This is a genomic window from Streptomyces sp. NPDC046122, assembly GCF_056429965.1.
This window is the reverse complement of sequence record NZ_JBWKLQ010000001.1, coordinates 632027-688427: the sequence shown is the minus strand read 5'-3', so window position 1 is coordinate 688427 and position 56401 is coordinate 632027. Positions and strand designations below refer to the sequence as shown.

General features: G+C 71.4%; 54 protein-coding genes (1 of these 54 only partly in view). 35 read left to right on the top strand and 19 right to left on the bottom strand.

All coding sequences use genetic code 11. From position 1 onward, the window contains the following. The 4 genes in view from AC07FK_RS03045 to AC07FK_RS03030 are tightly spaced (at most 60 nt apart) and all read right to left on the bottom strand, a layout consistent with a single transcriptional unit that may run on beyond the window. Positions 1–610 carry the 5' portion of a succinate dehydrogenase/fumarate reductase iron-sulfur subunit gene (locus AC07FK_RS03045; RefSeq protein WP_479101971.1) on the bottom strand. 161 nt of this gene lie to the left of the window's left edge, so only the first 610 of its 771 coding nucleotides appear in the window; it begins with the start codon at positions 608–610; its stop codon lies off the left edge, out of view. Continuing rightward, positions 610–2562, bottom strand: a complete 1953-nt coding sequence (locus AC07FK_RS03040; RefSeq protein WP_479101969.1) for a fumarate reductase/succinate dehydrogenase flavoprotein subunit — start codon at positions 2560–2562, stop codon at positions 610–612. The genes AC07FK_RS03045 and AC07FK_RS03040 overlap by 1 nt, the downstream gene beginning before the upstream one ends. Before the next feature lie 21 nt (positions 2563–2583). Further along, entirely contained in the window at positions 2584–3402 is an 819-nt protein-coding gene (locus tag AC07FK_RS03035) for a hypothetical protein (protein WP_479101968.1), read from the bottom strand. A 60-nt stretch (positions 3403–3462) separates the two neighbouring features. Then, positions 3463–3756 (bottom strand): hypothetical protein, encoded by a 294-nt coding sequence (locus tag AC07FK_RS03030; protein ID WP_479101966.1) that lies wholly within the window; start codon positions 3754–3756, stop codon positions 3463–3465. Between the two features lie 304 nt (positions 3757–4060). Here AC07FK_RS03030 and AC07FK_RS03025 point away from each other — a divergent pair, with 304 nt between their 5' ends. The 12 genes from AC07FK_RS03025 to AC07FK_RS02970 all read left to right on the top strand — a co-directional run bounded on the left by AC07FK_RS03025 (position 4061) and on the right by AC07FK_RS02970 (position 20702). Further along, complete coding sequence (locus AC07FK_RS03025) at positions 4061–6370, top strand: ABC transporter family substrate-binding protein (RefSeq protein WP_479101964.1); 2310 nt, start codon at positions 4061–4063, stop codon at positions 6368–6370. 314 nt (positions 6371–6684) lie between these two features. Continuing rightward, positions 6685–8556, top strand: a complete 1872-nt coding sequence (typA, locus tag AC07FK_RS03020; protein WP_479101962.1) for a translational GTPase TypA — start codon at positions 6685–6687, stop codon at positions 8554–8556. Between the two features lie 477 nt (positions 8557–9033). Continuing rightward, positions 9034–10653 carry a peptide ABC transporter substrate-binding protein gene (locus AC07FK_RS03015; RefSeq protein ID WP_479101960.1) on the top strand — a complete coding sequence of 540 codons (1620 nt, stop codon included), beginning with the start codon at positions 9034–9036 and terminating at the stop codon, positions 10651–10653. A 122-nt stretch (positions 10654–10775) separates the two neighbouring features. Next, the gene (locus AC07FK_RS03010; RefSeq protein ID WP_479101958.1) at positions 10776–11705 is read left to right on the top strand and encodes an ABC transporter permease; all 930 of its coding nucleotides are present in this window, start codon (positions 10776–10778) and stop codon (positions 11703–11705) included. Further along, the gene (locus AC07FK_RS03005) at positions 11698–12651 is read left to right on the top strand and encodes an ABC transporter permease (protein ID WP_479101957.1); all 954 of its coding nucleotides are present in this window, start codon (positions 11698–11700) and stop codon (positions 12649–12651) included. Before AC07FK_RS03010 ends, AC07FK_RS03005 begins: the two co-directional genes overlap by 8 nt. Before the next feature lie 15 nt (positions 12652–12666). After that, positions 12667–13725 carry an ABC transporter ATP-binding protein gene (locus tag AC07FK_RS03000; protein WP_453406534.1) on the top strand — a complete coding sequence of 353 codons (1059 nt, stop codon included), beginning with the start codon at positions 12667–12669 and terminating at the stop codon, positions 13723–13725. Then, positions 13718–14869, top strand: a complete 1152-nt coding sequence (locus AC07FK_RS02995) for an ABC transporter ATP-binding protein (RefSeq protein WP_479101954.1) — start codon at positions 13718–13720, stop codon at positions 14867–14869. Before AC07FK_RS03000 ends, AC07FK_RS02995 begins: the two co-directional genes overlap by 8 nt. 186 nt (positions 14870–15055) lie before the next feature. Then, positions 15056–16684: a peptide ABC transporter substrate-binding protein gene (locus AC07FK_RS02990; protein WP_479101953.1), complete on the top strand. Its 1629-nt coding sequence runs from the start codon at positions 15056–15058 to the stop codon at positions 16682–16684. A gap of 41 nt (positions 16685–16725) precedes the next feature. Then, positions 16726–17649: an ABC transporter permease gene (locus tag AC07FK_RS02985; RefSeq protein ID WP_479101951.1), complete on the top strand. Its 924-nt coding sequence runs from the start codon at positions 16726–16728 to the stop codon at positions 17647–17649. After that, entirely contained in the window at positions 17642–18625 is a 984-nt protein-coding gene (locus tag AC07FK_RS02980; RefSeq protein WP_479101949.1) for an ABC transporter permease, read from the top strand. The genes AC07FK_RS02985 and AC07FK_RS02980 overlap by 8 nt, the downstream gene beginning before the upstream one ends. A 12-nt stretch (positions 18626–18637) precedes the next feature. Then, positions 18638–19666, top strand: coding sequence for an ABC transporter ATP-binding protein (locus AC07FK_RS02975; RefSeq protein WP_479101947.1), 1029 nt, complete (start codon positions 18638–18640; stop codon positions 19664–19666). Then, positions 19659–20702, top strand: coding sequence for an ABC transporter ATP-binding protein (locus tag AC07FK_RS02970; RefSeq protein WP_479101946.1), 1044 nt, complete (start codon positions 19659–19661; stop codon positions 20700–20702). Before AC07FK_RS02975 ends, AC07FK_RS02970 begins: the two co-directional genes overlap by 8 nt. A gap of 156 nt (positions 20703–20858) precedes the next feature. On the opposite strand, the gene AC07FK_RS02965 is transcribed toward AC07FK_RS02970, so the two are convergent. Next, positions 20859–22988, bottom strand: a complete 2130-nt coding sequence (locus tag AC07FK_RS02965; protein WP_479101944.1) for a S9 family peptidase — start codon at positions 22986–22988, stop codon at positions 20859–20861. A gap of 167 nt (positions 22989–23155) precedes the next feature. Between AC07FK_RS02965 and AC07FK_RS02960 the strand changes: the two genes are divergently transcribed. The 4 genes from AC07FK_RS02960 (at position 23156) to AC07FK_RS02945 (ending at position 26817) form a co-directional block, all read left to right on the top strand. Next, positions 23156–23350, top strand: a complete 195-nt coding sequence (locus tag AC07FK_RS02960) for a hypothetical protein (RefSeq protein WP_138896464.1) — start codon at positions 23156–23158, stop codon at positions 23348–23350. Positions 23351–23374: 24 nt separating this feature from the next. Continuing rightward, complete coding sequence (mshB, locus tag AC07FK_RS02955) at positions 23375–24256, top strand: N-acetyl-1-D-myo-inositol-2-amino-2-deoxy-alpha-D-glucopyranoside deacetylase (RefSeq protein WP_479101942.1); 882 nt, start codon at positions 23375–23377, stop codon at positions 24254–24256. After that, on the top strand, positions 24253–24621 hold the full coding sequence (locus AC07FK_RS02950; protein ID WP_479101940.1) for a DUF6113 family protein: 369 nt from the start codon (positions 24253–24255) through the stop codon (positions 24619–24621). The genes mshB and AC07FK_RS02950 overlap by 4 nt, the downstream gene beginning before the upstream one ends. A gap of 168 nt (positions 24622–24789) precedes the next feature. After that, positions 24790–26817 (top strand): peptidoglycan binding domain-containing protein, encoded by a 2028-nt coding sequence (locus AC07FK_RS02945; RefSeq protein WP_479101938.1) that lies wholly within the window; start codon positions 24790–24792, stop codon positions 26815–26817. A 162-nt stretch (positions 26818–26979) separates the two neighbouring features. Here AC07FK_RS02945 and AC07FK_RS02940 read toward each other — a convergent pair whose 3' ends face one another. Next, positions 26980–27813, bottom strand: coding sequence for a transglutaminase family protein (locus AC07FK_RS02940; protein WP_479101936.1), 834 nt, complete (start codon positions 27811–27813; stop codon positions 26980–26982). A 17-nt stretch (positions 27814–27830) separates the two neighbouring features. Next, complete coding sequence (locus AC07FK_RS02935) at positions 27831–28826, bottom strand: GNAT family N-acetyltransferase (RefSeq protein WP_479101934.1); 996 nt, start codon at positions 28824–28826, stop codon at positions 27831–27833. A 141-nt stretch (positions 28827–28967) separates the two neighbouring features. Here AC07FK_RS02935 and fdxA point away from each other — a divergent pair, with 141 nt between their 5' ends. Together fdxA and dapC are read left to right on the top strand one after the other, a co-directional pair. Continuing rightward, positions 28968–29288, top strand: coding sequence for a ferredoxin (fdxA, locus tag AC07FK_RS02930; RefSeq protein ID WP_018089397.1), 321 nt, complete (start codon positions 28968–28970; stop codon positions 29286–29288). A 122-nt stretch (positions 29289–29410) separates the two neighbouring features. Continuing rightward, on the top strand, positions 29411–30511 hold the full coding sequence (gene dapC, locus AC07FK_RS02925; protein WP_479101932.1) for a succinyldiaminopimelate transaminase: 1101 nt from the start codon (positions 29411–29413) through the stop codon (positions 30509–30511). 68 nt (positions 30512–30579) lie between these two features. On the opposite strand, the gene AC07FK_RS02920 is transcribed toward dapC, so the two are convergent. Further along, positions 30580–31026, bottom strand: a complete 447-nt coding sequence (locus AC07FK_RS02920) for an ATP-binding protein (protein WP_479101930.1) — start codon at positions 31024–31026, stop codon at positions 30580–30582. Between the two features lie 291 nt (positions 31027–31317). Beyond that, on the bottom strand, positions 31318–32304 hold the full coding sequence (locus AC07FK_RS02915) for a VldE C-terminal domain-containing protein (protein ID WP_479101928.1): 987 nt from the start codon (positions 32302–32304) through the stop codon (positions 31318–31320). A gap of 85 nt (positions 32305–32389) precedes the next feature. Between AC07FK_RS02915 and dapE the strand changes: the two genes are divergently transcribed. Both dapE and AC07FK_RS02905 read left to right on the top strand, forming a co-directional pair. Then, a complete protein-coding gene (gene dapE, locus AC07FK_RS02910) occupies positions 32390–33469 on the top strand; it encodes a succinyl-diaminopimelate desuccinylase (RefSeq protein ID WP_479101926.1) in 1080 nt (359 codons plus the stop codon). Positions 33470–33538: 69 nt separating this feature from the next. Continuing rightward, a complete protein-coding gene (locus AC07FK_RS02905; RefSeq protein ID WP_479101924.1) occupies positions 33539–34288 on the top strand; it encodes an LOG family protein in 750 nt (249 codons plus the stop codon). Positions 34289–34361: 73 nt separating this feature from the next. On the opposite strand, the gene folP is transcribed toward AC07FK_RS02905, so the two are convergent. Continuing rightward, a complete protein-coding gene (gene folP, locus AC07FK_RS02900; protein WP_479101922.1) occupies positions 34362–35222 on the bottom strand; it encodes a dihydropteroate synthase in 861 nt (286 codons plus the stop codon). Positions 35223–35328: 106 nt separating this feature from the next. Between folP and AC07FK_RS02895 the strand changes: the two genes are divergently transcribed. Both AC07FK_RS02895 and AC07FK_RS02890 read left to right on the top strand, forming a co-directional pair. Beyond that, complete coding sequence (locus AC07FK_RS02895) at positions 35329–35706, top strand: hypothetical protein (RefSeq protein WP_479101920.1); 378 nt, start codon at positions 35329–35331, stop codon at positions 35704–35706. Then, complete coding sequence (locus AC07FK_RS02890) at positions 35703–36290, top strand: DNA-3-methyladenine glycosylase I (protein ID WP_479101918.1); 588 nt, start codon at positions 35703–35705, stop codon at positions 36288–36290. Before AC07FK_RS02895 ends, AC07FK_RS02890 begins: the two co-directional genes overlap by 4 nt. A 6-nt stretch (positions 36291–36296) precedes the next feature. Here AC07FK_RS02890 and chcB read toward each other — a convergent pair whose 3' ends face one another. After that, positions 36297–37097, bottom strand: coding sequence for a 2-cyclohexenylcarbonyl CoA isomerase (gene chcB / locus AC07FK_RS02885; protein ID WP_479101916.1), 801 nt, complete (start codon positions 37095–37097; stop codon positions 36297–36299). Positions 37098–37411: 314 nt separating this feature from the next. Here chcB and AC07FK_RS02880 point away from each other — a divergent pair, with 314 nt between their 5' ends. Further along, a complete protein-coding gene (locus AC07FK_RS02880; RefSeq protein WP_003966491.1) occupies positions 37412–37579 on the top strand; it encodes a DUF3117 domain-containing protein in 168 nt (55 codons plus the stop codon). Between the two features lie 103 nt (positions 37580–37682). Here AC07FK_RS02880 and AC07FK_RS02875 read toward each other — a convergent pair whose 3' ends face one another. Next, positions 37683–38348, bottom strand: coding sequence for an O-methyltransferase (locus tag AC07FK_RS02875; RefSeq protein WP_479101914.1), 666 nt, complete (start codon positions 38346–38348; stop codon positions 37683–37685). A gap of 140 nt (positions 38349–38488) precedes the next feature. Between AC07FK_RS02875 and sigE the strand changes: the two genes are divergently transcribed. The 5 genes from sigE to AC07FK_RS02850 all read left to right on the top strand — a co-directional run bounded on the left by sigE (position 38489) and on the right by AC07FK_RS02850 (position 43733). Continuing rightward, complete coding sequence (sigE, locus tag AC07FK_RS02870; RefSeq protein WP_479101912.1) at positions 38489–39268, top strand: RNA polymerase sigma factor SigE; 780 nt, start codon at positions 38489–38491, stop codon at positions 39266–39268. Then, a complete protein-coding gene (locus tag AC07FK_RS02865; RefSeq protein WP_479101910.1) occupies positions 39265–40215 on the top strand; it encodes an anti-sigma factor family protein in 951 nt (316 codons plus the stop codon). Before sigE ends, AC07FK_RS02865 begins: the two co-directional genes overlap by 4 nt. Before the next feature lie 93 nt (positions 40216–40308). Then, positions 40309–42228 carry a S1C family serine protease gene (locus AC07FK_RS02860; RefSeq protein ID WP_479101908.1) on the top strand — a complete coding sequence of 640 codons (1920 nt, stop codon included), beginning with the start codon at positions 40309–40311 and terminating at the stop codon, positions 42226–42228. Positions 42229–42453: 225 nt separating this feature from the next. Beyond that, positions 42454–42933 (top strand): sec-independent translocase, encoded by a 480-nt coding sequence (locus tag AC07FK_RS02855; protein WP_479101906.1) that lies wholly within the window; start codon positions 42454–42456, stop codon positions 42931–42933. 119 nt (positions 42934–43052) lie between these two features. Further along, positions 43053–43733 (top strand): hypothetical protein, encoded by a 681-nt coding sequence (locus AC07FK_RS02850; RefSeq protein ID WP_479101904.1) that lies wholly within the window; start codon positions 43053–43055, stop codon positions 43731–43733. Positions 43734–43817: 84 nt separating this feature from the next. On the opposite strand, the gene AC07FK_RS02845 is transcribed toward AC07FK_RS02850, so the two are convergent. Genes AC07FK_RS02845 through AC07FK_RS02835 form a run of 3 tightly spaced genes read right to left on the bottom strand, consistent with a single transcriptional unit; the run spans position 43818 to position 46876 of the window. Next, complete coding sequence (locus tag AC07FK_RS02845; RefSeq protein ID WP_069930473.1) at positions 43818–44951, bottom strand: Mrp/NBP35 family ATP-binding protein; 1134 nt, start codon at positions 44949–44951, stop codon at positions 43818–43820. 43 nt (positions 44952–44994) lie between these two features. Continuing rightward, entirely contained in the window at positions 44995–45582 is a 588-nt protein-coding gene (locus AC07FK_RS02840) for a DUF1003 domain-containing protein (protein WP_479101902.1), read from the bottom strand. Further along, entirely contained in the window at positions 45572–46876 is a 1305-nt protein-coding gene (locus AC07FK_RS02835) for a magnesium transporter MgtE N-terminal domain-containing protein (protein ID WP_479101900.1), read from the bottom strand. The genes AC07FK_RS02840 and AC07FK_RS02835 overlap by 11 nt, the downstream gene beginning before the upstream one ends. Positions 46877–47051: 175 nt before the next feature. On the opposite strand from AC07FK_RS02835, the gene AC07FK_RS02830 reads away from it, so the two are divergent. Beyond that, complete coding sequence (locus AC07FK_RS02830; RefSeq protein WP_479101898.1) at positions 47052–47825, top strand: hypothetical protein; 774 nt, start codon at positions 47052–47054, stop codon at positions 47823–47825. Here AC07FK_RS02830 and AC07FK_RS02825 read toward each other — a convergent pair. Then, positions 47822–48331 (bottom strand): hypothetical protein, encoded by a 510-nt coding sequence (locus tag AC07FK_RS02825; protein ID WP_479101896.1) that lies wholly within the window; start codon positions 48329–48331, stop codon positions 47822–47824. The genes AC07FK_RS02830 and AC07FK_RS02825 overlap by 4 nt on opposite strands. A 131-nt stretch (positions 48332–48462) precedes the next feature. Between AC07FK_RS02825 and AC07FK_RS02820 the strand changes: the two genes are divergently transcribed. Continuing rightward, entirely contained in the window at positions 48463–49398 is a 936-nt protein-coding gene (locus AC07FK_RS02820) for a DMT family transporter (protein ID WP_479101895.1), read from the top strand. Here AC07FK_RS02820 and AC07FK_RS02815 read toward each other — a convergent pair. Beyond that, positions 49376–50491 (bottom strand): magnesium and cobalt transport protein CorA, encoded by a 1116-nt coding sequence (locus tag AC07FK_RS02815; RefSeq protein ID WP_479101893.1) that lies wholly within the window; start codon positions 50489–50491, stop codon positions 49376–49378. The genes AC07FK_RS02820 and AC07FK_RS02815 overlap by 23 nt on opposite strands. A gap of 461 nt (positions 50492–50952) precedes the next feature. Here AC07FK_RS02815 and AC07FK_RS02810 point away from each other — a divergent pair, with 461 nt between their 5' ends. The 4 genes from AC07FK_RS02810 to AC07FK_RS02795 all read left to right on the top strand — a co-directional run bounded on the left by AC07FK_RS02810 (position 50953) and on the right by AC07FK_RS02795 (position 53937). Beyond that, positions 50953–51537, top strand: a complete 585-nt coding sequence (locus tag AC07FK_RS02810) for a suppressor of fused domain protein (RefSeq protein WP_479101891.1) — start codon at positions 50953–50955, stop codon at positions 51535–51537. Between the two features lie 130 nt (positions 51538–51667). Further along, positions 51668–52306: a DUF6758 family protein gene (locus tag AC07FK_RS02805; protein WP_479101889.1), complete on the top strand. Its 639-nt coding sequence runs from the start codon at positions 51668–51670 to the stop codon at positions 52304–52306. A gap of 96 nt (positions 52307–52402) precedes the next feature. Beyond that, positions 52403–53269 carry a PHP domain-containing protein gene (locus tag AC07FK_RS02800; protein ID WP_479101887.1) on the top strand — a complete coding sequence of 289 codons (867 nt, stop codon included), beginning with the start codon at positions 52403–52405 and terminating at the stop codon, positions 53267–53269. Between the two features lie 62 nt (positions 53270–53331). Then, positions 53332–53937 carry a MarC family protein gene (locus AC07FK_RS02795; protein WP_479101885.1) on the top strand — a complete coding sequence of 202 codons (606 nt, stop codon included), beginning with the start codon at positions 53332–53334 and terminating at the stop codon, positions 53935–53937. A 76-nt stretch (positions 53938–54013) separates the two neighbouring features. On the opposite strand, the gene AC07FK_RS02790 is transcribed toward AC07FK_RS02795, so the two are convergent. Then, a complete protein-coding gene (locus tag AC07FK_RS02790; protein WP_479101883.1) occupies positions 54014–54166 on the bottom strand; it encodes a hypothetical protein in 153 nt (50 codons plus the stop codon). A 202-nt stretch (positions 54167–54368) separates the two neighbouring features. Between AC07FK_RS02790 and AC07FK_RS02785 the strand changes: the two genes are divergently transcribed. After that, complete coding sequence (locus AC07FK_RS02785) at positions 54369–55286, top strand: NYN domain-containing protein (RefSeq protein ID WP_453407861.1); 918 nt, start codon at positions 54369–54371, stop codon at positions 55284–55286. Between the two features lie 71 nt (positions 55287–55357). Here AC07FK_RS02785 and AC07FK_RS02780 read toward each other — a convergent pair whose 3' ends face one another. Next, positions 55358–56197 carry an alpha/beta fold hydrolase gene (locus tag AC07FK_RS02780; RefSeq protein WP_479101881.1) on the bottom strand — a complete coding sequence of 280 codons (840 nt, stop codon included), beginning with the start codon at positions 56195–56197 and terminating at the stop codon, positions 55358–55360. Between the last annotated feature and the right edge of the window lie 204 nt (positions 56198–56401).

The window sequence follows — 56401 nt, the reverse complement described above, 5'->3', positions numbered from 1 at the left end:
CGTGCTCGTCCTGCGCGGTCCTCTTGCGGTCGACGCCGGCCCCGGCGGCCGCGTCGAGCGGATGCATGTCCAGCTCCGCGATCCGCATCAGGAACCTCGGCCCGGCGAACGACGCCTTGTTCTCCTCGTGGTCGCGCACCACATGGCAGGTGTCCTGGCACAGGAAGCACTCGATGCACTTGCGGAACTCCTGCGGACGCTCCACGTCGATCTGCTGCATCCGGTAGTCACCCGCCGCGACCCCCGGCGGCGGTACGAACGCGGGCACCTCCCGCGCCTTGGCGTAGTTGAAGGAAACATCCGTCACCAGGTCGCGTACGACGGGGAACGCCCGCAGCGGCGTCACCGTGATCGTCTCCTCGCGCGAGAAGACGGACATCCGCGTCATGCACAGCAGCCGCGGCCGCCCGTTGATCTCCGCACTGCACGAACCGCACTTGCCCGCCTTGCAGTTCCAGCGCACCGCGAGGTCCGACGCCTGGGTCGCCTGGAGCCGGTGGATGATGTCGAGGACGACTTCGCCCTCGTTCACCTCGACCTCGAAGTCCTCCAGCCCCCCGCCGTCCGCGTCGCCGCGCCAGACCCTGAAGGCCGCCGTGTAGCTGCTCATCAGTGGAGCTCCTCTTCGGCGAGGTACTTGACCAGCTCTTCCTTCTCGAACAGGCCGAGCAGGTCGGGGCGGATGGGTTCGGTGGTCTCCCGTACGAGCGTGATCTGGCCCGGCGCCCGCGCACCGGCCGGCGCCGGGGCGCCCGACGCGTCCGTCAGCCGGCACAGCAGGTTGACCCGGCGCCACGCCCGCTCCATGCCCGGGCAGTCCTCGCGGGTGTGCCCGCCGCGGCTCTCCGTGCGCTCCAGGGCCGCCCGTGCGACGCACTCGCTGACCAGCAGCATGTTCCGCAGGTCCAGGGCGAGGTGCCAGCCCGGGTTGAACTGCCGGTGGCCCTCGACCCCGGCCCGCTGCGCCCGCAGGCGCAGGGCGGCCAGCTTCTCCAGGGCCTGCTTCATCTCCGGCTCGCGCCGGATGATGCCGACCAGGTCGTTCATCGTCTGCTGGAGCTCCTGATGGAGGGTGTACGGGTTCTCCGGCGGGTTCCCGTCCGGCTCCCCCGGCCCGGGCCCCTCGGCGCTGAAGGGGCGCAGCGCCTCGGCGGCCGCCGCGTCCACCTGGGCGCCAACCGGCCGGGGACGCGCGGTGCCCTCGCCGAACCCGATGGCGTACTGCGCGGCGTGCAGCCCCGCCCTGCGGCCGAAGACCAGCAGGTCCGAGAGCGAGTTGCCGCCGAGCCGGTTGGAGCCGTGCATGCCGCCGGCCACCTCGCCCGCCGCGTACAGGCCGGGGACGCCGCGGGTGGCGGCGGTGTCGGAGTCGACGGCGATCCCGCCCATCACGTAGTGGCAGGTCGGGCCGACCTCCATCGCCTCGGCGGTGATGTCGACGTCCGCCAGCTCCTTGAACTGGTGGTACATCGACGGCAGCCGACGCCGGATCGTGTCGGCCGGCATGCGCGTCGACACGTCGAGGAAGACCCCGCCGTGCGGGGAGCCGCGCCCCGCCTTCACCTCGGAGTTGATGGCGCGCGCGACCTCGTCGCGGGGGAGCAGCTCGGGGGGACGCCGGTTGTTGTCGGGGTCCTCGTACCAGCGGTCGCCCTCCTCCTCGGACTGCGCGTACTTCTCCTTGAAGACGTCCGGGATGTAGTCGAACATGAACCGCTTGCCGTCGGAGTTGCGCAGCACGCCGCCGTCGCCGCGCACCGACTCGGTGACGAGGATGCCCTTCACCGACGGCGGCCAGACCATGCCGGTCGGGTGGAACTGCACGAACTCCATGTTGAGCAGCGGCGCGCCGGCGAGCAGCGCCAGCGCGTGGCCGTCGCCTGTGTACTCCCACGAGTTGGAGGTCACCTTGAAGGACTTGCCGATGCCGCCGGTGGCCAGGACCACGGCCGGCGCCTCCAGGACGAAGAACCGGCCCGACTCGCGCTCGTAGCAGAAGGTCCCCGCGACCCGCTCCTCCTCGTCCTTCAGGACCCTGGTGACCGTGCACTCCTGGAAGACCTTCAGCCGGGCCTCGTAGTCGCCGAACTCGCGGAAGTCCTCCTGCTGGAGCGCGACGATCTTCTGCTGGAGCGTACGGATCAGCTCCAGGCCGGTCCGGTCGCCGACGTGCGCGAGACGCGGGTACTCGTGCCCGCCGAAGTTGCGCTGCGAGATCCTGCCGTCCGGGGTGCGGTCGAACAGCGCGCCCCAGGTCTCCAGCTCCCACACCCGGTCGGGCGCCTCGCGCGCGTGCAGCTCCGCCATCCGCCACTGGTTGAGGAACTTGCCGCCGCGCATGGTGTCGCGGAAGTGGACCTGCCAGTTGTCGCCGGAGTTCACGTTGCCCATGGACGCGGCGATGCCGCCCTCGGCCATTACCGTGTGCGCCTTGCCGAAGAGCGACTTGCAGATGACCGCCGTACGGGCCCCCTGCTCCCGCGCCTCGATGGCGGCGCGCAGTCCGGCGCCGCCCGCGCCGACCACGACGACGTCCCACCCCTGCCGTTCGAGCTGCGTCATCGAACACCCTTCATCAGTCGTCTAGAACAGCCGCGGGTCGTCGAAGGCGCCGGACGCCAGCAGGTACACGTAGAAGTCGGCGAGGGCGACGCTGATCAGCGAGGCCCAGGCGAGCTGCATGTGGCGGGCGTTGAGCCTGCCGACCCAGCCCCAGAGCCGGTAGCGCACCGGGTGCTTGGAGAAGTGCTTGAGCCGCCCGCCGACGATGTGCCGGCAGGAGTGGCAGGAGAGGGTGTAGGCCCAGATCAGCACGATGTTGACCAGGAAGACCAGGGTGCCGAGTCCCATGTGCCCCCACGCGTACTGCTCGTCGCGGAAGGCGAGCACGGTGTCGTACGTGAGGATCCCGGCGACGGGGACGGCGGCGTAGAAGAAGTACCGGTGGATGTTCTGGAGGATCAGCGGGAAGCGGGTCTCGCCCGTGTACGTCCGGTGCGGCTCGGCGACCGCGCAGGCCGGCGGCGAGGCCCAGAAGCCCCGGTAGTACGCCTTGCGGTAGTAGTAGCAGGTCAGCCGGAAGCCGAGCGGGAAGATCAGGATCAGCAGGGCGGGGGACAGGCCCCACCAACTGCCGAAGATCTCCCAGTTGGGGCCGCCCTTCATCGGTACGCAGTTCTCCGCCAGGCAGGGCGAGTAGAACGGCGAGACGTAGGGCGCCGCGTAGTAGTCGGCGTTCGCGAAGGCCCGCCACGTCGAGTAGACGATGAAGGCGAGCAGCCCGGCGGCGGTCGCCGCGGGCGCCAGCCACCAGCGGTCCGTACGCAGATGGCGGGCCGCGATCGCGGCGCGTGAGGCGTGGTGGACGCCCGCGCGGGGCTGGGGTTCTGTGCCAGTGGCCAACGATGACTCCGTATGGAGCGGGCTGTCGGGACAGGACGGGGCCGGGGCGGTGCGTACGGGCTAGGGCGCGTGCCGGTCGCGAGCGCCGAGGCCCTCGTCGTCCGAGTCCGTCCACAGCGCGCTGTTGTACGGGTCGTCCGAGATGGACACCAGATCGGGACGCGCGTCGGGACGGCGCAGGGTGGGAGCCGCGGCGCTCAGCAGCACCAGGCTCTCGCGGAGGTGGCCGGCGTCCGTGCGTACCCGCCTGATCTCCAGGCTGCCGCCGCCGACCTGCTGCTCCAGCCGTTCGACCGACTGGACCAGGTTGTCGAGGCAGCGCTGCACCGCTGCCAGGTCGTCTTGCAGGGACATGTGGTGCCCTCATTTCCACGGTGGCGCGTGGTGACGCTCATGCGCCTGCGAGTGTCGCGCGTCACATCCCCATTTGTGAAGGGATGTGCAGCGATTCTCGGCGCGCGGCCCGGCGTGCGCCCCCTTCTGTTGGGCCGCACGGGTGGGGTTCGAGCGGTTCGCCGCCGTGTCGCCGACGGCTCACGCGCGGGGTCCTTTTCAGTGGAGCGGTAGTTGATGTGATCACCATCATATGCCGCCAAAAGTGAAAAACCGGGCTCATTCCGACAGGGGATGGGCCGGGCCGGCCCTGGAGGTACCAGCCATGTCCCACGTCGGCGTCCCACGCGGGAGGGCATCCCGCCGCAGGCCCCAGCGGGCGCGAGCGGCCCGCTGTCTCGCGCTCGTCACCGCGGGTGTGCTCGGGCTGCCCGCTCTGGCGGGCTGCTCCTCGGGCGACGACGAGGCGCAGGGGGTGACCGTCCCCCAGGACATCGCCCCGGCCGGACGCGACCAGGTCGCCGACGGGGGCACGGTGCGCTGGGCCGTCGACACGACGCCCGCCACGCTCAACGCCTTCCAGGCCGACGCCGACGCCTCCACCGCGCGCGTCGCAGGCGCCGTGCTGCCCTCGCTGTTCACCCTCGACACGCGCGGCCGCCCCCAGCGCAACCCCGACTACCTGGAATCCGCCGAGATCGTCGAGCGCGAACCCAAGCAGGTCGTCCTCTACAAGATGAACCAGCAGGCGGTCTGGAGCGACGGCCGGGAGATCGGGGCCCCGGACTTCGTGGCGCAGTGGCGCGCGCTCAACGGCCGGGACACGGCGTACTGGACCGCCCGCAACGCCGGGTACGAGCGCATCGAGAAGATCGAGCGCGGCGCCAGCGACCTGGAGGTCCGGGTCACCTTCGCCAAGCCCTACGCCGACTGGCGCTCCCTCTTCACCCCGCTCTACCCGAAGGACGTGATGGGCAGCCCCGGCTCCTTCAACGACGGGGCCCGGGCCAAGCTCAAGGCGACGGCGGGCCCCTTCACCCTCAAGGAGCTGGACCGCGCGGCGGGGAAGACCACACTCGAACGCAATCCCCGCTGGTGGGGGCAGCCCTCGAAGCTCGACACCCTCGTCTTCCGCACGGTGACGCGCGACAGGCGCACCGCCGCGCTCGCCGCCGGCGAGCTCGACATCGCCGACATCGGCCGCGGCACCGCCGACCGCCTCGCCCTGGCGGCCCGGGACGCGGGAGCCAAGGGCCAGCCGCTGAACCACGGCCCCGGCGCCGCCGTCACCCCCGCCTCCGCGCTCAGATCCTGGGCGGTGGCGCACGGCTCGTCCGGGGAACTGGCCGAGGCCGAGGGAGAGGCCCGCCGGAAGTCGCGCGAGGCCGTCCGGAAGTACGCCGACGAGCAGCGGGCGCTGCGCGGCTTCGTCGTCCGCAAGTCCCTCGAACCGGCCTACACGCAGCTCGCGCTGAACGGCACCTCCGGCCCGCTCACCGACGACCGGGTGCGCCGCGCCGTGGCCCGCGCGATCGACCGCCGCGCGCTCGCCGAGTCCGTACTGAAGCCGCTGGGCCTGCCCGCGCACCCGCTCGGCAGCCACCTCGCGCTGGCCGGCCAGGAGGCGTACGCCGACAGCAGCGGCGCGCTGGGCGACCAGGACACCCAGGCCGCCCAGGCGCTCCTCGCGGACGCCGGCTGGAAGCCGGGCGGGGCGGCGACGGCGCGTAAGTCCGAGGGCGCGAAGGCGGGCAGCGCCGCGGAAAAGAAGGAGAAGAACAAGGAAAGCGGAGCCGACGAGGGCATGTACATCGTCGGAGACGGCGACGGCGACTCCAAGCCCGGCCGCCGCCCTCGCGGCAGGGAAGCCGGCGCGTACATCCTGGCCCCGGCTCCCGACGCGGCGCTCCAGGGCCGGGCGCTTCGCATGCAGGCACGTTTCATCAGCGACGGGGACAAGGCGGCGTCCGTCCGCGCCGAGGACAGCGCGGACGGAAAGAAGACGGGCGGCGTCGCCGGCGCCTACGCCCCGCAGGGCACCGCCGCCCCCCGGCCCGGCGACGCCGCACGCGGACCGCTCGGCAAGGACGGCAAGGCGCTGACCTTGCGTTTCGTGCTCCCGTCCGGCCCCGGATCGGAGTCGCTGCGCACCGTCGGTGAGAAGATCTCGGGGATGCTGGAGAAGGTCGGCGTACGCACGGAGATGGTCAAGGTCTCCGACGACAGCTACTTCAAGGACCACATCGCCTCGGGCGACTACGACCTAGCCCTCTACTCCTGGCCCGCCACCGCCTACCCGGCGACCGACGCCCGCCCCATCTTCGCGAAGCCGGAGCCGGCCGCCGACGGGTCGCTCGTGGTGGAGCAGAACTACACGCGCGTCGGCACGGACCACATCGACCAGCTTTTCGACCAGGCCATGACGGAACTGGACGAGAAGGCGGCCCGCGACCTGGTGAAGCGGGCCGACGCCCGGATCTGGGCGGCGGCCGGGTCGATCCCGCTCTTCCAGCGGCCGGAGCTGGTGGCGGTCAAGCCCGGCCTCGTCAACGCCGGCGCGTTCGGTTTCGCGGCGCCCCGGTATCAGGACATCGGCTTCAAGAAGGCCGAAACCGCCGGGCGGGAGAAGAACTAGCAGGTCGGAACCCTCAGGATTGGCTCAAGTCCCTTGCCCGCCGGTGCCCCGGCGGGCAAGGTGCTGTGTGCCCCTTGACCCGGGAAAGCTCCGCACCCCCACCCCGCACGCACGGCCCGAACTCCCCGCCCCGCCACGGCTCCGCCGGACCCCCGGAGCCCTGCCGCGGGCCCGGTACCGATCGCCCGGGAAGCCCGCGCGGCTCACTCCCCGTACCATGGGGGGTAGCCGTGGCGCGACCGCCCGGCGGGCGTATGAGGAAACGAACCGAATACGACGCCCGATCCCACGATCGAGAGAAGCGCAACTCACCCATGCCCACGCGCCACGACATCCGTAACGTAGCCATCGTCGCCCACGTCGACCACGGCAAGACCACCCTGGTCGACGCCATGCTCAAGCAGGCGGGCGCCTTCGCCGCGCACGCCGCCGAGAGCCTCGACGACCGCATGATGGACTCGAACGACCTGGAGCGTGAGAAGGGCATCACGATCCTGGCCAAGAACACGGCCGTCAAGTACCACCCCAAGGATGGCGGCGACGTCATCACCATCAACATCATCGACACCCCCGGCCACGCCGACTTCGGTGGCGAGGTCGAGCGCGGCCTGTCGATGGTCGACGCGGTCGTCCTGCTCGTCGACGCCTCCGAGGGCCCGCTGCCGCAGACGCGCTTCGTGCTCCGCAAGGCGCTCCAGGCCCGGATGCCCGTCATCCTCTGCATCAACAAGACGGACCGTCCCGACTCCCGGATCGACGAGGTCGTCAACGAGACCTACGACCTGTTCCTGGACCTGGACGCGGACGAGGACCAGATCGAGTTCCCGATCGTCTACGCCTGCGCCCGTGACGGCGTCGCCTCGCTGACCAAGCCGGAGGACGGCACCGTCCCGGCCGACAGCGAGAACCTCCAGCCGTTCTTCGACACGATCCTGTCGCACGTGCCGGCCCCCGAGTACGACGACGCCGCCCCGCTGCAGGCCCACGTCACCAACCTCGACGCCGACAACTTCCTCGGCCGTATCGCGCTCTGCCGCGTCGAGCAGGGCGAGCTGCGCAAGGGCCAGACCGTCACCTGGATCAAGCGTGACGGCACGATGTCGAACGTCCGCATCACCGAGCTCCTGATGACCGAGGCGCTCACCCGCAAGCCGGCCGAGAAGGCCGGCCCGGGCGACATCTGCGCCATCGCCGGCATCCCGGACATCATGATCGGTGAGACCCTCGCCGACCCCGAGAACCCGATCGCGCTGCCGCTCATCACGGTCGACGAGCCGGCGATCTCCATGACCATCGGCACGAACACCTCGCCGCTGGTCGGCAAGGGCGGCAAGGGCCACAAGGTCACCGCCCGCCAGGTGAAGGACCGCCTGGACAAGGAGCTCATCGGCAACGTCTCGCTCCGCGTCCTGGACACCGAGCGCCCCGACGCCTGGGAGGTCCAGGGCCGCGGTGAGCTCGCGCTGGCCATCCTGGTCGAGCAGATGCGCCGCGAGGGCTTCGAGCTGACCGTCGGCAAGCCCGAGGTCGTCGTGAAGATGGTCGACGGCAAGAAGTACGAGCCGATCGAGCGCATGACGATCGACTCCCCCGAGGAGCACCTCGGCGCCATCACGCAGCTGATGGCGACCCGCAAGGGCCGCATGGAGACCATGACGAACCACGGTTCGGGCTGGATCCGCATGGAGTGGATCGTCCCGTCCCGCGGCCTCATCGGCTTCCGTACGGAGTTCCTGACGCAGACCCGCGGCACGGGCATCGCGCACTCCATCTTCGAGGGCCACGAGCCGTGGTTCGGCGAGCTGCGCACCCGTAACAACGGCTCGCTGGTCGCGGACCGTTCGGGTTCCGTGACGCCGTTCGCGATGATCAACCTCCAGGAGCGGGGCGTCATCTTCGTCGAGGCCGGCACCGAGGTCTACGAGGGCATGATCATCGGTGAGAACTCGCGTTCCGACGACATGGACGTGAACATCACCAAGGAGAAGAAGCTCACCAACATGCGTGCGGCTTCCGCGGACAACACGGAGAACGTCGTGCCGCCGCGCAGGCTCTCGCTGGAGCAGTCGCTGGAGTTCTGCCGCGACGATGAGTGCATCGAGGTCACCCCGGAGACCGTGCGCATCCGCAAGGTCGTCCTGGACCAGAAGGAGCGCGGCCGTACGGCTTCGCGCGCCAAGCGCTGACCCGGGCCCGACCCGGAGGCCCCAGCGGCCGATCAAGCGCGTCCGAAGGCCGGTTCCCGCCCCCTGTGGGGTCGTGGGAGCCGGCCTTCCGGCGTATGAGGATCACGGCCCGGCGTGACACCCTGAGCGTCGGCCGTCAACCGCATTTTGTGAGACAGGCGTCCGGATACCGGTCATCGCACTCCGGAAGCTGCGCCAACCGTCCGTTTCGCGGGTGTCTGTCTGTGATCACTTTGTCCGGATTTCGATCTGGTATGCCCGGTCGATGTTGTCAAACCGAGACCCTTTAAGTGTGGTTTACGGCTCGGTGTTACTTAATAGTTGGCTCCATTGAGCTCGGGTCAATGGGTCACGCACTGTGGGGAGTGCCGACTCACGAGCACACTCGGGGTACATGCGACTCATCGCCGTCAGGGGTGTCGGCGACTGTCTGCGTACCCCTCTTGTAGTGATCAGTGGACTCATGAGGAGGAACCCATGCGCGGTGCCAAGAGCGCCAAGTGGGTCGCAGGTGCGATAGTCGTGGCTCTGTCGGCAACGGCGTGCGGTGGCTCGGACAGCGGCGACACCGAGGCCAAGGAAAAGGGCAAGCCGGCCGGCTACGTCTCGATCGACGTCGGTGAGCCGCAGAAGCCGCTGATTCCGGCCGACACGAACGAGTCGCTCGGCAGCTACGTCATCCAGTCGCTGTTCACGCAGCTGCTCGACTTCGACGCCAACGGCGAGATCGTCTACACGAACGCCGAGTCGGTCGAGACCAAGGACTCGAAGACGTGGACCGTCAAGCTCAAGAAGGGCTGGAAGTTCCACAACGGCGAGGCCGTGACGTCCGAGTCCTACATCAACGCGTGGAACTGGTACGCGAACACCAAGAACAAGCAGCAGAACGCGTTCTGGTTCGAGGACATCAAGGGCTACGCGGACGTCCACCCGGCCAAGGGTGAGCCCAAGGCCGACAAGATGTCCGGCCTGAAGGCCGTGGACGACACCACGTTCACGATCGAGCTGACGAAGCCGGTTCCGTACTTCAACTACAAGCTCGGCTACACGACCTGGGCCCCGCTGCCCAAGTCGTTCTACGCCGACCCGAAGGCGTTCGGCCAGAAGCCCATCGGCAACGGCCCGTACATCTTCGAGAAGTGGAACCACAAGAAGCTCATCCAGGTCAAGGCCAACCCGGAGTACCAGGGCCCGAACAAGGCCCAGAACAAGGGTGTCCTGTTCAAGAACTACGCGACCGTCGAGGCCGCGTACCAGGACCTCATCTCCGGCAACCTGGACATGATCCGCCAGGTCGGCCCGAAGGACCTGCCGAAGTACAAGCAGGACCTCGGCGACCGCGCGATCGACCAGGAGTACGCGGCGATCCAGTCGCTGGTCCCGGCCTTCTACAGCAAGACCTTCAAGGACATCGACCCGAAGGTCCTGCAGGGTCTGTCGATGGCGATCGACCGCGAGACGATCACCAAGACGGTGCTCAACGGCACGCGTACGCCGGCCACGAGCTTCACGCCCAAGGGCGTCGAGGGCAACCAGGTCCTCGACACGGACGTGTTCAAGTTCGACCCTGCCAAGGCGAAGAAGCTCGTCACCGAGGGCGGCGGCGTCCCCGGCAACAAGATGACGATCCAGTACAACGCCGACGGTGGCCACAAGGAGTGGATCACGGCCGTCTGCGAGTCCATCCGTAACGCCACGGGTGTCGACTGCGTGCCGGACGCCAAGCCCGACTTCCAGACCGACCTGGAAGCCCGTGACAACGACCAGGTCAAGGGCTTCTACCGCGGTGGCTGGGTGGCGGACTACCCGGTGAACGTCAACTTCATGCGCGAGCTGTACGGCACCACCGCCGAGGCCAACAACGGCCGCTTCTCGGACAAGGCGATCGACGCCGCGTTCAAGAAGGGCGACAACGCCAAGTCCCTGGAAGAGTCGGTGAAGCTCTACCAGGAGGCCGAGAAGATGCTGCTGGAGAAGATGCCGGCCATCCCGCTGTGGCAGTACCGCATCAACGGTGGCCACTCGAAGGCGGTCGACAACGTGAAGGTCGACTTCCACGGTGACTTCGAGATCACCGGCGTGACCGTCAACAAGTAACCAGCCTGCGGGCCAACCCCACTCGGCCATTACCCGCCACCGCATTGGCGGTAGGCCCGGGGGCCGCTCCCTGACCAAAAGGGGGCGGCCCCCGTGCCGCAGTTATCCACACGGAGGCAAACATGGGGCGTTATGTCGCGCGGCGACTGCTCCAGATGATCCCGGTCTTCATCGGGTCAACCTTGCTCGTCTTCGCCATGATGTACGCGCTGCCCGGCGATCCCGTGCGCGCGCTCGCCGGCGAACAGACCGTTGACCCGGCGCAGATCGCACAGATGAAGAAAGACCTCGGGCTCGATCTCCCCCTCTGGCACCAGTACCTGAACTACCTGGGCAATTTGTTCCAGGGCGACTTCGGTACCCAGATCGCCAGCGGCCGTCCCGTGGCCGACATCATCTCGGACGCATTCCCGATCACGATCCGACTGGCCCTGTTCGCCTTCACGTTCACCGTGCTCGTCGGCATCTCCATCGGCATCTTCGCCGGTCTGAAGGCTGACACGTTCCGGGACCGCGGGCTGCTCGTGCTGACGCTGCTCCTGATCTCGATCCCCTCGTTCGTACTGGGCTACCTGCTCCAGTACCTCTTCGCCTTCGAGCTGGGCTGGGTCCAGCCGAACGTCAGCGAAGAGGCGCCCGTCGACGAACTGCTGCTGCCCGCAGTGGTACTCGGCTCGCTCTCCCTCGCGTACGTCGCACGCCTGACGCGTACGTCGGTCGCGGAGAACCTCCGCGCCGACTACATGCGCACCGCGGTGGCCAAGGGCCTGCCGAAGCGCCGCATCATCGGCGTGCACCTGATGCGCAACTCCCTGATCCCCGTGGTCACCTTCCTCGGCACCGACCTCGGCGCCCTGCTCGGCGGCGCGGTCGTCACCGAGGGCATCTTCAACGTCAAGGGCGTCGGCAACGCCGTCTTCGACGCGCTGAGGCACCGCGAGGGCTCGACGGTCGTGGGCATCGTCACCCTGATCGTGGTCGTGTATCTCGTCGCCAGCCTCATCGTCGACCTGCTCTACGCGGTCCTGGACCCGAGGATCCGTTATGCCTGACGCACTTGAAGCCACCGTCAAGGACGAGGCGCTGGACGCCGTCGACGCCCAGGCCAAGGCCGCCAACGTGTCCAAGGCCGAGAAGCCCCGCAGCCTGTGGTCCGACGCCTGGCACGACCTGCGGCGCAACCCGCTCTTCGTGGTCTCCGCGGTTCTCATCGTGCTGCTGCTCGCCATGGCTGTCGCGCCGGGCATGTTCACCAGCGCCGACCCGCGCTACGCGGACCTCGCCAAGCACTACCTCCAGAAGCCCAACTGGGGCAACGTCTTCGCCGAGGACTGGCTCGGCTACGACGGCCAGGGCCGCTCCATCTACGCCCGCGTGATCTACGGCGCCCGCGCCTCGATCTCGGTCGGCGTGGTCGTCACAGTCCTCGTGACCGTCCTGGGCGGCGTCGTCGGCATGCTCGCCGGCTACTTCGGCGGCTGGATCGACACGCTCCTGTCGCGCGTGACCGACATCTTCTTCGGTGTCCCGTTCATCCTCGGCGCGATGGTGGTGCTGACCTCGTTCGAGGACCGCGCCCTGTACGTCGTGATCCTGGCCCTCGCCTTCCTCGGCTGGACCCAGATCGCCCGAGTCGCCCGCGGCTCGGTCATCACCATCAAGCAGGCGGATTACGTGATGGCGGCGAAGGCGCTCGGCGCCTCCACCTCCCGCATCCTGCTGCGGCACATCCTCCCCAACGCGGTGGCCCCGGTGATCGTGGTCGCCACCATCGCGCTCGGCGGTTACATCTCGGCCGAGGCCACGCTGTCCTTCCTGGGCATCGGTCTCGCCGAGCCGACGGTCTCGTGGGGTGTCGACATCTCGTCGGGCGCCGAGCAGCTGCGCAACGCGCCGTTCGTTCTGATCCTGCCGTCGGTCATGGTGTCGATCACTGTCCTGGCCTTCATCATGCTCGGCGATGCGGTACGCAACGCCCTCGACCCCAAGCTGCGCTGAGGGAGGCGTACGTACATGACCATCATCGACAAGACGGCGGATGTTCCCGCCCCCCGAGGTTCGACGGAGAACGGCGCACCGCTGCTCGACGTCCGTGACCTGCACGTGGAGTTCAAGACCCGCGACGGCGTCGTCAAGGCCGTCAACGGCGTCAACTACAGCGTCAGCGCCGGTGAGACGCTCGCCGTCCTCGGCGAGTCCGGTTCCGGCAAGTCCGTGACGGCGCAGGCCATCATGGGCATCCTCGACATGCCGCCCGGCCGCATCCCGCAGGGAGAGATCCTCTTCCGCGGCGAGGACATGCTGACCATGGGGTACGAGGAGCGGCGCAAGATCCGCGGCCAGAAGATCGCCATGATCTTCCAGGACGCGCTGTCGTCGCTGAACCCCGTGCTCACCGTGGGCTACCAGCTCGCGGAGATGTTCCGCGTCCACCAGGGCCTGTCCAAGAAGGACGCCAAGGCCAAGGCCATCGAGCTGATGGACCGGGTGCGCATCCCGGCGGCGAAGGAGCGGGTCAACGACTACCCGCACCAGTTCTCCGGCGGTATGCGCCAGCGCATCATGATCGCCATGGCGCTGGCCCTCGAGCCTGACCTGATCATCGCGGACGAGCCCACCACAGCCCTCGACGTGACCGTCCAGGCCCAGGTCATGGACCTGCTCGCGGAGCTCCAGCGCGAGTACAACATGGGCCTGATCCTGATCACCCACGACCTCGGCGTCGTCGCCGACGTCGCGGACAAGATCGCGGTCATGTACGCCGGCCGGATCGTCGAGACCGCGCCCGTCCACGAGCTGTACAAGCGCCCCGCGCACCCGTACACCCGTGGTCTGCTGGACTCGATCCCGCGCCTGGACCAGAAGGGCCAGGAGCTCTACGCGATCAAGGGTCTGCCGCCCAACCTGCTGAAGATCCCGTCCGGATGCGCGTTCAACCCGCGCTGCCCCAAGGCGCAGGACATCTGCCGCACGGACGTCCCGGCCCTGCTGTCGGTGACCGAGCGGGACGGCGGCGAGCTGCCGGGCCGCCACAGTGCGTGCCACTTCTGGAAGGAGCAGATCCATGGCTGAGCTGAAGAAGAACGACGAGGCTGCCGTGGACGCGACCCCCAACGTCACCGCGGTCGAGACCGTCGACGCCTCCACCACCCAGGAAGCGGTGGCGGCGATCGAGGCCCCGGTCGAGCGGGGGGAGCCGATCCTCCAGGTGCGCAACCTGGTCAAGCACTTCCCGCTGACCCAGGGCATCCTGTTCAAGAAGCAGGTCGGCGCGGTCAAGGCCGTCGACGGGATCTCCTTCGACCTCTACCAGGGCGAGACGCTCGGCATCGTGGGCGAGTCCGGCTGTGGCAAGTCCACGGTCGCCAAGCTCCTGATGACGCTGGAGACGGCCACGGCCGGCGAGGTCTTCTACAAGGGCCAGGACATCACCAAGCTGTCCGGGCGCGCGCTGAAGGCCGTCCGCCGCAACATCCAGATGGTGTTCCAGGACCCGTACACGTCGCTCAACCCCCGTATGACCGTGGGCGACATCATCGGTGAGCCGTACGACATCCACCCGGAGGTCGCGCCCAAGGGCGACCGGCGCCGCAAGGTCCAGGAGCTCCTGGACGTCGTGGGCCTGAACCCCGAGTACATCAACCGGTACCCGCACCAGTTCTCCGGCGGTCAGCGCCAGCGCATCGGCATCGCCCGCGGCCTCGCGCTCCAGCCGGAGATCATCATCTGCGACGAGCCGGTGTCGGCGCTGGACGTGTCCGTCCAGGCGCAGGTCATCAACCTGATGGAGAAGCTCCAGGACGAGTTCAACCTGTCCTACCTCTTCATCGCGCACGACCTGTCGATCGTCCGGCACATCTCGGACCGCGTGGGCGTCATGTACCTCGGCAAGATGGCCGAGATCGGCACGGACACGCAGATCTACGACCACCCGACGCACCCCTACACCCAGGCGCTGCTGTCGGCGGTCCCGGTGCCCGACCCGGAGGCCCGCGAGGGCCGCGAGCGGATCATCCTGACCGGTGACGTCCCGTCGCCGGCGAACCCGCCGTCCGGCTGCCGTTTCCGTACGCGCTGCTGGAAGGCGCAGGACAAGTGCGCGCAGGAGGTGCCGCTGCTGGCGGTCCCCGAGCGCTTCAAGTCCTCGGACACCCCGGCCGCGCACGAGTCGGCGTGCCACTTCGCCGAGGAGAAGGACGTCGTGCACGCGGCGTAGCACTCCAGGCCGTACGTCCACGAGGGCGCCCCGGACCGTTTCGGTCCGGGGCGCCTTCGTCTGTCCGGGTGTGTGCGGACACCTGGTCGGACCCAGCGCGCGAACGGGTCCCGTGGAAGTGCGGTATGCGGGGCTCTGGGGTGGTATGGGTGCTACGTGAGACCTGTAGACCCGAGGAGGGACTCCATGCGCGGAGCCGCGCTCGCCAAGTGGACGGCCTGTGCCGTCGCCGTCGCCCTCGCGGCGACGGCCTGCGGCGGTGGTGACAACGGCGGCGGTGGCGGCGCTTCGGGGGTGGTGCGTTCGTCCTGGGGTGATCCGCAGAACCCGCTGGAGCCGGCGAACACCAACGAGGTGCAGGGCGGCAAGGTCCTGGCCATGCTCTTCCGCGGTCTCAAGCAGTACGACCCGAAGACCGGCGAGGCCAAGGACTGGCTGGCCGAGAAGATCGAGACCACGGACTCGCAGAACTTCACCGTCACCGTCAAGGACGGCTGGACGTTCAGCAACGGCGAGAAGGTCACCGCCAAGTCCTTCGTCGACGCCTGGAACTACGGCGCGCACCTGAAGAACAACCAGCGCAACGCCTACTTCTTCGGCTACATCGAGGGCTACGACAAGGTCCACCCGGAAAAGGGGGAAGCCACCGCCGACACTCTCTCCGGCCTGCGGGTGAAGGACGACAGGACCTTCACCGTCAAGCTCACCCAGAAGTTCTCCACCTGGCCGGAGACCCTCGGTTACGCCGCCTTCGCCCCGCTCCCCAGGGCCTTCTTCGACGACCACGACGCCTGGGTCGCCAAGCCCGTCGGCAACGGCCCGTACACCGTCGAGTCGTACGCCAAGGGCTCGCAGATGACCATGCGCAAGTGGGAGGAGTACCCCGGCCCCGACAAGGCGCGGAACGGCGGGGTGGACCTCCAGGTCTTCACCGACAACAACACCGCCTACACCGCCCTCACCGCCGGCAACCTCGACCTCGTGGACGACGTGCCGGCCTCCCAGCTGAAGAACGTCCAGGCCGACCTCGGCGACCGGTACATCAACACCCCGGCCGGCATCATCCAGACCCTCGCCTTCCCCTACTACGACGACCGGTGGAACGCCGACGGCATGGAGAAGGTCCGCAAGGGCCTGTCCATGGCCATCAACCGGCAGCAGATCACCGACACGATCTTCCAGAAGACCCGCACCCCCGCCAAGGACTGGACGTCCCCGGTCCTCATGGCGGAGGGCGGCTTCGACGACACGCTGTGCGGCGAGGCGTGCGAGTACAAGCCGGCCGAGGCGAAGAAGCTGGTCGCCGAGGGCGGCGGCATCCCCGGCGGCACGTTCAGGATCACCTTCAACGCGGACACCGGCTCCCACCGCGAATGGGTCGACGCCGTCTGCAACAGCATCAACAACGCCCTGGGCAACGACAGGGCGTGCACGGGCAACCCGGTCGGCACCTTCGCAGACTTCCGCAGCCAGATCACCGACCGCAAGATGACGGGCCCCTTCCGGGCCGGCTGGCAGATGGACTACCCGCTGGTCCAGAACTTCCTCCAGCCGCTGTACTACACCAACGCCTCGTCCAACGACGGCAAGTGGTCCAACGAGGAGTTCGACGGGCTCGTCGACGAGGCCAACGCCGAGTCGGACCCGGCGAAGGCCGTCGAGAAGTTCAAGGAGGCCGAGAAGGTCGTCCGGGACCAGATGGCCGCCATCCCGCTCTGGTACCAGAACGGCAGCGCCGGCTACTCCGACCGGATCTCCAACGTGGCCCTCAACCCCTTCAGCGTCCCCGTCTACAACGAGATCACGGTCAACTGACACCGGGCCGGGAGTAGGCGCCCCCTTCTGAGGAGCCCACCATGGGACGTTATGTGATCCGGCGTCTGCTGCAGATGATCCCGGTCTTCTTCGGCGCGACCCTGCTCATCTTCCTGATGGTCAACGTCATGGGCGACCCCGTCGCGGGCCTCTGCGGCGACCGCGAGTGCGACCCCGCGACGGCCGCCCGGTTGCGCGCGGAGTTCGGCCTCGACAAGCCCGTGTGGCAGCAGTACGCGACGTACATGGGCAACGTCTTCAGCGGCGACTTCGGGACCGCCTTCAACGGGCAGGAGGTCACCGAGCTGATGGGCAGCGCGTTCCCCGTCACCATCCGCCTGACCCTCGTCGCGATCGTCTTCGAGATCGTCATCGGCATCAGCCTGGGCGTGCTCACCGGCCTGCGCCGGGGCCGTCCCGTCGACACCGGCGTACTGCTGATGACCCTCGTCGTCATCTCGATCCCGACCTTCGTCACCGGTCTGCTGCTCCAGCTGCTGCTCGGCGTGAAGTGGGGCGTCGTCAAACCGGCCGTGTCGTCCGAGGCCACGATCGACGAGCTACTGATCCCCGGGCTCGTCCTGGCCTCGGTCTCCCTGGCGTACGTCACCCGCCTCACCCGGACGTCCGTCGCCGAGAACTCCCGCGCCGACTACGTCCGCACCGCCGTCGCCAAGGGCCTGCCCAGGCGGCGGGTGGTCTCCCGTCACCTGCTGCGCAACTCGCTGATCCCCGTCGTCACCTTCATCGGTACGGACGTGGGCGCGCTGATGGGCGGCGCGATCGTCACCGAGCGGATCTTCAACATCCACGGCGTCGGCTACCAGCTCTACCAGGGCATCCTGCGCCAGAGCTCCCAGACCGTAGTCGGGTTCGTGACGGTCCTGGTGCTCGTCTTCCTGCTGGCGAACCTGCTCGTCGACATCCTGTACGCCGTACTCGACCCGAGGATCCGGTATGCCTGAGCCGCACTTCGAACCCGACGCGGCGATCTCGGCGGCCGGAGCCGGTGGCGGGACGGACCTCGCCATGGACGAGGGCGAGACGCTGGAGAAGAGGCCCGACGGCGGGCCGCAGGGCACCGGCCCCGGGGGCAAGCCGCGCAGTCTGTGGTCCGACGCCAGGCGCGACCTGCGCCGCAACCCCGTCTTCATCGTCTCCGGGCTCGTCATCGCCTTCCTCGTCGTCATCTCGATCTGGCCGTCCCTCATCGCGAGCGGCAACCCGCTCCAGTGCGACCTCGCCAAGGCCCAGGAGGGCTCCCAGCCCGGCCACCCCTTCGGCTTCGACGGCCAGGGCTGCGACGTCTACACGCGCACGGTCTACGGGGCCAGGACCTCCGTGACCGTCGGCGTCTGCGCCACCCTCGGCGTCGCCCTGCTCGGCAGCGTCCTGGGCGGCCTCGCCGGCTTCTTCGGCGGTACGTGGGACGCGCTGCTGTCCCGGATCACCGACGTCTTCTTCGGCATCCCGGTCGTCCTCGGCGGCCTCGTCTTCCTGTCCGTCATCACCAGCACCACCGTCTGGCCGGTGATCGGGTTCATCGTCCTGCTCGGGTGGCCGCAGATCGCCCGCATCGCGCGCGGCTCGGTCATCACCGCCAAGCACAACGACTACGTGCAGGCGGCGCGGGCGCTCGGCGCGAGCAACGCACGGATGCTGCTGCGGCACGTCACGCCCAACGCCGTCGCCCCGGTCATCGTCGTCGCGACCATCGCGCTCGGCACGTACATCTCGCTGGAGGCGACCCTCTCGTACCTGGGCGTCGGCCTGAAACCGCCCACGGTGTCCTGGGGCATCGACCTCTCCGCCGCCTCGCCCTACGTCCGCAACGCCCCGCACATGCTGCTCTGGCCGGCGGGCGCGCTCGCGGTCACGGTGCTCGCGTTCATCATGCTCGGCGACGCGGTGCGCGACGCCCTCGACCCGAAGCTGCGCTGAGGAGCCCTCCCGATGACGGCCACGCCCGCCACGCCCGCCACGCCCCCCGCGCCCGAACCGTCCCCCGCGCTGCTCGAAGTGCGCGACCTGCACGTGGAGTTCCGTACGCGCGAAGGGGTCGCCAGGGCCGTCAACGGCGTCACCTACTCCGTCGCCGAGGGCGAGACGCTCGCCGTCCTGGGCGAATCCGGCTCGGGCAAGTCCGTCACCGCGCAAGCGGTCATGGGCATCCTCGACATGCCGCCGGGCCGGATCGCGGGCGGCGAGATCGTCTTCCGGGGCCGCGACCTGCTGCAGCTCAAGGAGGACGAGCGCCGGAAGGTCAGGGGGCGGGAAATGGCCATGATCTTCCAGGACGCGCTGTCCTCGCTCAACCCCGTGCTCAGCGTGGGGGAGCAACTGGGCGAGATGTTCGTCGTGCACCGGGGCATGTCCAGGAAGGACGCGAGGACCAAGGCCGTCGAGCTGATGGACCGGGTGCGCATCCCGGCCGCCCGCGAGCGGGTCGGGCAGTACCCGCACCAGTTCTCCGGCGGCATGCGCCAGCGGATCATGATCGCGATGGCGCTGGCCCTCGAACCCTCGCTGATCATCGCGGACGAGCCGACCACCGCGCTGGACGTGACCGTACAGGCGCAGGTCATGGACCTGCTGGCGGAGTTGCAGCGCGAACTCGCCATGGGGCTCATCCTCATCACCCACGACCTGGGGGTCGTCGCGGACGTCGCCGACAAGATCGCCGTGATGTACGCGGGCCGGATCGTGGAGACCGCGCCGGTGCACGACATCTACAAGGCGCCGGCCCACCCGTACACCAAGGGCCTGCTCGCGTCGGTCCCGCGCCTCGACCAGAAGGGCCAGGAGCTGTACGCGATCAAGGGCCTGCCGCCGAACCTCCTCCGCATCCCGCCCGGCTGCGCCTTCCACCCGCGCTGCCCGCTGGCCCGCGACCTGTGCCGCACGGACGTCCCGCCGCTGTACGACGTGCCGGACGGCCGCGGCAGCGCGTGCCACTTCTGGCAGGAGGCACTCCATGGCTGAGGCGATCCTCGAAGTCCGCGGGCTGCACAAGCACTACCCCCTCACCCGGGGCGTCGTCTTCAAGAAGCAGGTCGGCGCGGTCCGGGCGGTCGACGGCGTCGACCTCGACCTGGTGGCGGGCGAGACGCTCGGCATCGTGGGGGAGTCGGGCTGCGGCAAGTCGACGCTCGCCAGGATGCTGGTCCACCTGGAGCGGCCGACGGCCGGGGTGATCCTCTACAAGGGCGAGGACGTCACCAGGCTGTCCGGCCGGGCGCTCAAGGCGGTGCGCCGCAACATCCAGATGGTCTTCCAGGACCCGTACACCTCGCTGAACCCCCGGATGACGGTGGGCGACATCATCGGGGAGCCGTACGAGATCCATCCCGAGGTGGCGCCCAAGGGCAGCCGGCGGCAGAAGGTCCAGGACCTGCTCGACGTGGTCGGGCTGAACCCGGAGTACATCAACCGCTATCCGCACCAGTTCTCCGGCGGTCAGCGCCAGCGGATCGGGATCGCGCGCGGACTGGCGCTCCAGCCGGAGATCATCGTGGCGGACGAGCCGGTGTCGGCGCTCGACGTGTCCGTGCAGGCGCAGGTCGTCAACCTGCTGGACAAGCTCCAGAAGGAGTTCAGCCTGAGTTACGTCTTCATCGCCCACGACCTGTCGATCGTGCGGCACATCTCCGACCGGGTGGGCGTGATGTACCTGGGGCGGATCGTCGAGATCGGCAGGGACGCCGAGATCTACGACCACCCGACGCACCCGTACACCCAGGCGCTGCTCTCGGCCGTGCCGGTGCCGGACCCCACGGCACGCGAGCACCGGGAGCGCATCCTGCTGACCGGGGACGTCCCGTCGCCGGCGAACATCCCCTCCGGCTGCCGCTTCCGCACCCGGTGCTGGAAGGCGCAGGAGCGGTGCGCCCTGGAGGTGCCGCTGCTGGCGGTGCCGGCGGCGTTCCGCGACGAGGGGTCGCCGGCGGCGCACGACTCGGCGTGCCACTTCGCGGAGGAGAAGCACGTGGTTCCGGCGGGGCCGGGCCCCGGCGCGTGAGCGGCCGTCAAGGCCGTTAACACACAGGCAACTTGACCGAAGCACCTCCGATATGCGAACGCGCCATGCTGCACAGCGTACGGCCGTGCGGGTGCCGTTGCCGGGCCGGGGGCGCCGCCATGTCGCCCCCGGCCCGGAGCCCCGCCGCAGGAGGGGCTACTTCACCCCCAGCGACCGCCGCAGGAAGTCCACCTGGAGCAGCAGCAGGTTCTCCGCCACCTGCTCTTGCGGCGTCATGTGCGTCACCCCGGACAGCGGCAGCACCTCGTGCGGGCGTCCGGCGGCCAGGAGAGCCGACGACAGCCGCAGGGTGTGCGCCATCACCACGTTGTCGTCCGCGAGCCCGTGGACGATCATCAGCGGCCGGTGGGTGCCGGCCGGCTGTGACAGCCGGTCGTCGGTGACGAGCGAGTTCGCGGCGTACACCTCGGGCTGCTCGCCCGGATCTCCGAGGTAGCGCTCGGTGTAGTGGGTGTCGTAGAGGCGCCAGTCGGTGACGGGCGCCCCCGCGATCCCTGCGTGGAAGACGTCGGGACGGCGCAGCACCGCGAGCGCGGCCAGGTAGCCGCCGTACGACCAGCCGCGGATCGCCACCCGGTCGAGGTCCAGCGGGAAGTCCGCCGCCAGCGCGTGCAGCGCCTCCACCTGGTCGTCGAGCGTCAGCGTGAACGCGTCCCTGACCGCCTTCTCCCAGCCGGGGGAGCGGCCGGGCGTCCCCCGGCCGTCCGCGACGATGACCGCGAAGCCCTGGTCGGCGAACCACTGTGACGTGAGGTACGCGTTGTGCGCGGCGACGACCCGCCGCGCGTGCGGTCCTCCGTAGGGGTCCATCAGCACCGGAAGCGGACCATCGCCCTCCGCATAGCCCGTGGGGAGCAGAACGGCGCACGGAATCCGCCGCGCGCCCCCCTCCAGGAGCCGCACCCGGGCCCGCAGCAGGGGCTCCTCGGCGTACGACTCCACTCTCACCTCCCGCCTGCCGTTGCGCACCACCCGCACCACCGTGCCGCTGCTTTCCGGACGCGCCGAAGCCAGTACGGTCACGCCGCCCGCGCGCACCGCGGAATGCACCCCGGCCCCCTCCGACAGCCGCTCGACCCCCAGCTCGTTCACCCGGTAGACGTGCACCTCGCCCGTCTCCGGATCAGCGGCCTCCGACCCTGCCGACGCGCTGACCAGCACGTCGTCGTCCGAGACGTCCAGCACCGCCCGTACCTGCAACTGCGGTCCGGTCAGCGCCCGGTCGCCGACGGCCAGCACCCGCGCGCCGCCCTCGTCGGCGATCCGCACCAGCCGCCCGTCCGGTGCCCACGTGGGCACCCCGTCGAACAGTTCCAGCCAGACCGCGTCCTCGTCCGCGTGCACGGTCCGCGTCGTGCCGGTCGCCGGATCCACCGCGAGGCAGCGCTGCCCGCGCTGGTCCCGCGACTGCACCAGCAGCAGCGGAGCGCCCGAGGCCGACCAGTGGACCCGCGCCAGGTAAGGATGCCGGGCGCGGTCCCACACCACCTCGGTGCGCTCCGCCCCCTCGTCCAGCCCGTACAGGAACAGCCGCACCTCCGCGTTGGGGGTCCCCGCCGCCGGGTACGCGACCCGCGCGGGCTCGCTGTGCGGTCGGGCCGGGTCGGAGATCCACCAGCGCGCCACGGCCGCGTCGTCCACGCGCGCGACGAGCAGCCGATCCGACTCCGGCGACCACCAGAAGCCGCGTGAGCGGCCCATCTCCTCCGCCGCGACGAACTCCGCGAGGCCGTACGTCGTGTTCTCGTCCTCCGGCTCGGCGAGCGCCCGGTCGCCGTCGCCCTCGGCGCCGATCACCCGCAGGGCGCCCTCCGCCACGTACGCGACCTGCCGCCCGTCCGGCGAGGGGCGGGGGTCGAGGGCCGGTCCCACGGCCGGCAGTTCGCGCGCGGTGCCGGCCCGCAGCTCGGCCGCGAACAGCCGCCCGGACAGCGTGAACGCCGCCAGTTCGACGGCCGCGTCCACGGCGTACCCGACGATCCCGGCCGAGCCCTCCCGGCTCCGCTCGCGCCGCGCCCTCTCCTGCGCCGACAGCTGTTCGGCGGCGCCGCCGAGCAGCTCCCCGGGGTCGGCGGCGATGCGCTCCCGCGCGCCCCCTTCCAGGTCGAGCACCCACAGCCGGTTCGCCCGGTCGGTGCCGGATGAAGATCGGAGGAACACCACACGTGCCCCGTCCGGCGACACGGTGAACGCCCGTGGCGCTCCCAGGCTGAAGCGCTGCGTCCGCGCGTGCTGCCGGGGAAAGGAGAGCTGATTCGACGTCATATGCCCGAAGCTACCGCCCGGTGGCAACTCCATGCGCCCCTCGTGCTGCCGTGCACCGAACAATGTGAAGGCACGGATAGTTATGATCCGTAGCGCTTGGTGGGTATGAACCTCCTGGCGAATGTCCGCATGCCCGTTTCGACCCGATTAAGTGGAGGTGAACCGCCGTGGCACTCTCGATTTCGGCGGTAGTGCTGTTGGCGATCATCGTCATCCTGATGGTCCGGAAATCGGGTCTCAAAGCCGGACACGCGGTGGTCTGCGTGCTGCTCGGCTTCTACCTCGCCAGCTCGTCCATCGCACCCACGATCAACGAACTGACCACGAACGTGGCCGGGATGATCGGGGGCATCAAGTTCTGAGCGCGGCCTCGTAGGGTGGTCCCCATGACGGACCACCCAGCCCGTCGTCTGCTTCTGGTGCACGCGCACCCCGACGACGAGTCGATCAACAACGGCGCCACCATGGCCAGGTACGCCGCCGAGGGCGCCGGGGTCACCCTGGTGACCTGCACCCTCGGCGAGGAGGGCGAGGTCATCCCGCCCGCCCTCGCGCACCTGGCCGCCGACCGCGACGACACCCTCGGAGCCCAACGCGTCGCCGAACTGGCCGCCGCGATGAGGGAGCTGGGGGTCACCGACCACCGCTTCCTCGGCGGCCCCGGGCGATACCGCGACTCCGGCATGATGGGCGCCCCGCAGAACGGGCGCGAAGGCGCCTTCTGGGCCGCCCCGGTGGACGAGGCCGCGGCGTACCTGGTCGAGGTGATCCGTTCCGTACGCCCGCAGGTCCTCGTGACCTACGACCCGGACGGCGGCTACGGCCACCCCGACCACATCCAGGCCCACCGCGTCGCCATGCGCGCCGCCGACCTCGCGGCCGACACCGGCTTCCGCCCGGACCTCGGCGCACCGCACGCCGTCGCCAAGATCTACTGGAACCGGGTGCCGCGCGGTTACGCGGAGGACGGCTTCGCCCGCCTGCGCGCGGCCGGCGTGAGCTTCCCCGGCACGGCCGCCGTGGACGACGTCCCCGGAGTGGTCGACGACGCGGCGGTCACCACCGAGATCGACGGCGCGCCGTACGCCGCCGCCAAGACCGCCGCGATGCGCGCCCACGCCACCCAGATCGCGGTCGAGGGCGGCTTCTTCGCGCTCTCCAACAACCTCGCGCAGCCCGTCCTGACCACGGAGTACTACGAACTGGTACGCGGTGAACGCCCCGTCGGCGGCCGCGAGACCGACCTCTTCGCGGGAGTGACGTCATGACCCCGGCCCGCATCGGCGCCTACCTCCTGCTCCTCGTGCTGGGCTCCCTCACCGGCGCGGCGGGCGTCCTCGTCCACGCGGCGTGGTTCCCCGGCGGCCTGCTGCTGGCCCTGCTCGCCGCGGCGGGCCTCTTCTACGGCGGCATGCTCGCCACGGGCACCAGGTCCGGCGTCGGCGCGGCCGCCGCCGGATGGCTCGTGGCCATCGTCCTGCTGACCGTCAGCCGGCCCGAGGGCGACCTGCTCATCGGGGGCAGTTCCGTCTCGTACGCGTACATGCTGGGCGGGATGGCCGTCGCTGTGATCTGCGCCACGATGCTGCCGCTGCCGCAACAGGGCGCGGTGAGCGCCCGACTTGGCAAATGACGTACCACTTGAGTCCGTGAATCCGTCGCGCACGCGCGGCCGTCGGAACTCCGGCGTCCCAGGGCGCGGGGCACCTGGCGGCGGCGGCCAGTATGGTGGTGCGCGCCGCCGAGCCGCCCGCAGTACCAGGTAAGAGCGGGCGAGCGGAGCTAACCGGGAGAACCTGCCTTGAGTCGTGAAACTGACAGTTCGTCCTCCGGCCCCCAGGGGCGTGGCGGAGCCGCGTACCCCTCGGGCACGCCGCCGTACGGATCCCGCCAGTATCCGTCGTCGCACCCCGGGCAGGACGGTCCGGACGGTGCGGAGGCCACCGGACAGGCGGAACCGGACGAGCCCAGGACCGAGACCACGCTGACCACGCGCATCCGGATCAACATCCCCGGGTCGCGGCCGATCCCGCCGGTCGTCATGCGTACGCCCATGGGCGACGTGGAGCCGCCGTCCTCACCCGCGAACGGCGAGCGCACCGGCAGCACGCCGCGCCCGCCCGAGCCGGCGCGGGAGACCGCGCCCCGCGAGGAGCCGGCCACCGCCGGTCCTGCCGCGGGCTCGGGCTCCCCGGCCGGCTCCGGCTCCGGTGAGGACAAGCCGCCGGCCAGCGACTGGTTCGCGCCGCGCAAGCCCGCGGCGGCCCCGGCCACTCCCGCCGCACCCGCGTCGGAACAGGGCGGCGGACAGCGTTCCGACCTTCCGTACTTCACGCCGGAGGAGCCGCAGCGCCAGAGCGCCCCCGCGCCCCTGCCGCGCCGCAGCCCCGGCGGTTCCACGGGCGCCCCGGCCGCCGGCGGTCCCGGTCCCCTCGGCCCCTCCGGTCCCCTCGGGCCCGTGGGCCCCTCGGGTCCGACCACCGGTCCGGCCACCGGCAGCGGGACGTTCCCCGGCCCGTCGATCGGCGGCCCGTCGATGGGCGACTCGCCGTTCGCCGGCCCCGGTACGTCCCCGGGACCCGGCGTACGTCCGACCGGTCCCGCCACGCCCCCGGTCCCGGGCCCGCCGCGCATGAGCGACGACACGGCCGTCCTGACCCCCCAGAACCCCGCCGCGGGCCCGCCGGCGGGCGGCAACGTCTCCGGCGACACGCTGACCAGCGGCATCCCCGTGGTCCAGCCGGCCGACCGGCACTCGCCGTTCGCCCCGCCGCAGGCCGACGCCCGCTTCGGTCCGGACGCGCCCCTCCCGGGTGAACCGGCGGCCCCGGCCGCGCCGACGTACACCGCGCCGCCCTCCTCGTCCTCCTCGGCCCCCGCCAAGAAGGGCCGCTCGAAGCTGGTCCTGCTGGCCGTGGGCGTCGCGGCGGCGGCCGGCGTGGCCTACGGAGCGGGTCTGCTGATGAACCACTCCGACGTGCCCAAGGGCACCACGGTCCTCGGCGTCGACATCGGCGGAGGGACGAAGGAGGAGGCGGTCGGCAAGCTCGAAGCCGCCCTCGGCAAGCGCGCCGCCACCCCGCTGCGTCTCACCGTCGACGGGAAGGCGACGCAACTCCCGCCGTCCAACGCCGGCCTCACCCTGGACAGCCAGGCGACCGTGCGCGGCGCGGCGGGCAGCGACTACAACCCCGTCTCGGTGATCGGCTCCCTCTTCGGCGGCGAGCGCGTCGCCGAGCCGGTGATCCCGGTCGACGAGGAGAAGCTGAGCGTCGCGCTGGCCGACCTCGCGGGCACCTCGGGCTCCGCCAGCGAGGGCACGATCAAGTTCGTGCCGGGCAAGGCCGTCGCCGTACCGGGCAAGGCGGGCAAGCAGCTCGACGTCGCCCGCTCGATGGTCCGCGTCCGGGACGCCTACCGCGCCCAGGTGGAGACCGGCAGGCCGAACTCGGTGGAGCTGCCCGTCACCACCAAGGAGCCGTCGATCGGCAAGGCCGAACTCGACCGGGCCATGAAGGAATTCGCGCAGCCCGCGATGTCCGGCCTGATCACGATCAAGGCGGGCGGCAAGCAGATCCAGTTCGGCCCGGCCCGGTCGCTGCCGAAGATCCTCTCCATGAAGCCGATCGACGGCCGCCTGGTGGAGGTCTACGACAAGCCGGCGATCGAGCAGCTGCTGGAGGGCGTGTTCGACGGCGTGCAGATCACCAAGGGCGACGGCAAGAAGCACCCCGTCACGGCGGACGACGTGGCCTTCGCCATGCGCACCGCGCTCCTCGGCAAGACCCCGGCGGAGCGCGTGCAGGAGATCAGCCTCAACCCGAGCTGACCCGCTGGGCCGAAGACCGCACCGCGCGGCTCGCACCCCTCGCACCGGCGGCGGGGGGCGGGCCGCGCGGGGTCCGGGACGTGAGCGTGCCGGCCGGCGGGACGACGCGGCGCCGGGTCGCCGCCGCGCGGTCGGGCTCCCGGAAGCACCGCGTGGGCGCCCCTAGTTCAGCCGTGCCCGGGCCGCCCGCGCGCGTCGGCGGACCGTCTCCGCCGTGGCCGGGTCCACCGCGTCCACGACGTCGGCGTACGCCTCCAGCTCCGCCGCCCCGCCGAGGAAATCGCCCCGCTGCACCAGTAGTTGCGCCCGGTCGTACCGCAGGCGCGCCGCGTGCGACGGCAGCAGCAGGGACAGCTCCACCGCCCACAGCTGCACGTCCGCCCGCTCGGGGCGGGCCGACGCCCACGCCCGGATGTTGTTCAGGATCCGCAGCACGATCTCCAGCGGGTCCGCCGGCACCAGCATCGACGGGTCGAGCGGTTCCCCCGTCGCTCCCGCCACCAGCAGCTCCGCGTCCGCCCCGGTCAGCAGCCGCCCGCCGTCGAACGGGTCGACCAGCACCTGCTCGTCCCGGGCGCCGAAGCCGACGACGAAGTGCCCCGGCAGAGCGACCCCGTACACCGGCGCACCCGCCCGCCGCGCCACCTCGATCCACACGACCGACAACAGGATCGGCAGCCCGCGCCGCCGCCGCAGCACCTCGTGCAGCAGCGAGGACTCCAGCCGCTGGTAGTCGGCGGGCGTCCCGCCGAACCCGCACCGCGCCCCCAGCACCCCGGCCACGGCGGACGCCCACCCCCGGGCCCCGCCCGGGCGGAACGGCAGGAGACCCGCCAGCCTGTCGAGTTCGATCTCCGCCGCGTCCATCCCCGCCTCGTCGAGCGCGGGGTCCGCCTCCGCGCCCACCAGCAGGCACAGCAGCGCCAGGTCCGGACGCTCCGAGCGGGCCTCCTCGGCGAAGCGCCGGCGCCGTTCGGTTTCGGTGGGTCGTCCCATACGTGTCTCGTACCGCCCTACGCCGGTCGGAAGTGGTGGTAGCTGTGGTGGGTCGCGAAGCCCATGCCGTCGTACAGCGCCCGCGCGGCCTCGTTGTCGGCCTCCACCTGGAGCCACGCGGCCGACGCGCCCTCCTCCAGCGCCCGCCGCGCCAGGGCCGTCATCACGGCGCTCGCGAGCCCCTGCCGCCGCTGCGCCGGGTCGACCTCGACCGCCATGAACCCGGCCCACCGCCCGTCCACGACGCACCGCCCGATGGCTGCCGGGGCCCCGCCCTCACCCGGGACGGACGCGAACCACACGGAGGGGCCGCTCTCCAGGACCCGCACCACGTGCGGCCCCGGCTCCTGGAACCGCTGGTACCGCGCGAGCCAGTCCGCGTCGCACGTCCGGGTGAGCCCGACCCGCGACACGTCCGCGTCCAGGTCCCCGATCGGGGCGAGCGCGGCGATCCGTACCTGCGCCGTGACTTCCAGGGACCACCCCCGGCGCTCCAGTTCGGCGGCGAGAGGTTCCTGGGTGCCCTCGGCGCCGGTCGCGACCTGCATGTACGCGGGAAGCCCCCGGGCGGCGTACCACTCCCGTACGCGTTCCAGCGCCGCGCCGACGGGCATCGCGGGATCTCCGAGCGGCAGCACGGAGTTGGCGCGCCGGGTGAAGCCGCCGGCGGCGCGCAGCCGCCACTCACCGAGCGGCTCGCTCTCGACGGGCTCCCAGGCGCGGGCGCAGACCCGCGCGAGCTCCTCGAAGGTCGCCGCGGGGCCCCGCCTGCGGGCCGGGGCGGCGGGCACAACCTTGCCCGCGACCAGGGAGGATTCCGCGATGCGGACCGACTCGCCGGTGCGGCGTGTGATCGACAGCACGCCGTCGTCCCAGGATGTGAGAACCCCGACCGTGTCAGTGAACCTCGCCCCCGGCTCGCCCGCTTCGCCGACGCGCCTGACTGATACACGTTTGCCCACGTCATCAGGCGAAATACGGACCTCGAGTCGTCCGCCGGTAGTGAATTCCACAGCTCTGTCCGCCCCTCCTGTTCGGATCGTGCCCGGGAACGGAGATACTAGAGGCGGGCATCGACGACGCCGCGCTCCCGCGCGCCACGTGGACGGAGCCGCAGATCGGCCCGCCGCGCCCTATCGAGGAGGAACGACAGCGTGACCTACGTCATCGCGCAGCCTTGTGTCGACGTCAAGGACAAGGCGTGCATCGAGGAGTGCCCGGTCGACTGCATCTACGAGGGCTCCAGGTCCTTGTACATCCACCCGGACGAATGCGTCGACTGTGGTGCCTGTGAGCCGGTCTGCCCGGTCGAGGCCATCTTCTACGAGGACGACACCCCGGAGGAGTGGAAGGACTACTACAAGGCGAACGTCGAGTTCTTCGACGAGCTCGGCTCGCCCGGTGGTGCTTCCAAGCTCGGTCTGATCGAGCGCGACCACCCCTTCATCGCAGCGCTCCCGCCGCAGAACCAGTAAGCGGCGAGGCAAGTGCGCCGCCCCGGTCCCGTACGGCCTGCCCGCCGTACGGGACCGAGGCGTTTCCAGAGCCAGAGCCAGAGCCAGAGCCGAGCAGTACGAGCACGAGAAAGCGACCCACCGTGTCCGCAGTCACTGACCGCCTGCCCACCTTCCCCTGGGACAAGCTGGAGCCGTACAAGGCGACGGCGGCCGCCCACCCGGACGGCATCGTGGACCTGTCCGTCGGCACCCCCGTCGACCCGGTCCCGGAGCTGATCCGGCGGGCCCTCGTCGAGGCGGCGGACTCCCCGGGCTATCCCACGGTGTGGGGCACGGTCGCGCTGCGGGACGCGCTCACCGGGTGGGCCGAGCGGCGCCTCGGGGCCCGCGACGTGGCGCACGCCAACGTGCTGCCCGTCGTCGGCTCGAAGGAGCTGGTGGCCTGGCTGCCGACGCAGCTCGGACTCGGCGCGGGCGACCAGGTGGCGTACCCCCGGCTCGCGTACCCGACGTACGAGGTGGGCGCCCGGCTGGCGCGCGCCGAGCCGGTCGCGTACGACGACCCGGTCGCGGACCTCGACCCCGCGCGCGTCAGGCTGCTCTGGCTCAACTCGCCCTCCAACCCGACCGGCCGCGTGCTGGCGAAGGACGAGCTGGTCCGGATCGTGGCGTGGGCGCGCGAGCACGGCGTGCTGGTCTTCAGCGACGAGTGCTACCTGGAGCTGGGCTGGGAGGCCGAGCCCGTCTCCGTACTGCACCCCGACGTCTGCGGCGGTACGTACGAGGGCCTCGTCGCCGTCCACTCCCTGTCGAAGCGGTCCAACCTGGCCGGTTACCGCGCCGCGTTCCTCGCGGGCGACGCGGGTGTCCTCGGCGATCTGCTCCAGATCCGCAAGCACGGCGGCATGATGACGCCGGCGCCGGTCCAGGCGGCGACCGTCGCGGCGCTCGGCGACGACGCGCACGTGGCGGAGCAGCGGGAGCGGTACGCGGCCCGGCGGGCGGCGCTGCGCGGCGCGCTGGAGGCGCACGGCTTCCGGATCGAGCACAGCGAGGCGAGCCTGTACCTGTGGGCGACGCGTGACGAGCCCTGCTGGGAGACGGTGGCGCACCTCGCGGAGCTGGGGATCCTCGCGGCTCCGGGCGACTTCTACGGGCCCGCCGGAGATCGTTTCGTACGGGTGGCGTTCACCGCCACCGACGAGCGCGTCGCAGCGGCGGTCAAGCGCCTCGGCGGCTGACCCGCCCGTACGCGAAGGGGCCCCGGGGAGTTGTCGCTCCCCGGGGCCCCTTCGCGTACGCCCGCGGACTAGCCGAGGGGCAGGCCCGTGCTGGGCAGGGAGCCGGTCGGCAGGCCGCCGCCGGTGGGCAGCGCGTCCGCGGCCGGCAGGCCGCCGCCCGCGGTCTTGGTGGTGTCGCCGAGGACCTCGCCGGCGCTTCCGGCGACCTCGCCGGCCGCCTTCTGCGCGGCCGGGGTGGCGGTCTTGCCCGCCTTGCCCACGGTCTTGCCGGTGGTCGGGACGGCCTTCTTGACGGCCTTGCTGCCGGTGTCGCCCGCAGTCTGGGAGCCCTTCTGCGCCGCGCTGTCGACGGAGTCGCCGAGACCGGCGCCGTCCAGGGCGGTCAGGCCGCCCAGGTTGGGGGCGGCGGGGAGGTCAGCGGCGCTCGCGGAGCCGGCCGCACCGACCACGGGGGCTGCGCCGGCCGCGATGAGCAGTGCGGCGCGGGCGATCCGACGGGTCAGGGGGAGAGACATGGTGCTCCTTAGACGGGAAGAGTCGAGACGGTCTGTCCGACGATCAGACGCCGTGACAACCGCTCGGAGGGCGGGGGAGGTTGCGGTGCACCAAGGTAAAGAGTTTGCAATGCGTCGCATTATCGGCTCCGGATGAACCCGGGCAAACGGACCGCCCTGAGAGCGGGCGTCCCACGGCGGTTTCCCTTGGTTCTCCGGGGAATCCGGGAACGGATGGGGTGACGGCCCGCAGGTGCGTGCGCAACCCCGTGCGGGCAGCCCCCGCTTACTGCTTTCGAGTGATCGTCCGCACTACTGCGCGGTGGTGATCCGGACCTCTGACGACCCGTTTCGGGCGTCCTCGGAGTGCCAGGTCCGCCGGGGGTCCCCGGTGGTCCACACACGGCCGGCGTAGGCGACCTGTTCGATGCGGAGCTCGGCGGCGTGCGCGACGGCCCAGTGCGCCAGCTCCCAGCCGCGCCGGTCCCCGGCGGCGCCGCGGACTCCGGCGGCCCGCGCGGGCACGGGCACGGTCACGGTCGCCGCGGCGGGGGCGCCGCCGAGCCTCGCGGCGGCTCCCGCCGCGCCCGGAATATCCGCGATGCCCGAACCGCCGGCCGCCTCCGGGGACCCGGCGGCCCCGGCCTTGGGCAGTACGTCCGGCCCGAAGTCCCGTATCAGCGCGGCCCGCACGTCAGCGGGCCGGCCCGGCTGGGCGTCGCGGGGACCCGAGCAGGTCAGGGAGGCGGGGGTGCGTCCGGTGAGCGCGGCGGCCAGCAGCGCCGCGTCCGGCTCGTGCTTCGCGTACGCCTGCGGGAAACCGCTGCGCTGCACGCGCTGGGCGGCCACCGTCAGCGGCAGCCGCGAGTAGCCGGGCACCTTCTCCAGGTGCTCGTAGAACTTCCCGGCCGAGTAACCGGGGTCGAGGATCTGCTTCGGGGTGCCCCAGCCCTGCGAGGGACGCTGCTGGAAGAGGCCGAGCGAGTCCCGGTCGCCGTACGTGATGTTGCGCAGCGCCGACTCCTGGAGCGCGGTCGCGAGCGCGATCGTCACGGCCCGCTCCGGCAGCCCGCGCGAGGTGCCCACCGCGGAGATCGTCGCGGCGTTCACGGCCTGCTCAGGACTGAGCTCGTACGTCGCCCCGTCGCCCTCCGCGGAGCGCACGGCGCAGCGCGGCGCGCCCGCACCGCCGGTCACGTACTGCGCCACCAGGTACCCGGCCAGCGCCAGCAGCACGGCGACGCCCGCCGCGATGCGCAGGATGCGGCCGCGAGTGACGGAAGAGGTGGGCTCAGGCACGCTGCCTAAGGTACTGGAGGCGGTTTCGGCGCCCGCCGGGGGACGACCCGGCGTCCTCCGGCCAGCTCCCGTTAGGCTCGGGGCCATGGCTGAAACTCCGCTTGACCTCTTCCTGGACGCGCCCGCCCTGACCGCCCGGCTCGTCGACTTCCCGTCGGTCAGCGGCAACGAGAAGGCCCTCGCCGACGCCATCGAGGAGGCGCTCCGCGCCCTGCCGCACCTCACCGTCGACCGGCACGGCAACAACGTGGTGGCGCGGACGCGCCTGGGGCGCGCCGAGCGGGTCGTCCTGGCCGGGCACATCGACACCGTCCCGATCGCGGACAACGTGCCGTCCAGGCTGGACGAGAACGGCGTCCTGTGGGGCTGCGGCACGAGCGACATGAAGTCCGGGGTCGCCGTCCAGCTGCGCATCGCCGCGACCGTTCCCGAACCGAACCGGGACCTGACCTTCGTCTTCTACGACAACGAGGAGGTCGCCGCGCACCTGAACGGCCTCGGGCACATCGCCGACGCCCACCCCGACTGGCTGGAGGGCGACTTCGCCGTACTCCTCGAACCGTCCGACGGGCAGGTCGAGGGCGGCTGCCAGGGCACGCTGCGGGTGCTGCTGCGCACGGCGGGGGAGCGGGCGCACTCGGCGCGCAGCTGGATGGGGTCCAACGCGATCCACACGGCCGCGCCGATCCTGGCCAGGCTGGCGGCGTACGAGCCGAGGCGGCCGGTGATCGACGGGCTGGAGTACCGCGAGGGTCTGAACGCCGTCGCCGTCGAGGGCGGCGTCGCCGGCAACGTCATCCCCGACGCGTGCACGGTGACGGTCAACTTCCGCTACGCGCCCGACCGCACCGAGGAGGAGGCGCTCGCGCACGTGCGCGAGGTCTTCGCGGACTGCGACATCGCCGAGTTCGTCGTGGACGATCACTCCGGTGCGGCGCTGCCCGGCCTCTCGCACCCGGCCGCCGCGGCGTTCATGGCGGCGGTGGGCGGCACCGCGCAGCCCAAGTTCGGCTGGACGGACGTCTCGCGCTTCAGCGCGCTCGGCGTTCCCGCGGTCAACTACGGCCCCGGCGACGCGATCTTCGCGCACAAGCGCGACGAGCACGTGGCCGTCGAGCGGATCACGCACTGCGAGGAGCGACTTCGCGCCTGGCTGACTGCCTGAATTTCACTGTTCGTCACGTGTGTGGACCTACGCTGACCGGACAATGTTCGGCAGCGGAGGGAGTACGGCATGGCGATTCCTGAAGAGGAGCGCGTCCCGGGAGAGCAGCGTCTGGGGCCGGTGGTGCGCCGTGGCGATCAGATTCAGCCGGGCACGACCGACCAGCGACTGCTGGACTCGGACGGTGACACCGGGTGGGTCCACACCGACCCGTGGCGGGTCATGCGGATGCAGGCCGAATTGGTGGACGGCTTCGGCGCCCTCGCCGAACTGCCGCCCGCCATCAGCGTGTTCGGCTCGGCGCGCACACCGGCCGGCACGCCCGACTACGAGGCGGGGGTGCAGATCGGCAGAGCGCTGGCCGAAGCCGGGTTCGCGGTGATCACGGGCGGCGGTCCCGGCGCGATGGAGGCGGCGAACAAGGGCGCGCGGGACGCCGGGGGCATCTCGGTCGGCCTCGGGATCGAGCTGCCCTACGAGCAGGGCATCAACCCGCACGTCGACATCGGCGTCAACTTCCGCTACTTCTTCGTGCGCAAGATCATGTTCGTGAAGTACGCGCACGGCTTCGTGGTCCTGCCGGGGGGCCTCGGCACGCTGGACGAATTCTTCGAGGCCCTCACGCTCGTCCAGACCCGCAAGGTCACGCGGTTCCCGATCGTGCTCTTCGGCTCGGCCTACTGGGGCGGCCTGGTCGACTGGCTGCGCGACACGGTGATCGCGCAGGGGAAGGCGTCGGAGAAGGACCTGCTGCTGTTCCATGTGACGGACAGCGTGGACGAGGCGGTGGCCCTGGTGTCGAAGGAGTCGGAGAGGTAGGCGGGCAGCCGCTGCGCGGGCGCTCCCGCGCAGCGGCGCCCCTGCCCGCCCCACCGGCCTTGCCGCGTACCCCTCAGGCCAGCCCGCGCCGGGCCACCGCCGGGGGCCGGTGCCCCGCGATGGACGCCACCATGTCGAGCACCTGCCGCGTCTCGGCGACCTCGTGCACCCGGTAGACCCGCGCCCCGAGCCACGCCGACACCGCCGTCGTGGCCAGCGTGCCGACCACGCGTTCCTTCACCGGCCGGTCGAGCGTCTCGCCCACGAAGTCCTTGTTGGAGAGCGAGACCAGCACCGGCCATCCCGTCTCGACCATCTCCCCGAGCCGCCGCGTCGCCTCGAGGCTGTGCCGGGTGTTCTTCCCGAAGTCGTGCCCCGGGTCGATCAGGATCGCGTCGCGCCGTACGCCCAGCTCCCGCGCGCGCTCCGCCAGCCCGACGGTCACGTCGAGGATGTCCGCCATCACGTCGTCGTACGTGACCCGGTGCGGGCGCGTCCGCGGCTGCGCGCCGCCGGCGTGCGTGCACACCAGGCCCACGTCGTAGCGGGCGGCCACCTCGGCCAGCCGCGGGTCGACGCCGCCCCACGCGTCGTTCAGCAGGTCCGCCCCCGCCTCGCAGACCGCCTCGCCCACCTCGTGCCGCCACGTGTCGACGCTGATCACCACGTCCGGGTGCCGCCGGCGCACCTCGGCCACGAAGCCGACCGTGCGCCGCGCCTCCTCGTCCGCGCTCACCTCTTCGCCCGGGCCGGCCTTCACGCCGCCGATGTCGATGATGGCCGCGCCCTCCGACACCGCCTGCTCGACGCGGGCGAGCGCGGGCTCGTCGCGGAACGTCGCACCCTGGTCGTAGAACGAATCAGGGGTCCGGTTCACGATCGCCATGATCACCGGCTCGTGCGCTGCGAACTCGCGCCGTCCCAGCCTGAGCACCGTGTTTCCTCCTCGCGTCGGTCGCCTGCGACCTTAACTGTCAGTGGCGCATGGCACGATCGGGACCGGACAGTTTCCGCTTCGCGCGTGGCCCGGGGAGACGCTCGTGTTCTTGTTCTTGGTGGTGGCGATGGTCGTCGTGGTCGCCGCGGTCACGCTCGCCGTGGTCGGCGGCGGCGACGACAGCGGCGGCATGCTGCCGGAAGCCGCGCCCGACCGTCTGGTGGACCCGCTTCCCGCGACACGCCCGGTGGGGCGTGCCGATGTGGAGGCGCTGCGGCTGCCGCTGGCCGCGCGCGGTTACCGGATGGGCGAGGTCGACGACGTACTCGGCCGTCTCGGCGCCGAGCTGGCCGAGCGCGACGCCCGCATCGCGGAGCTGGAGGCCGCGCTGGCCGGCGTCCAGGCCAGAGCCGTCGGCGGTGCGGACCTCTTCAAGGACGCGCCGCCGCGCGACACGCCGGACGAGGGGGCACGGTCGTGATCGGCGGAGCCGAGCCGGGCCCGGACGGCCGCCTGCGCTGCCCGTGGGGCCTGTCCACCGAGGAGTACGTGGCCTACCACGACGCGGAGTGGGGCCGCCCGGTCCACGGCGACGACGCCCTGTACGAACGGCTGTGCCTGGAGGCGTTCCAGTCCGGGCTCTCCTGGCTGACGATCCTGCGCCGCCGGGAGGGCTTCCGGGCCGCCTTCGCCGGCTTCCGGATCGCATCGGTGGCCGCCTTCACCGACGAGGACGCCGCGCGCCTGCTCGCCGACCCGGGGATCATCCGCAACCGCGCCAAGATCGAGGCGACCCTCGCCAACGCCAGGACGCTCGCCGGCTGGCAGGCCGGCGAGCTGGATGCCCTGATCTGGTCGTACGCCCCGGACCCCACGACGCGCCCGGCCCCGCAGACGATCTCGGACGTTCCCGCGACCACCCCGGAGTCCGTCGCCCTGTCCAAGGCGCTCAAGAAGCGGGGCATACGTTTCATCGGCCCGACGACGGCGTACGCCCTGATGCAGGCGTGCGGCCTGGTCGACGACCACCTCGCCCGGTGCGTGGCGCGCGGCGCGGACGCCTAGCGGCCCTCAGCGCCCCAGGTAGCGCGGCTTCTCCTTGGCGATGAACGCCTGGACCGCGATGGAGTGGTCCTCCGACGCGCCCGCGCGCGCCTGGAGTTCGTCCTCCTTCTCCAGGGTCTCGCTCAGGGTGTGGCCCGCGCCGTACGCCATCGACTCCTTGAGCGCGGCGTACGCGAGCGTGGGGCCGTCGGCCAGGGCGCGCGCGACGGCGGCGGCCTCGGCGGCCAGGTCGGCCGCGGGCACCAGCTTGTTCGCGATGCCCAGGTCGTAGGCCTCCTGGGCGGAGATCGAGCGGGGGAAAAGCAGCAGGTCACTGGCGCGGCTCTGGCCGATGAGGCGCGGCAGCGTCCAGGAGACGCCGGAGTCGGCGGTCAGGGCGACCCCCGCGAACGAGGTGTTGAAGGCGGCGGTGTCGGCGACGACCCGGTAGTCGGCGGCGAACGCGAAGCCCGCGCCCGCGCCCGCGGCGACGCCGTTGACCCCGGCGACGACCGGCTTCGGCATCTCGGTCAGGGCCCGCACGATGGGGTTGTAGTGCTCGCGCACCGTGCTCATGGTCTGGCCGGAGCCGCTCTCGCGGTCGGCGGCGAGCGAGGCGATGTGCTCCTTGAGGTCCTGGCCCACGCAGAAGGCCCGGCCGGCCGCGGTCAGCAGGACCGCCCGTACCGCCGGGTCGGCGGCGGCCGCCTGCACCGCGTCCCGCAGGGCGACCTTGGCCTCGGTGTTCATGGCGTTCATGGCGTCGGGACGATTGATGGTGATCGTCGCCAGTCCGTCGGTCACCTCGTAGAGCACGGTGTCGGCCATCGGTGTGTCCCCTTTTGCGGCTCGGGTGGGCATGTCCTGATCAGCATGGCGGAGATCACCGGGGCTGCACATGTGACCTGCGTCTAACAATGTGAGGTCGCCGGGCGGCCGTGGGCGGCGAAGTATCGCAGGCGGACCGCCGAATTGGGTGGTTTTGAGAGAGCGCGTTGCGCAAGCGATGCCGAGCGATGTTGGTCATTGGGTCCTGCGATGCGGGATAATGACCTGGAAGCAATGTGTTCGATGCCGGTGACACAGCTGCCCGACTCGGGGCCGCCGGCTGCGATGAGCTGGTTTCAGGAAGGGGAACGAGCATGGCGGCCATGAAGCCGCGAACGGGCGACGGCCCGCTCGAGGTGACCAAGGAGGGGCGGGGCATCGTCATGCGCGTTCCGCTCGAAGGCGGCGGACGACTTGTCGTCGAGCTGACTCCGGATGAGGCCGATGCGCTCGGCGACGCTCTGAAAAAGGTCGTCGGCTGACGCGGAAGCGCCCGAACTTTTCACTGCCCCGGTACGCCGCAAGCGTGCCGGGGCAGTGCTGTGTGCGGGGGCCGGCGGGGCGGGGCCGGGCGACGGCGGCGGCTCAGCCGCGGCGTACCGCGCAGAGCAGACCGTCGCCCACCGGGAGCAGCGTGGGCACGAGCCGGCGGCTCTCGCGCACCGCACGCAGCAGCTCCCGCAGGCGCAGCACCTCGGCGGGCTGCGCCGCCGAGTCGACGGTGCGGCCGTCCGCGAAGACGCCCTCGAACACGACGATGCCGCCGGGCCGCAACAGGCGCAACGATTCAGCGAGATAGTCCATGCACTCGAGGCGGTCGCCGTCGCAGAAGACCAGGTCGTACCCGCCGTCGGCGAGACGGGGGAGGACGTCGAGCGCGGGCCCGGGGATGAAGCGCGAGCGGTTCGCCGCGTAGCCGGCCGCGCGGAACGCCTCGCGGGCGAACTGCTGCCACTCCGGCTCCGGGTCCACGGTGGTCAGTACGCCGTCGGGCCGCATCCCATTGAGCAGATAGATGCCCGAAACGCCGGTGCCCGTTCCGATTTCGGCCACCGCCTTGGCGTCCGCGGTGGCGGCGAGGAGCCGCAGCGCGGCCCCCGTCCCGGGCGACACCGCGCGCAGTCCTGCCTCCCGGGCCCGATCGCGCGCCCAGTGCAGGGCTTCGTCCTCGGCGACATAGGCGTCGGCGAACGCCCAGTTCGTCTGCCGGTTGGCGGTAATGGCCCTCTCCTGTCCCCGTAGTTGGCGCAACCGTGACTGTATCCGCTGGCGTCGGGAACCCGCAGATGGGACCGGGCGTTGAAGAGAGCGGGGGAGACATGGATCAGGACCGCATGCAGGTTCCAAATTCACGTAAAGACGCTTATCCGGAGCTAACGGGCGAGGTGGCTATGGTAGGGGCTCCACTGGACACCACCAGAGCCGATAGGGGAGGTGCGGCTGCGCCTGTGGATCGGGGAGGAGTGCTGCGGCGCCTTCTCAGGTCGGCGGGTGAGCCGAAATCCGTGACCGACATTGCTGACCGCGCGCCTTCCACTCATTCCGCACAGACCGCGACCTTCGCCTCCGATGCGGACTCCCAGGCGTGGACTCCGCCCACCTGGGAGGAGATCGTCAGCACGCACAGCGGTCGCGTGTACCGACTCGCCTACCGCCTGACCGGCAATCAGCACGACGCCGAGGACCTCACCCAGGAGGTCTTCGTCCGCGTCTTCCGTTCGCTGTCGACGTACACCCCCGGCACCTTCGAGGGCTGGCTGCACCGCATCACGACGAACCTGTTCCTGGACATGGTCCGCCGCAAGCAGCGCATCCGCTTCGACGCGCTCGGCGACGACGCGGCCGAGCGGCTGCCGAGCCGTGAGCCGTCCCCGCAGCAGGTCTTCAACGACGCCCACTTCGACGCGGACGTGCAGCAGGCGCTGGACACCCTCGCGCCGGAGTTCCGCGCCGCCGTCGTGCTCTGCGACATCGAGGGCCTGTCGTACGAGGAGATCGCCGCGACGCTCGGCGTCAAGCTCGGGACCGTACGCAGCCGCATCCACCGGGGCCGCTCGCACCTGCGCAAGGCCCTCAAGCACCGGTCTCCCGCGGCACGTGCCGAGCAGCGCTCGTTCGCGAGCGTGGGCACGGGTGCGGCCGCGGTGGGCGGAGAGGGCGGAGCCGAGTGAGCGGCACCCGACCCACCGACGCCGAGCAGCACCTCGGGGACCGGCTGGCCGCCCTGGTGGACGGCGAGCTGAGCCACGACGTCCGCGAGCGCGTCCTGTCCCACCTGGCGACCTGCGCCAAGTGCAAGGCCGAGGCCGACGCACAGCGCCGCCTGAAGAACGTGTTCTCCACCGCCGCGCCGCCGCCGCCGTCCGAGGGCCTGCTCGCCCGGCTCCAGGGGCTGCCCGGCGGCGGCCCCGGAGGCGACGACGGCGACGACGCGAGACCGTTCGGCCGCGGCGGCTTCGGGCAGGGAGTCTTCGGCGCGGGTACTCCGGGAGGAAGACCCGGTCGGTCCGGCAGCAACTTCGACTTCGGCTACACCCCGGCCGGCGGGCACGCGGGCGTGCTGCCCGGCGCCGCGCCCGGCCGCGGTTTCCGGATCCATGACGTGGGCCGCGCGGAGGCGGAGCGGTCGGGCGGGCGCGGGAGGCGGATCGCCTTCGCGGCCGCGAGCGCGGTGTCGCTCGCCGCGTTCGCCCTCGGCGGCGCCGTGCCCGTCGGTTCCGCGGGCGAGACGACCGCGCGGGGCGGCTCGGGCAACAGCGTCACGCCGCTGCGCGTGGCGGGCCCGAGCGGCGCCACCACGGAGAACACCCGACGCCGTACGACGACGGGCAACGCGCCGGTCGCCGCGAGCGCCGTCGCCGGCGCCGGCACGAACGACACCGTGCCGTCGAGGCTCTTCGCAGCGGGCGCCGGGCAGGGCGGCGCGCAAGGGCTCGCGCTGACGCAGCCGTTCCCGGCCCCGGCGTTCACGGCCGAGGCCCCGTTGCCGCTGATGCGCCGGTCGGGCTCCGCCCTGTCGCTGGCGTACGACCCCGGCCACCGGCCGTCGGTGAGCGCCGCCCCGTCGCCGCTGCAGTCGCTCACTCCCTCGGCTCCCGGGCTGCCCGTTTCCCCCTGAGGCTGGTTGAATCTCGGGAGGGTGCCCCGCAGGGGGCACGGACAGCGAACGTGCACAGCCCTGCGGGCGTGCTCGTGGGGTTGCGGGGAGAGCATGAACGAGGGCACGCCCACCGGTCCGAAGGCGAAGTGGTGGAGCCGTCCCGCTCCGGTGCACGAGGCACCGGAGCGGGCCCCGGAGCAGGACGAGGCCACACCGCCCCCGTCTTCCGAGCCGCAGCGCGGAGCGGCCGAGGCCATCGAGCGGGAGCCGGCGGACACCACGACGGCGGCTAGCGCCACCGTGCCGGTGGGAACGGTCGCGCCGGTGAGCGCCACCGAGCCGGTGGAAACCACCGCGTCGGCAGGGGCGGCTTCCACGTCGGCAGGCAGCTCTACGCCGGGGGACGCCACCGGGCCGGTGGGGGCCGCTACGCCAGCAGCGACCACCACGTCGGCAAGCACCACTACGAGGGTGGACACCACCGCGCCGGCGTCCACCGCGGCGCCGGCGCAGCCCGTCGACGGCGAGTCCGTTGCCCGGCAGACGCGTCCGCAGCCGCTGCACGCGCCCGATCCGTACGCCACCCCGCCTTATGGCGGCCCGGGCCCCTGGGCTCCCGCGCCGCCCGTGCAGCGGCCGGTGCCGACCCCGCCGCAGGGCACGTTCGTACCGCCCGGAGCGGCCGGTGGGCAGCCCACCAATGGGGCCGGTGTGCCCCTGGCGCCGTCACACCAGCACCAGCAGCAGCACCAACCCGGGAACGAGCACCAGCCGCACCACCAGCCCCAGCACCCGCCCGGCCACGCGCAGCCCGGCCACCACCGGACCACCACCTCCCAGTGGCTCCAGTACGACCCCTGGGGCGCTCCTCAGCAGCCGCTGACCCACCCCGGTGACCCGGCGGGCGGCGGCCGGCCGAAGAAGGGCCGCCGGGGCAGCACGCTCGTCGGGGCGCTGCTGATCGCCCTGGTCGCAGGCGGCATCGGCGGCGGCGTCGGGTCGTACGCCGAACGCAACGGCGGTATCACCCGGGTCGAACTGCCCCAGGCCGCGCCGGAGAACGGCAAGGGCCGCGCCCCCGACAGCATCGCGGGCATCGCGGCCAGCGCCCTGCCCAGCGTCGTCACCCTGCACGTCAGCGGAGTCGGCGAGCAGGGCACGGGCACCGGGTTCGTCCTCGACGCCAAGGGCCACATCCTCACCAACGACCACGTCGTGGAGCCCGCCGGCGCCGACGGCACCATCAACATCACCTTCAGCGGCGGCCAGACCGCGAAGGCGAAGCTCGTCGGCAAGGACAGCGGCTACGACCTCGCGGTGGTCCGGGTCCTCGGGGTCGACGGGCTGAAGCCGCTGCCGCTGGGCAACTCGGACGACGTCCGGGTCGGTGACCCGGTGGTGGCGATCGGCGCACCGTTCGACCTCCAGAACACCGTCACCTCCGGCATCATCAGCGCCAAGGAGCGCCCCATCACCGCGGGCGGTGAGAAGGGCGACGGCAGCGACGTCAGCTACGTCAACGCGCTCCAGACCGACGCCCCGATAAACCCGGGCAACTCCGGCGGCCCCCTGGTGGACGCCCGCGCCCGCGTCATCGGCATCAACAGCGCCATACGGGCGGCCGACAACAGCGCGGGCCTCGAAGGCAGCCAGGGCGGCAGCATCGGCCTGGGCTTCGCCATCCCCATCAACCAGGGCAAGCGCGTCGCCGAGGAGCTGATCAACACCGGCAAGGCGACCCACCCGGTCATCGGCGTCACCCTCGACATGAAGTACACCGGCGACGGCGCCCGTGTCGGCACCAAGGGCGCCGACGGCCCGGCGGTGACACCCGACGGGCCCGGCGCCCGAGCCGGCATCCGGTCCCGCGACGTCATCACCGAGGTCAACGGCCAGAAGGTGCACAACGGCCAGGAGCTGATCGTCAAGATCCGCGCCCACCGCCCCGGCGACCGGCTGGAGCTGACCGTGGTCCGCTCGGGCCGGGAGCGGACGGTCTCGGTGACGCTCGGAACGGCGGACAGCGACTGAGGTACCGCGGACAGCCACTGAGAGGCCGCCGCAGCGACGGAGGTACAGCGGACGGCGGCCGGGTCCCCGGGCACGGCCGCCGGGGGCAGGGGCACGAGTGTGGCGTGAAGGTACCGTCCGGACAGACTGGGCGGGTACCGTGGACCGGGCCCGGACCGGTCCCCTGCCTGCGGCCGGGGGAGGCCCACCCGACCTGCGGGCGCGGAGAACCCAAGGAGCAACAAGGTGTTCAGTGACATAGGCGCACTCGAGCTGGTGACGCTCGTGGTTCTCGCCGTGCTCGTCTTCGGGCCGGAGAAGCTGCCGAAGCTCATCCAGGACGCCTCGGCGATGATCCGCAAGCTCCGTGAGTTCTCCGAGAGCGCCAAGCAGGACATCCGCTCCGAGCTGGGTCCGGAGTTCAAGGACTTCGACTTCGAGGACCTGAACCCGAAGACGTTCGTGCGCAAGCAGCTGCTGGACAACGACGACCTCGGTCTCAAGGAGATCCGCAGCAGCTTCGACCTCAAGAGCGAGATGGCGGAGGTCGCGGACGCCGTGAACGGGCGCGAGCGCGGCGCGTCCGCCGGAGCGGCGAACGGCTCGAACGGTTCGGCCGGCAAGGCGAACCTGTCGAAGGACTCCACCGGCACCCCCGACCTGCTCCAGAAGCGGGAAACGCCCGCTCAGGGCGAGCGTCCGCCGTTCGACGCCGACGCCACCTGAACCCCGCCCTTCCCGACGAGCCGCACCAAGGTGGCTATCCTCCATCTGTCCGGATGTGAGGACGCCCGAGGGGGGCGGGCCGTGTCCGGACGCCACGGACAAAGGAGGCGGCCGGACAGATGGAGACCACGAGTCGGGTCGGAGCGCAGGGAGCATCCCTCGCGCCCAGCACATCCACAGCGGAGGGGGTGCCAGCAGCCCGGCGCACGGTCGACGGCTATCTGCGCGCGCCCTTCCCCTGGTACGGACTGGACGACGCGTTCAGCGGCGCCCGCTGGCTGATGCAGGTCGGCACGGCGGCGGACGGCACGGTGCAGCACGGTTCCACGGGGCACGGCGACGAGCCGACGATACGGCCCACCCCCGACGACGCCCAGGAGAAGGAGCGCTTCGCGGTGGTCGTCACCGTCGCCAGCAGCCCCGTGCGGCGCAGCGGTGACGGTACGGGCGTCCTGGAGGCCACGTCGGTCTCCTCCGCCGCCTGGCTGGCCGGTTCGGGCCTGCTCACGTCCACCTGGCCCGCGCAGCTCGACCACTCGCTGCGCGACGACTGGCTCGACCAGCAGACCGAGACGGCGTTCGAGCTGGCCGACGACCTGTCGGGCCCGGCCTGGTCGACCCTGTCGCTGCCGGTGGACGGCGTTCCGGCGTCCTTCCACTACCGCGAGTCGGAGTACGGCTGGGTGCTGGCAGGAGCCGGCGAGGGCGGCGTGATCCTCGGCGCGTACGGGCGCGGAATGAGCGCGTACGGCCTGGGCTTCTCGGTGATCAAGGACATCTCGGCGTACGACCAGGGCTGACCGCCTGTCGTGCGACCGCATGCCGAAGGGGGCGCCGCTCGTCAGGAGCGGCGCCCCCTTCGGGGTGTCCGGGGGCGGAACGCGTCAGAACTTGTTGCGCGGGGTGATGCCCAGCGACATGCCCGACAGGCCGCGCGCGCGGCCGCCCAGCTTGCCCGCGATCGTGCGCAGCGCCGCACCGGCCGGCGAGTCCGGGTCGGTCAGCACGACGGGCTTGCCCTCGTCGCCGCCCTCGCGCAGCCGTACGTCGATGGGGATCGAGCCCAGCACCGGCACGTTCGCGCCGGTCGTCTTCGTGAGCCCCTCGGCGACCTTCTGGCCGCCGCCGGTGCCGAAGACGTCGACCATCTCGTCGCAGTGCGGGCACGGCAGGCCCGACATGTTCTCGACGACGCCGACGATCTTCTGGTGGGTCTGCACGGCGATGGAGCCGGCCCGCTCCGCGACCTCGGCCGCGGCCTGCTGGGGCGTCGTCACCACGAGGATCTCGGCGTTCGGCACGAGCTGCGCCACGGAGATCGCGATGTCGCCGGTGCCCGGCGGCAGGTCGAGCAGCAGGACGTCCAGGTCGCCCCAGTACACGTCCGCGAGGAACTGCTGGAGGGCCCGGTGCAGCATCGGGCCGCGCCACACGACGGGCGCGTTGCCGGGGGTGAACATCCCGATGGAGATGACCTTCACGCCGTGCGCCGACGGCGGCATGATCATGTTCTCGACCTGGGTGGGCCTGCCGTCCACGCCCAGCATGCGCGGCACGCTGTGGCCGTAGATGTCCGCGTCGACGACGCCGACCTTCAGCCCGTCGGCGGCCATCGCCGCGGCCAGGTTGACCGTCACCGAGGACTTGCCGACGCCGCCCTTGCCGGACGCCACCGCGTACACCCGCGTCAGCGAGCCGGGCTGGGCGAAGGGCACCTCGCGCTCGGCGGTGCCGCCGCGCAGCGCGCCCGCGAGTTCCTTGCGCTGCTCGTCGCTCATCACGTCGAGCTCGACGGAGACGCTTGTCACACCCTCGACGCGCTCGACCGCCTCGCGCACGTTGGTGGTGATCGTCTCGCGCATCGGGCAGCCGGAGACGGTGAGATAGACCGTGACGGCAACCGCGCCGTCTGCCCCGATCTCAACCGATTTGACCATGCCGAGTTCAGTGATCGGTTTGTGGATCTCGGGGTCGTTCACCGTCGCCAGTGCTTCACGCACCGCGTCTTCCATAGCCATACCGTGATGGTACGGCGCGTACCGCCGCACCGGGAAAGCCCTGTCAGCGGTCGGATTCGTCACTCTCGGAAGCGGCCTCGGGCGGGAATAGGGAGCGCCGCTCCTCCAGCTCCTTCACGAGGTCGAGGAATTCGGAGCGGATCCAGTCACGGGTGGCGACCTCGCCGAGCCCCATCCGCAGCGCCGCGATCTCCCGTGTGAGGTACTCGGTGTCCGCGATGGACCGCTCGTTCTGCTTGCGGTCCTGCTCGTGGGTGACCCGGTCGCGGTCGTCCTGCCGGTTCTGCGCGAGGAGGATCAGCGGGGCCGCGTACGACGCCTGGAGCGACAGCATCAGCGTCAGGAAGATGAACGGGTACTCGTCCCAGCGCAGGGCGGGCGGCGCGAAGATGTTCCACACCACCCACAGGGCGATGGTCAGGGTCATCCAGACCAGGAAGCGCCCGGTGCCCAGGAACCGCGCGATCCGCTCCGAGAAGCGGCCGAACGCCTCCGGGTCGTACTCCGGCAGCAGCCGCTTGCGCGCCGGCCTCGGCTGATCGAGGCGCACCCGCGACCCGCGCGGCAGCGCGCTGGCGCCCGTCGCGCCCCGGCCGCGCTCCCTCGGCTCGGCGCCCCTGTCAGTACCCACGGACGGCCGCCTCCCCGTCCCGCACGGCCCCCGGCGTCGGCGGCGGGTCGTGGAACTCCGTCTCGCGCCAGTCGTCCGGCAGCAGGTGGTCCAGTACGTCGTCGACCGTGACCGCGCCGAGCAGCGAGCCGCTCTCGTCCACGACGGGGGCGGCGACCATGTTGTACGCCGCGAGGTAGCTCGTGACCGCGGGCAGCGGCGTGCCCGGCGACAGCGGCGGCAGGTCGGACTCCACGACCGAGCCGACCAGCGTCCCCGGCGGCTCGCGCAGCATCCGCTGGAAGTGCACCGTCCCGAGGTACTTGCCCGTCGGCGTCTCGTCCGGCGGCCGGCAGACGTACACCTGCGCCGCCAGCGCGGGGGAGAGGTCCTGCTGCCGTACGCGCGCGAGGGCGTCCGCGACGGTCGCGTCGGGCCGCAGCACGATCGGCTCGGTCGTCATCAGACCGCCGGCCGTGCGCTCCTCGTACGCGAGCAGCCGCCGTACGTCGGCCGCGTCGTCGGGCCGCATCAGCGTCAGCAGCCGCTCCTTGTCCTCCTCGGGCAGCTCGGACAGCAGGTCGGCGGCGTCGTCCGGGTCCATCGCCTCCAGCACGTCGGCCGCCCGCTCCTCCTTCAGCTTGCCGAGGATCTCCACCTGGTCGTCGTCGGGCAGCTCCTCCAGCACGTCGGCGAGCCGGTCGTCGTCGAGCGCCGCCGCCACCTCGGCGCGGCGCTTGGGCGTCAGGTGGTGCAGGGCGTTGGCCAGGTCGGCGGGGCGCAGCTGCTCGAAGGTGGCCAGGAGGCTCTCCGCGCCCTGCCCGTGCTCCTCCAGCGAGAAGCCGGTGACGGCGGACCACTCGACGGTCAGCGTCTCGCCGCGGCGCCGCAGCGCGCCGCCCTTGCCCTTGCGCACGAAGACCTTGTCGATCTCCCAGTCGCGGCGGGCGGGCAGCTGGGCGATCGACACGTCGAGGACGGTGACCTCCTCGCCGCTCTCCACCAGGCGCACGCGCCGGTCGAGCAGTTCGCCGAGGACCAGACGTTCGGTCGGGCGCTGTTCGAAGCGCCGCATGTTGACGACGCCCGTCGTGATGACCTGTCCGGACTCGACGCCCGTCACCCGGGTCATGGGGAGGAAGATCCGTCGCCGGCTGACCACCTCGACGACCATGCCGAGCAGGCGCGGCGGCCTGCTGCCGACGCGCAGCATCGCGACCAGGTCGCGGACCCGGCCGACCTGGTCGCCGTTCGGGTCGAAGACGGCGATGCCCGCGAGATGCGAGACGAAGACCCGGGGGGCGCCCGATGCCATCAGAGTGCGCCTCCCTCACTGGACAGAACAGGGGCCGGTATCGGGTTCAGGCTAGCCCGTGCCGGTCGGTGCCGCTCCAACGGGGCGTCCGGACGGCTCTCTGCCGGACGGCGTACACCGCACAGGTACGCTGCCTGCTGCCACCCCGGACACCCGCATGAGAGGCAGTGCGCTTGTGACTGCATTTCCCCCGGCCGCCCGAGCCCGCAGGGCCGCCCTGATCGGCGTCGTGTGCGCCGGGCTGACCGCGGCCCTCACCGCCTGCGGCGAGGAGCCGGTGGACCCCGACAAGGGGACCAACGGGGTGGGGAGACTCTCGGCGCCGGCCATCGAGACCAAGGCGCGCAAGGCGGCGCGCGAGGCGGAGTCGGTGCGGCTGTCGGGGACCGTCGTGAGCAAGGGGCGCTCGTACAAGCTGGACATGCGGCTCAAGGAGGACGGCGGCACCGGCTCCGTGACCTCGAAGGGCAGCACCTTCGAGCTGCTGCGCATCGACGACGAGCTGTTCATGAAGGCCGGCGCGGACTTCTGGGACCACGGCGAGCAGTCCTCCGAGCCGGACAAGTCCGACGGCGCGGCCGCCGGCAAGCTGGAGGACAAGTACGTCAAGGTCCCCGACGACGACCCCGTCTACGACCAGCTGCGCGGCTTCACGGACAAGGACGTCCTGCTCGACGGCCTCCTCGGACTGCACGGCAAGCTCGGCAAGGGCGACCGGCCGAAGGTCGGCGGCGTCCGTACGATCGAGGTCACGGGCGGCAAGGGCGCCGGCGGGACTCTCGCGGTGTCGCTGCTCGGCACGCCGTACCCGCTGCGGCTGGAGCGGGCCGGCGGGGCGGGCGTGGTGCGGCTGGCCGACTGGGACGAGGAGTTCGCGCTGGAGGCGCCGGGCAAGGGCGAGACGGTCGACTACGGCGGCCAGCTGCCCAAGACGTCCGACGCGTCCTAGCCCTTCTTCTTCCGCTTCATCAGGAGGCGGGGAAGCGCCGCCGGCACGGGCAGCCGCGTCGTCGCGCCGGTCGGCAGCGGTGTGGCGGCCAGCGAACCGTCGGGCAGGTCGGTGGTCGCGCTCTGCGGCTCCAGGCGCAGTACGCGGCACTCCCGGGCCCAGCGCTCGGTCATCTGCTCGGCGTCGGGCGCGTTCAGGCGCTTGCCCTTGAGTTCGGCGACCGCCGCCTCCCAGGGCTCGGAGCCGGCCGGGTGCTCGGTGACGGCGGCCGTCCAGGTGACGAGCCGCCCGCCCTTGTCCTTGCTGCGTACGGTGACTTCGGCACTCGCGCCGTCGGCCAGTCCGGGGAACGGCTGCTCGCCCGGGCCGTCCCCCACGACGTAGGCGGCGCCGTCGTGCCAGACGTGCCACAGGGAGCGGGCGGGGCCGGTGCCTCGTACCCAGATGAGGCCGGACTTCTTGGTGGCCTCCTCGACGAGGGCCTGGTCGAGCAAGGTCTGCGTCATGCGCGCAAGCCTAGGCGCTGCCCGGTGGCGCCCGTCCGCCGCCCGCCCCTTCCCGGGCCCGCGGCCCCAGGGGAACGGCCGCCGTGAAAATGACAGTTCCGTATTCCCCCGACGCCCCTTACCGTGAGCCCGTGCCCGCAACAGTCCGCCGCCCCGACGGCATCGCCACCGCGCCCACCGGTCCGTCCACCGGACTCCACGCCGCGCCCCGCGTCGACCTCGTGCTGCTCGGCGTCGCCGTCGCCGCCGTGTCGTTCTCCGCGCCGCTCATCGCGGCGACGGCCGCCCCCGCGCTCGCCATCGCGTTCTGGCGCAACGCCATGGCGGTCGGCGTGCTGAGCCCGGTGGTGCTGCTCAAGCACCGCGCCGAGCTGCGCCGCATCGGCCGCAGGCCGCTGCTGCTCGCCGTCGCCGCCGGCGGCCTGCTCGCCCTGCACTTCGGGCTCTGGCTGCCCAGCCTGCGGATGACCTCCGTGGCGTCCTCCACCGCGCTGTGCACCACCACGCCGATCTGGACGACGATCCTGCTGCGGATGCGCGGTCACCGGCCGCCCCGCATGGTGTGGGCCGGCACGGTGCTCGCCGTCGTCGGCGTCGTCATCCTGACCGGCGTCGACATGACGCTGTCCCCGCGCGCGCTCGCGGGCGACGCCCTCGCGCTCGGCGGCGGCGTCGCGGCGGCCGGGTACGTCCTGCTCGGGGCCGAGGTGCGCCGGACGGTGAGCACCACCGTGTACACGTACGTCTGCTACTCGACGACCGCGCTGATCCTGCTGGCCACGTGCCTGGTGTCGGGCGCCGAGCTCGGCGGCTACGACGCCACCACCTGGCTCCAGCTGGCCGCGCTCACCGCCGCCGCCCAACTCCTCGGCCACTCCCTGCTCAACCGTGTCGTGAGCACCCTGGGCCCCTCGGTCACCTCCACGGCGATCCTGCTGGAGACTCCGGGCGCCGCGCTGATCGCCGCCCTGTGGCTGGGGCAGCAGCCGCCGGCGGCCGCCTACCCCGCCCTGCTGGTGATCCTGGCCGGCCTCGCGCTCGTGGTCAGAGCCAGCCGTTCCGCTTGAGCGTGCGGTGGATGCTGACGCAGACGACGACGATGCTGCCGAGCACCAGCGGATAGCCGTACCGCCAGTGCAGCTCCGGCATGTGGTCGAAGTTCATGCCGTACACGCCGCAGATCATCGTCGGCACGGCCACGATCGCCGCCCAGGACGTGATCTTGCGCATGTCCTCGTTCTGGGCGACGGTCGCCTGCGCGAGGTTGGCCTGCAGGATCGAGTTCAGCAGTTCGTCGAAGCCGACGACCTCCTCGTGCACCCGCGCGAGGTGGTCGGCGACGTCACGGAAGTACTTCTGGATGTCCGGGTCGATGAGCCGCATCGGCCGCTCGCTGAGCTGCTGCATCGGCCGCAGCAGCGGCGCGACGGCCCGCTTGAACTCCAGGACCTCCCGCTTGAGCTGGTAGATCCGGCCCGCGTCCGAACCGCGCGGACTGCCTTTGGCCGGCGCGGAGAAGACATCGATCTCGACCTCGTCGATGTCGTCCTGCACGGCGCCCGCCACCGCGATGTACCCGTCGACGACATGGTCGGCGATCGAGTGCAGGACCGCCGACGGCCCCTTGGCGAGCAGCTCCGGATCGTCCTGGAGCCGGTGGCGCAGCGCGCGGAGCGACCCCTTGCCGCCGTGCCGCACGGTGATGACGAAGTCCTTGCCGGTGAAGCACATCACCTCACCGGTCTCCACCACCTCGCTGGTCGCGGTGAGTTCGGTGTGCTCGACGTAGTGGATCGTCTTGAAGACGGTGAAGAGGGTGTCGTCGTACCGCTCCAGCTTGGGTCGCTGGTGGGCGTGTACGGCGTCCTCCACGGCCAGCGGGTGCAGCCCGAACTCGGCCGCGATACCGGCGAATTCGGCCTCGGTCGGCTCGTGCAGACCGATCCAGGCGAAGCCGCCGCCCTCCCGGACGCGGGTCATCGCCTCGTGCGGGGTGAGGTGTTCGGTGTCCTTCACCCGGCGGCCGTCACGGTAGACGGCGCAGTCCACGACGGCGCTGCTCGCGGACGGGTCGCGGGTGGTGTCGTAACCGCTGTACACGGTGCTGCTCTTGCGCAGGGACGGACGGACCGCTGCGCGCAGGTCACGGATCATCGACATGGCGGGCTCCTTCACGGAGAAGCCGTCTGCGAGGCATGGCACTGCCCGGAATGGAGACGTGCGGGCCACGGCGTCGGGGCAGCCGTACGTCGGCAAAGCGGGCGGCACCGCAAGGACGCGGTGACGGCGTTCGCTCAGACACGGATCAGGCAAAAACGAAGTGCTCTTCCGTCGTGCGAAATGCCGTGAGCCCCATGGGTTTCACCGGTTGGCGACCGGGTACGAAGGGGCTCAGGCCCCGGGGAACACTGGCGGTGCGGAAGAGCGGTTGGTACTGCCGGGACGACTTCGATCCACCGCAGCCCCACCTCCTCCGGCCGGTCCCCCGTGGGGGATGACGTGATGTCGGGGCTCGAAAGCCGCGCTTCTGCGTGCTGCCCTGACCAGCGGCCAAGACTATCAGCCCACTGTTGTGTCAAGCCCCTCCCATGCCCCGCGCCCACGCGACTTATGCTCGCCGCATGGGAGATGTTCTTGCGCTGGTAGAAGCCCGTTTGCGCACTGCGCTGGGCGAACCGGACGCGCGCGCCGCCGTCACGTTCCTCGGTACGGACCGCATGGAGGTGCTGCGCTTCGTCGACGGGGACGTCGTCCGTTACGCCACCCTGGGCATGTCGGCCCAGCCGATGGCCGACCCCACCGCCGTCCTGGCCGACCCCGTGAAGGGTCCGCGCGCCGAGCTGGTCCTGTCGGTACGGGCCGGGCTCGCCGACACCGACAAGGTGCTGCGCCCGCTCGCGGTCCTCGCAGCGTCCCCGCAGGTCGAGGGCGTGATCGTGGCTCCCGGGGCCTCGCTGGACCTCGGGGAGCCGCTGTGGCCCGGGGCGCCCTTCAGCTCCGTACTGGTGGCGGAGCCCGGCGGTCTTGTCGAGGACCTGGAGCTGGACGCCCCGATGGACCCCGTGCACTTCCTGCCCCTGCTGCCGATGACGCCGAACGAGGCGGCGTGGAAGCGGGTCAAGGGCGCGCAGGAACTCCAGGAGCGCTGGCTGTCGCACGGCACGGACCTGCGCGACCCCCTGCGCGCGTCCGTGCCGCTCGACTGAAAAGGGTCGTTCCCGACCATGTGAAAACTTTGATCAGTGCGCAGGGCATCTGGTTCTGTCCGGGAAGGGCACGCTCCGGACGGGTGATCGTCCTTGACGCGGGGACGGCCGGGGAGGACCGTTGGGCCCTATGAGGGGCGAACCCAGTTGCCCGAAGTGCGGTGGCCGGGTCAGGGCGCCCGGTCTCTTTGCCGACTCCTGGCAGTGCGACGTGCACGGAACGGTGCACCCGCTGCAGCCCGTGGTGCCGCCGAGCGTCGAGGCGCTCACCGTGGCCGTGAAGCGCGCCAAGGTCCCCGTGTGGATGCCCTGGCCGCTCCCGGTGGGCTGGCTGTTCACGGGGGTGACCTGCGCGGGTGACGACCGCAGCGGCTCGCGGGCCACCGTGGTCGCCTGCTCGGGGCCCGGACCGCTCGGCGGCCTCGGCGAGATGCTGCTGATCGCGGAGGAGCTCGGCGTCGGTCTCGGCGCGCGCTATGCCGGCGTGGAGGGGCCCGATCCCGGGGCGTACCTGAGCATGGACAAACCACCGCAGGTCAAGCTGATGGCGGCCGGCCGGCCCACGCCGCTGTGGCACCTGTCCGGCGTACCCGACGACCGCGCCGTCTTCGCGGGCGAGGCGTGCGGGCTGTGGCTGTGGGCCGTCGTCTGGCCGGAGCAGTCCGGGCTGCTGATGTACGACGAGCTGATACTGGCCGACCTGCGCGACGCGGGCGCCGAGGTGGAGCTCGTGCCGTGCGGGGCGCTGTCGCCGCGCCTGCTGTCCTGACGCCGGAGCGCCGGGGACCGCGGGCGGCCGGGGATGTTCGATTCCCGGCTATCCTTGACCGGTCCCCCGTCCCGCCGAGCCCCGGAGTCAAGCGTCGTGCGCATCGACCTGCACACCCACTCCACGGCGTCGGACGGCACGGACACCCCCGCCGAGCTGGTGCGCAACGCGGCGGCGGCCGGACTCGACGTCGTGGCGCTCACCGACCACGACTCCACGCGCGGTCACGCCGAGGCTATCGCCGCGCTCCCCGAGGGGCTGACGCTCGTCACCGGCGCGGAGCTCTCCTGCCGTCTCGACGGCATCGGGCTGCACATGCTGGCCTACCTCTTCGACCCCGACGAGCCCGAGCTGGCGCGCGAGCGCGAGCTGGTACGGGACGACCGGGTGCCCCGCGCCCGGGCCATGGTCGGCAAGCTCCGGGAACTCGGCGTCCCGGTCGAGTGGGCCCAGGTGGCCCGTATCGCCGGTGACGGATCGGTCGGCCGCCCGCACATCGCGTCCGCGCTCATGGAGCTCGGCGTCGTGGAGAGCGTCTCCGATGCCTTCACCCCCGAGTGGCTGGCCAACGGCGGCCGCGCGTACGTCGAGAAGCACGAACTCGACCCCTTCGACGCGATCCGCCTCGTCAAGGCGGCCGGCGGGGTCACCGTCTTCGCGCACCCCGGCGCGGCCAAGCGCGGCGACGTCGTTCCCGAGAGCGCGATAGCGGCGCTCGCCGCCGCGGGCCTCGACGGGATCGAGGTCGACCACATGGACCACGACGAGCCGGCCCGCGCGCGCCTGCGCGCACTCGCCGCCGGCCTCGGGCTGCTGGTCACCGGGTCCAGCGACTACCACGGCAGCCGCAAGACCGTACGGCTCGGGGAGTTCACCACCGACCCCGAGATCTACGGCGAGATCACGCGGCGCGCGACCGGCGCGTTCCCCGTGCCGGGCGCGGGCGGACGCGTTCGCCCGTAACCGCGCTTTCCGGTCGCGTTCCCCCACATCCTCGTAAGACCCTCTTCTCGCAAGGCCTCACTGTGCTCGACTTCGCTGTCTTCGGATCCCTCTTTCTCACCCTTTTTGTGATTATGGACCCCCCGGGGATCACTCCGATCTTCCTCGCCCTCACCTCGGGCCGGCCCGTCAAGGTGCAGCGCCGGATGGCCTGGCAGGCCGTCGCCGTCGCCTTCGGCGTGATCGCCGTCTTCGGCGTACTCGGCCAGCAGATCCTCGACTACCTGCACGTGTCCGTGCCCGCGCTGATGATCGCGGGTGGCCTGCTGCTGCTCCTGATCGCGCTCGACCTCCTCACCGGCAAGACCGACGAGCCGACGCAGACCAAGGACGTCAACGTCGCCCTTGTGCCGCTGGGCATGCCGCTGCTCGCGGGCCCCGGCGCGATCGTCTCCGTCATCCTGGCCGTCCAGCACGCGGGGAGCGTCAAGAGCCAGGTCTCGGTCTGGGCGGCGATCGTCGTGATGCACGTGGTCCTGTGGCTGACCATGCGCTATTCGCTGCTGATCATCCGCGTGATCAAGGACGGCGGCGTGGTGCTGGTGACGCGCCTCGCGGGCATGATGCTGTCCGCGATCGCGGTGCAGCAGATCATCAACGGCGTCACGCAGGTGATCCGGGGGAGCTGACGCGCTCCGGACGCACGAGCGCCCCCGTGCACGGTGCACGGGGGCGCTTCACCTCAGAACAAACCACTACAGAGTGTTATGAAGCCGATGTCTCGGCCGGGCGGATGTAGATGCGCTGGCCGACAGAGGCGGCCTGCTGCACGATCCGGTTGACGGAGGCGGCGTCCACGACGGTGCTGTCGACGGCGGTGCCGTCGGCGTCGTCCAGGCGCATGATCTCGAAGCGCAAGGCTTCTCCCTTCGTCTGATCCTCCTGCTGGAGAACTGTGGGTGGGAACGCGAGGCTAGGCGCCCCGCGTTCTCTGGTGGTTACAACGGTGTGCCCACCGCAGTCATTCCCTACGCTAAAGAAAATTTTCGGCTTGCTAATTACCGACCGGTAGGCGGACCGGTTGGCCGCCCCCGCCCGGGCCACGGACAATGAGAGCCGTATGGACGACGCACAGCCTTCGGGCTCCACCGAACTCGCCAGGGTCACCGCCCGCCTGGAGCGCACCAACGAGCTGCTCCAGCGCATGCTGGTCGAGGTGGCGAAGACCCCTTCCACCCACGCGATCTTCGTCGACGCCGGATACGTCTACGCGGCGGCCGGGCTGCTCGTGACGGGGACCGAGGACCGCAGGTCCTTCGACCTCGACGCGGAAGGGATCATCGAGGCGTTCATCGACAAGGCCCGCACGATCTTCGCGGACAGCCGGCTGCTGCGCGTGTACTGGTACGACGGAGCCAGGCGGCGCATCCACACCACCGAGCAGCAGTCGATCGCCGAGCTGCCCGACGTCAAGGTCCGCCTGGGCAACCTCAACGCCAACAACCAGCAGAAGGGCGTCGACTCCCTGATCCGCACGGACCTGGAGTCGCTGGCGCGGCACCGCGCGATCAGCGACGCCGCCCTGGTGGGCGGCGACGAGGACCTGGTCTCGGCGGTCGAGGCGGCCCAGGGCTACGGCGCCCGCGTCCACCTGTGGGGCATCGAGGCGGGGGAGGGACGCAACCAGGCCGAACCGCTCCTGTGGGAGGTCGACAGCCAGCGCACGTTCGACCTCGACTTCTGCAAGCCGTACGTCACACGTCGCCCGGTCACCACGTACGAGAACGAGGGCGCCCCGCGGCCCAGCCGCGAGGACGTCCGGTTCATCGGCGCGCAGATCGCGGCGGCCTGGCTCGGGGCGCGCGGCCGGGAATCGCTCGCGGACCTGCTGCCGGGCCACCCGTACCTGCCGGGATCGGTGGACCAGGAGCTCCTGGTCGAGGCGGAGCGGCTGCTCCAGCGCTCCCTGCGCGGCCACGCGGACCTGCGGCGGGCGCTGCGGGACGGCTTCTGGCAGCACCTGCAGGCGCAGTACTGACGCACGCACGGGGGAACGGGGCGGGGCGCGGCGCGCCCCCGGCTCTCCAGGGCGTACAGCCGCGCCCGGCTCTACAGGGCGTCCCAGAACCCCGCCAGCGCCTTCGCGGTCTCCTCCGGCCGGTCGGTGTTGGGTGAGTGCTGGGCGCCCTCGATCACCGTCCGGTACGCGCCCAGCCGCTCGGCCATCTCGTCGATCAGCGGCACCGGCCAGGTGTCGTCCGTAACACCCGACACCACGTGCACCGGCAGTCCCACGGCGGCGAGTGCGGCCACGCGGTCCGGCTCACCCGTCAACTGCCGGCCGGTGGCGACGAGCTGGGCGGGGTTGTGCCGCAGCCAGCGGGCGCGCAGCGCCGAGCTGTCGAGGTCGGCGTCCTCCGGCGGATCGAGCGCCTGCATGGCCTCCCAGACCTGAACCATCGTCATGGCGCCGAGCACCTGCGTCAGCATCGCGATCTTCCGCTGCTGGGCCTCGGAAACCTCGGCGGGCCCCGACGACACGAGCGTCAGGGACGCGAACGGCGAGGCGTCGAGCAGCACGGCGGCGCGGGCGATCTGGCCGCCGAGCGAGTGCCCGACGAGATGTACGGGCGTACCGGCGGCCTGTGCCTGGGCGAGCACGTCGTGGCTCAACTCCGCTTGCGCGTAAGCCGTTTGATCGGGCGGACCGTCGGACTCGTACTGGCCGCGCCCGTCGACCGCGACGACCCGGTACCCCGCTTCCGCGAGGGGCACCAGCATCGCGATGAAGTCCTCCTTGCTGCCGGTGTACCCGGGCAGCAGCAGCGCGGTGCCTCTGTGGCCGGCGTGCGGGGGCTCCGCCTCGAGCGCGGCGAATACGCCGCGCGACGTGCGCAGGGGCAGTGCGCGGGTGCCGGGGGGCGGGGTGAACGTGGGCGGCCTGCTCATGCGACGAGGCTAACGCGCCGATGGCCCGGCCCCCGCGAACGGGGACCGGGCCATCGTGACCGGCTGGTTCAGCCTGCCGTGTTCAGCTCGCTCAGCTCTCCGGCTGGGCGGCGGCTGCGGCGCGGGTGCGGCGGCGCGGGGCCTTGGCCGGTGCGGCCTCGGTCTCGGCGGTCGCGGGCGCCTCGGTGACGGCCTCGGCCGTCC

Coding starts and splice junctions, on each gene's coding strand:
- AC07FK_RS03025 (WP_479101964.1), top strand. CDS start 4,061: ATGTCCCACGTCGGCGTCCCACGCGGGAGGGCATCCCGCCGCAGGCCC.
- AC07FK_RS02970 (WP_479101946.1), top strand. CDS start 19,659: ATGGCTGAGGCGATCCTCGAAGTCCGCGGGCTGCACAAGCACTACCCC.
- AC07FK_RS02880 (WP_003966491.1), top strand. CDS start 37,412: ATGGCGGCCATGAAGCCGCGAACGGGCGACGGCCCGCTCGAGGTGACC.
- AC07FK_RS02975 (WP_479101947.1), top strand. CDS start 18,638: ATGACGGCCACGCCCGCCACGCCCGCCACGCCCCCCGCGCCCGAACCG.
- AC07FK_RS02940 (WP_479101936.1), bottom strand. CDS start 27,813: ATGGGACGACCCACCGAAACCGAACGGCGCCGGCGCTTCGCCGAGGAG.
- AC07FK_RS02780 (WP_479101881.1), bottom strand. CDS start 56,197: ATGAGCAGGCCGCCCACGTTCACCCCGCCCCCCGGCACCCGCGCACTG.
- AC07FK_RS03000 (WP_453406534.1), top strand. CDS start 12,667: ATGACCATCATCGACAAGACGGCGGATGTTCCCGCCCCCCGAGGTTCG.
- mshB (WP_479101942.1), top strand. CDS start 23,375: ATGACGGACCACCCAGCCCGTCGTCTGCTTCTGGTGCACGCGCACCCC.
- sigE (WP_479101912.1), top strand. CDS start 38,489: ATGGTAGGGGCTCCACTGGACACCACCAGAGCCGATAGGGGAGGTGCG.
- AC07FK_RS02825 (WP_479101896.1), bottom strand. CDS start 48,331: ATGACGCAGACCTTGCTCGACCAGGCCCTCGTCGAGGAGGCCACCAAG.
- AC07FK_RS02995 (WP_479101954.1), top strand. CDS start 13,718: ATGGCTGAGCTGAAGAAGAACGACGAGGCTGCCGTGGACGCGACCCCC.
- dapE (WP_479101926.1), top strand. CDS start 32,390: ATGGCTGAAACTCCGCTTGACCTCTTCCTGGACGCGCCCGCCCTGACC.
- AC07FK_RS02815 (WP_479101893.1), bottom strand. CDS start 50,491: ATGTCGATGATCCGTGACCTGCGCGCAGCGGTCCGTCCGTCCCTGCGC.
- typA (WP_479101962.1), top strand. CDS start 6,685: ATGCCCACGCGCCACGACATCCGTAACGTAGCCATCGTCGCCCACGTC.
- AC07FK_RS02985 (WP_479101951.1), top strand. CDS start 16,726: ATGGGACGTTATGTGATCCGGCGTCTGCTGCAGATGATCCCGGTCTTC.
- AC07FK_RS03040 (WP_479101969.1), bottom strand. CDS start 2,562: ATGACGCAGCTCGAACGGCAGGGGTGGGACGTCGTCGTGGTCGGCGCG.
- AC07FK_RS02920 (WP_479101930.1), bottom strand. CDS start 31,026: ATGTCTCTCCCCCTGACCCGTCGGATCGCCCGCGCCGCACTGCTCATC.
- chcB (WP_479101916.1), bottom strand. CDS start 37,097: ATGGCCGACACCGTGCTCTACGAGGTGACCGACGGACTGGCGACGATC.
- AC07FK_RS02905 (WP_479101924.1), top strand. CDS start 33,539: ATGGCGATTCCTGAAGAGGAGCGCGTCCCGGGAGAGCAGCGTCTGGGG.
- AC07FK_RS02850 (WP_479101904.1), top strand. CDS start 43,053: ATGGAGACCACGAGTCGGGTCGGAGCGCAGGGAGCATCCCTCGCGCCC.
- AC07FK_RS02835 (WP_479101900.1), bottom strand. CDS start 46,876: ATGGCATCGGGCGCCCCCCGGGTCTTCGTCTCGCATCTCGCGGGCATC.
- AC07FK_RS02860 (WP_479101908.1), top strand. CDS start 40,309: ATGAACGAGGGCACGCCCACCGGTCCGAAGGCGAAGTGGTGGAGCCGT.
- AC07FK_RS02810 (WP_479101891.1), top strand. CDS start 50,953: ATGGGAGATGTTCTTGCGCTGGTAGAAGCCCGTTTGCGCACTGCGCTG.
- AC07FK_RS02805 (WP_479101889.1), top strand. CDS start 51,668: ATGAGGGGCGAACCCAGTTGCCCGAAGTGCGGTGGCCGGGTCAGGGCG.
- AC07FK_RS02950 (WP_479101940.1), top strand. CDS start 24,253: ATGACCCCGGCCCGCATCGGCGCCTACCTCCTGCTCCTCGTGCTGGGC.
- AC07FK_RS02980 (WP_479101949.1), top strand. CDS start 17,642: ATGCCTGAGCCGCACTTCGAACCCGACGCGGCGATCTCGGCGGCCGGA.
- AC07FK_RS02845 (WP_069930473.1), bottom strand. CDS start 44,951: ATGGCTATGGAAGACGCGGTGCGTGAAGCACTGGCGACGGTGAACGAC.
- AC07FK_RS03010 (WP_479101958.1), top strand. CDS start 10,776: ATGGGGCGTTATGTCGCGCGGCGACTGCTCCAGATGATCCCGGTCTTC.
- AC07FK_RS03030 (WP_479101966.1), bottom strand. CDS start 3,756: ATGTCCCTGCAAGACGACCTGGCAGCGGTGCAGCGCTGCCTCGACAAC.
- AC07FK_RS03015 (WP_479101960.1), top strand. CDS start 9,034: ATGCGCGGTGCCAAGAGCGCCAAGTGGGTCGCAGGTGCGATAGTCGTG.
- AC07FK_RS03005 (WP_479101957.1), top strand. CDS start 11,698: ATGCCTGACGCACTTGAAGCCACCGTCAAGGACGAGGCGCTGGACGCC.
- AC07FK_RS02965 (WP_479101944.1), bottom strand. CDS start 22,988: ATGACGTCGAATCAGCTCTCCTTTCCCCGGCAGCACGCGCGGACGCAG.
- AC07FK_RS02785 (WP_453407861.1), top strand. CDS start 54,369: ATGGACGACGCACAGCCTTCGGGCTCCACCGAACTCGCCAGGGTCACC.
- AC07FK_RS02990 (WP_479101953.1), top strand. CDS start 15,056: ATGCGCGGAGCCGCGCTCGCCAAGTGGACGGCCTGTGCCGTCGCCGTC.